This is a genomic window from Cyclobacterium sediminis (assembly GCF_054781075.1).
This window is the reverse complement of sequence record NZ_BAAGVC010000043.1, coordinates 230,687-288,357: the sequence shown is the minus strand read 5'-3', so window position 1 is coordinate 288,357 and position 57,671 is coordinate 230,687. Positions and strand designations below refer to the sequence as shown.

Here is a 57,671-nt window from a genome sequence, read left to right as displayed (position 1 = left end):
ACAAATCTGCTCTTCCTCTCCATTCCATTCCCGGGCCGGCGTGTTTCGCTACAGCAAGCATCAATGTACCATCCTCCAACTGGACCACACGGTCATTGTTTAAAACAAAATAACCTTCATCATCTGTAATACAGGCTATGGGATCTGACCAAGTTTTGGCCTCATCTTTAGAAACCCGCATATAGGGGATACAATCGTCTGTATTGTTTTTCCTTAAATAAAACATGGCAATGTCCCCATTTTGCAGTCTAAGCAATGAAACAGACATCACATTCATCCCTCCTTCATTGGGCAAAATCTCGACATCTTCTTTTGTCCAGGTTTTTCCTTTGTCCTCTGAAAACCTCCCTGCCAAATAAGCTGTGGCATGATCACTTGAAGATTCTCCATAATAATGGGAATAAACAAACAGAATTTTCCCATCCTCCAACTCAATAAAATCACCCTCACTGTTTCTTGGGTTATTCTCTCCAGGATTGAGTACCAGGTTTCCCGGAACACTCACAATCTCTTTTTGAGTTGAATTTGTTGTTTCTTCCTGCTCCTCAACCGGTTTACCTCCACATCCACAAGTTACAAATGCTGTTAACACCAGCATTTTGATTGCTCCACTTAATCTGTACATTGCCATTTTAATATCATTTAGTCATAAAATTCGTCCAAACTTAATTTCCTCACTACCAGAGGTATCTTTTCCCTCAGCTTTTCACGTTCTGCAGCCATATAACCAAGCAGTATATCATCTTCTACAAAGGAAATTGCTGTATAGCAGAAAAATCCTTCAGGGTCATCTTCGAGCACTTTTAAATGCATCCAGCTTTTCCCCTCATCCTTTGAAATAGCTGCTGTAAGTGGCGTTCTGAAAGTGGCTGTTTCTTTTACTAAACCTTTATTATTGTTCCAGATCAACAACAGGTCCCCCGTTGCCGGAATTCTTTTTAGAGAAGCAGGAGCTCTTGGTGAAACGATGTCAGAAGGGTATACCTCTTCCCAACTTAGACCCTTGTCTTTAGATTTGCTTAGGTACTGAACACCACGATCCGTTCGCAACCACATCAAAACCTCACCATTTTCCAATAAAACCACTCCGGGTTCTTGCACAACCACCTTGTCATTATTAGGCATTTCCTGACCCGAATGCCAGGTTTTCCCATTGTCATCAGAGTAATAGCAATAAATAGTCCCGCGCATACTAAAATCGTTGCCGGCGGTTTTATGTAGAGAAACAGGTGCCAGCAGTCTTCCACCGGGGATTTGAATTACCCGATCATTATTTAGTACAAAGTATCCTTTCTTATCTGTGATTACAGGTACTGGTTCAGACCAGGTTTTGGCCTCGTCATTGGAAATCCGCATCATGGGAATACAATCATCCAAAGAATTTTTTCTGACATAAAACAAGGCAATTGCACCATTTTTTAACCTCAGGAAAGAAACAGACATCACATTCATGCCTCCTTCATTAGAAACGATTACCTCATCTTTGCCGGTCCAGGTATTGCCACTGTCCTCAGAATAACGCCCGGCGATCAATCCACTGGCATGGTCCCCGGATCCCCCTTCAAATTTGGAATAGGCAAATAAGATCCTTCCATCGTTCAACTGGATAAAACTCCCCTCACTATTTCTAGGTGGCAGCCCATCTTCTCCAATATGAAGCACAATTTGTGATGGATTGAGGAGTGTCTGAGCTTTAGAAAAACTCCCTGCACCTAGAAGGTATACACCAAAAAGTAATACTAACTTAAATTGTTTCATAATTAATGGTTTGCACCTTCTCATTTAGTGTTCTCCTTCATAATAAACACCTCCGCAGGTCGGAGCTTCAGGATCAAAAATTCCTAGGGATTTGAACATCAATCTTGCTATCTCTGAATGACCATCACCATCCGGATGCAGTGGATCATTGAGCCATTCTTTATAGACCTTTACGCCATTTGGATTTTGGAATTCTTCACACCAATGCCCATAGTTATCAACCAAAATCACCTGCTCTTTTTCCGCAATATTTTTTATTACTTTCACGTATTTCTCCAGACTTGCTCTCGAAGGATCTAAGGCTTGGATAATAGGATTAGGGGTATGCAGTATAGGAATGGCCCCAAAACCTCTAAACTTCTTCACCAAACTGATCATATTTTTCTCGAAAGCATCTAGTGGGACCCTCCCCTTGGCACAATCATTTGTACCTATCATTATTGACACCACATCGGGCTTAAACTGGCTGACCCTCCAATCAAAATCGGCAAGGATATTCCGGCTAGTATTTCCGCTGATTCCTGTGTTGATAATAAGATCCCTTACTCTACCAAGCTCCCACCTTATCCGCTCCGAGAAAATTTCCGGATAGGAGCGATAGCCATGGGTATGTTTTGCGCCATGAGTAATGCTATCACCTGTAAAAACCCAAATCAAGGAATTTTTTCCTTTAAGCAATAAGGCAATTTTCTCTTTGTCATTCTCTTCTGAATTAAGGAAAAAAGAACCTGTCTCTCTACCATTAAACTTAGGTATAAAGGACAATAGGGTAGGTAATGGAATTAGACAAAGAGATTTTATAAAAAACCTTCTTCTGGAAAGGCTATTCATTTTTTTATATTATTACTGATTGAAATCAAGCTGGTATTTTCCAAGCCTATTTTTTTAATTAATATAATCCTTTTCATACAACCTGACCCGAAGACCTCCTTGCATGGTGGTGATCCACAATTCACCCGGATTTCGTTCAAAAACGTAAGGGTACGAAATTCTTCTCAGCGGGGGATCCATATTTTGGCTTTTATCAATTTTAGCAATTACCGTAGGTGAAGACCATGTATTCCCATCATCTTCTGAGAATGCCATAGACAATTCATCTCTGTGGTTACTTGCCGCAACTTCCGACCATTGGTTATCTCCCCCTCTTAGTGGGTATTGATCCGTACCTTCAGGAAACCTTCTATTCCACACCAAAACCAACCTGCCACTTTCCAGCCTTTTCAATAGGCCGGGAGCAGAACTTGCAGGAATATCTGTTGGCCGGATGCCCTCCCAGGTTTTACCATCATCTGTGGAGAAAGCCTCCCAAAAAGTCCCCCAATTGGTTCGCATTAACAACCATAATTTCCCTAAGGGAAGTGATTCGAGCGTAGCTTCAGTAACTCCACTGTGATGCCCAATCCCTCCTAGGTCGATAATATTTGACCGTTCCCAAGTCTTGCCTTCATTCCCCGACTTATAAGTCAGCACCGTATGGTGTCCCGGATGATGTCGCATCATCATTGAAGTGAAAACAACATTCCCATTTTCAGTTTCTATCATGTCACGAATAGCTCCGGTCCATTCATTATGGAGCTTTTGAACGTCTTGCCAGGTTTTGCCACCATCTAAACTTCTCACGGTATAGGTAGGTAGTCTGGCACCTGGTGAATCTGAAATATCTTCTTTCCATTCCCAGTTGGCCCTTTCTTTCAAGTTCATAAAAGCCAAAACAATCACACCATTGCTTGTTTTAAGAATGGCCCGTTCATCTGAAATCAGAAAGTTTTCCGGTTTTTCAAATACAGCGTACCTTTGCCAGGTTTTACCCTCATCGCCACTTATGACACAATCTGTTCCGTCCACAGTTAGGATGTCACCATCCTCCAACTTGACGAATGGTCCCATCATCATGGCTTTCAATTCATCAACATCCGGTTGTACCAGTGCTCCAATGGAAATTGATTTACCATTGTCTGTATTTAAATAAGCATGTTGCGCCTTTCCCGGATGGGAAAGGGCAGCCATGAAGATAATTAAAGTTAAAAATCGATAAATCATTAACATTGGCTAAGGTGTGTTTATGGGTTTATAACTGCCTATTTTTCACTGTTCGTAACCCGGGTTTTGGGTAATTTTAGAATTTAAACTAATGGTTTCTAAAGTAATTGGCCAAACCAAAAGATAATCTTGGCCTTCTTTACCCTGTAAGGAAGGTACTTTCTCAAATGCTTTGTTGAAACGAATGAGGTCCCACCATCTTTTCCCTTCAAAAGCCAATTCAAACAACCTCTCCTGTAAAATGGCCTCATCATTTTCTTCTTGAGAAGCACTCACAAATTCAAAACTAGAGAAATTCTCACCATAAGCTCTTGCTCTTATCTCATTCATTTCAGCTGAGGGGTCCTGACCAAGGGCGTTTTTTGCTTCAGCAATTAGCAATAATAATTCAGCATACCTGTAAATAACAATATCATCTAAAAACCATCGGGATCCTGATTCTGTATAACCGTCCCCTTTTTTCACAATTGATGTTATAAAGGTATTGTTTTCATCTTTGTCATAAATTTCGAAAAAGCTTCCATCTTTTCTACTATCCTCATCTGTAAATTGATTGCGCATGGTAGCTGATGGTGCCCACCAATTAAACCCTCCCGGGGTGCCAATGGTGGCAAGGGTTTCTTCTCCATAAGATTCTTTTAAATCTAGAGAATTAATGTACATGTCTGAAAACAAATTGTTAGACACCTCAAAATCATTGAAATGTACAGAGAAAATAATTTCATTATTTCCCTTATTGTCAAAATCAAAAACCCTAGAGTAATTATCCAAAAGCTCAAGGTCAGCAGTTCTAGCCTCACTCAACGCACTCAATGCCGTTGTTATGTCAGTATCACCTCCATCCATGGTTTTTCCCGTCCACAAATAAACGTCCCCTTTAAGCGTATTGACCGCTGGCTTGGACCACATCGAACGACCATTATCAAAACCATTGTTTGGAAAAAGTTCAATGGCTTTTTCTAAATCAGCTTTTATCAATTCAAAAATTGAAGAAACAGCAGCCCTTTCCTGAAATGTAGTTTCTGCATCAAATCCTTCAACAGGTGTTGTAATCAAAGGAACACCTCCCCAAGTTTTGGCAAGAACAAAGTACATAAAGGCCCTCATGCTATAAGCCTGAGCCAGTAGATCATTTTTATTGTCTTCATTAGGGAAAGTGATATTTGGAACGTTTGTAATGACCAAATTGGCATAGTTGATCACCTTATAGGACTGCAACCAATCAAGGTCTGCATTACTCTCATTCATATCATTTTCAAAATACTTTCTTCTATAATCCGCATTCTGAAGTCCTTCACTCATGATCTCACTCCTAGCTTCTCCCATAAAATAGAGGGTTCTGCTAGACAAATCCCTAAACTGGTTGTACATCCCAACTATCCCTCCATAAGCATCTTGTTCAGACTGCCAAAAAGAGTTAGCGCCAATTGAACTTATAGGGGCTAATTCCAATGGTTCTGTACAGGAATAATTAAGTAGAAAAATAGCGACTCCTAGAAGGTATATCTTTATATTAACTAATTTTTTCATGATTTTTTTTGTGTTTGATCCGGACTTAATTAAAGGGAAAGGTTTATACCTAGCATGAGGTTACGCGGAACAGGAAAACGCCCCCTATTCATTCCTCCTTCTTCCGGAGAAAGACCACTAAAATCTGTCAAATAAAATAAGTTGGTCCCTGTTAGGTTGAGGCGAACGCCTTCAATCCCAATCCTTTTGTACCAACCGGCTGAATAATCGTAACTTAAGGTAAGTTCTCTTAAAGCTAGGAAATCACCTTTTTCATAATTCATCGAACTACCTGCACCATTGTTTAGATTTCTCGGATCTCCTCTCCAGTAATTGCTCTGTGCCACTTGATCTGCCCAGTAAAACTTGGGCACGTCCGTTACATCTCCTTGGTTTTCCCAAGACCTTGCAATATTTGAACTCATATTGGTATTCCCTACAAACTCTCCATCCAAATTGGCCCTCACATAGTTGTAGATGGTATGTCCGGTGGTATAGTCCATTCTCAAGTAAAGATTAATCCCCTTATAATTTACATTATTCGAAAAGCCTCCGGTCCATTTTGGGAAGATATTTCCCATATAAACCCTATCTCGGGTGTCGATCACATCATTGCCATCAACATCCAACCAGATCACATCTCCTCCATACCTGGTTCGGTCAGGTCCGGCCATGATCATATCCTGAGGGGCAGCTGCTGCTTCATCATCAGTAGCAAAAACTGACAAGTACTGATAGCCATACATTTCTCCAATCTGACCTCCTTCTTGTAAACCACCTTTCCATACATAATCACCAACCGAAGGATCATACACATTAAAACCTCCAATTCTATTGTTTTCATTGTCATTTTCCGGAAGTTCCAAGATCTTGTTTTTTACATAAGAAGCGTTGAAGCCTACATTCCACATCCAATCCTGGGTTTCCAAAATGTTATAACTAATTTCCAGCTCCACTCCTTTATTTTCTAAACTTCCGAGGTTTGTCAACACACTGGTAAAACCGGTCAACTTCGGCATGGCCAGGGTAGTAATTAAATTGGAAGTTTCTCTTTGGTAATAATCAAATAAAACACTGAGGCGGTTATTGAATAAACTTGCATCAAAACCAATATCAAAGGTTCTGGATTGCTCCCATTTCAAGTCTGGATTTGCAATAGTTGTGTATTCAACAGCAGCATTTCCTTGGTAAATGGCTCCCACACTATAACCACCCTGTGCTTGGAAATCACTTAGGTTACCTAAATTACCGTTAAGACCATAACTCGCTCTCAATTTGAACTTATCTATTGCTGCCGGAGCATCCCAGAAAGATTCATTGTGTAAATTCCATCCTGCGGAAACGCCCGGGAAAAAACCCCATTTATAAGCAGAACCCAGGTTAGATGCTCCATCATACCTGGCACTTACAGATACTAGGTATTTGTTTTCAAAATCATAATTGGCTCTTCCAAAATAACCAAGGATTAATTGCTTCCCTTTGGAACTGGAAACTTGTACAGGTTCTCCTGAGGCATTCAAGGTAGGAATCAAATCCGTAGCTGCTCCTCGGCCTTGTGCAAAAAGACTGTAATTGTCTCTTTGATACATAGAATATCCAAGAGTAGCATTGAAGTTATGCAACTCAGTAAAACTTTTCTCATAATTCAAAACCGCATCAAACTGAATCTGCTCCCAATTCGTCTGACTCCCGGTAGCATTTCTATCTTCCACCAATTGCGTAGGTGAGTTGAGGTAGGACATCAAAAATGTATTGGCAGTATTTGTTCTCGTAAAAAGAGAGGCCGAAGGCTCAAAGCTCAAGCCGGGAGCAAGTTCCCAATTAGCCCCACCACTTAAGGTCAACAAGGTTAAAGTATTGTCATTATTACTACGATTTAAGTGGTAAATCGGATTACCTAAAGAACGATTCACCCCCGGAGACAAGGTTCCATCTTCAAAGGCATATTTTGCTGTCGGAGGTGTAGCAATGGATCGTTCGAACAAGTTGTTTTCACTGTAAACCAAATTATCCGTGGAACGTGTAAAATTTAAACCTGCAAAAACGAACATCTTGTCACTTACTTGCAACCTACCGTTCATATTGGCAGTAAATCTTTTATAATTGGTAGTTATTGCTATCCCATCCATATCTGAATAACCAACGCCTAAATTAAAGGTGGCTTTCTCCGTTCCTCCAGATAAGTTCAAATAATGATCTTGTGTCATGGCGGTTCTAAAAAGCACCTCTTGCCAATCTACCTCATCAAAAATAATGGTTTTGCTAGGGTCTACCGGATCAGGCATGCTTTGCCAGCCTTCACTCAGTTTGTATTCATTCTCTGGAGTCAAATATTGAGTGGTGTAGGCAGTATTGTTACTAAGGTCATTCCCAATACCATAACCAAATGCTCCATCTAATTGAGCAAGCCTAAATGGTGACTTAATGCCGGTTGCAGCCAAACCTAGCCTTGAATAATAAATATAATCCCTGGCAGATAATAAATCATATTTTTTGCGTAATTGTGAAGCACCAATGGTATACCTGTAGGTTACCTTTGTATCTCCCGCTTTCCCCGACTTTGTGGTCAAGATCACTACTCCATTGGAAGCTCTTGCTCCATAAATAGCAGTGGAAGCCGCATCTTTTAACACCTGCATGGATTCTATATCCATAGGGTTGATTCCCTGTATATCATCCCTGATTACTCCATCTACTACATATAAAGGTTCCGCACCATTAGGATTATTAATAGATGTACCCCCTCTTACAATTATTCTGGGAGAAGCTCCGGGCTGTCCACTCAATGTTTGAACCCTTACACCGGACACCGTTCCTTGTAGTGCAGAAGCGGCATTTCCTAAGGGAGCGTTTTCAAGCACCTTGGTATCCAATGTACTTACCGCGGAAGTTAATTTCTCTCTTGACTGCTCCCCATAACCAATAACCACTATTTCATCCAAAGCTCCCAAAGCAGTTTCCAGGGTCACGTCAATATTGGTTTGGTTCCCTACTGTGATTTCTTGTACCTGAAAGCCTATGGCGGAAAATTTTAGAATGGTATTGTTACCGGAAACATCTATGAAAAATTTCCCATCCATATCGGTAACCGTTCCAGTTGCGGTCCCAACGTTTATTATATTGACTCCCGGTATGGTTGTTCCATCTTCTTTAGAATAAACGGTCCCCGTGACAGTCTGGGTCTGTGCCCACGCCCTCTCAGCAGAGAAGGTTACTAATAGAAGCATTATAAAAACGGATTGCCACCAATGTGTGTAGAGTTTCTCAATCATATTTGTCCTATTTTATATTTTGAATTGAAAATTATTAGCTATAAATAACTTATTAACAACTGGTAAAGTATTAAAAAATATGTATTATTTATTCAAATATAATAAAAAATTATTCTCTTCAAAATCCAGCCATCCAAAACTTAGGGGATATCACTCCCCGAATGGAAATTCAAAATATTATTTTGTATAAAATGGATTCATTAAGTCTTAAAATTAATTCTTAAAAAAAATTAACTTAAATACTCTGAACAAACACCATTAAACCAATTGCTATAAATTACCTTTAAATACCTGTCTAATTTTAACCCACTTTAATCATCCAATTTTTATCAGACTTATTCGACCAGCGTATCCAGCAATAAAATTAAAAATCGTATTTATCCGAAATGAAATATTTCCAATAACCTAAAGTACTTAAAATCAACATTATTACAAAATCAAACCCTATACCATCGTTTGAAATAACGCAAGCCCAATTAGCACCAAGGTTTTTAAAAGCTTTCTGTTAAAATTTATGTAGTATATATACTATTTAAAACTATATTATTGTAAATTTATCATAATAGTGCTCCGCAACTCTTTAAGACCAGAGAAATAAGCAGAATTAACCAAAATTCCGACCATGCCTTTTTAGTACCAAGCACTCCTTCAAGGATCGATTTAATAATACTTATTATATTTGCAACATTCGGAAAACAAAAACACACAAGTGAACACACACAATGTCAAGCCTAAACCTGTTCTAGACACCTCCCTTTCTTTGGTAGACAGGGTAGAACAAAACCTACGAGAATATTTTGCAGAGGCCAATCTTCAACCTGGGGATGCCATTCCAAAAGAATCGGAACTGGCCTTATCTATGGGAGTTAGTAGGACTGCTTTAAGAGAAGCCCTTTCAAGACTTAGAACCCTAGGTTTAATAGAATCCAAAAGGAATAGGGGGATAATATTAACCCAGCCTGATATTTTAGGAAGTTTTGAACGTGTACTTAACCCAATGCTATTGGACAGTGCAACCTTGCAGGATATCTTTGAATTAAGATTGGTGCTAGAAATGGGCATTACAGATTTTCTATTTATAAGAAAAACCAAAGAAAACCTGGAGAAGCTTGAACAACTTGTAAGTAACGAAGAAGAAACTAAGGACAAATTCTTGAAAAATAGGTATGATGTGGAATTTCATTCCATGTTGTATGAAATCTCAGGCAATCAAACTTTATTGCGGTTTCAAAAAATGTTATTGCCAATATTCAACTTGGTTCATAGCGGGCAAATCATTAGTAAATCTGAAGTCAAAAATGCCGTCACTCATCGTGATTTGTTGACTGAACTACAAAAAGGATCACCAGCAACATTTAGAGAAAAAATGAGTATTCACTTGAAAGTCTATCTTGATAAAGTAGACGAATAATAAAAACGGACAGAAAATTAATTCCGCCCGTTTTTTCTTACTTATTTTTTACTTAGTCTTGGTAGTCTTCGGCGACTTGCTTGGATACACCTAAGCCATCAATTCCTAACTCCACAACATCTCCCGCTTTCAAATATCTTGGTGGCTTCAATCCCATACCCACTCCGGCAGGAGTTCCTGTACTAATGATATCGCCCGGTAACAAGCTCATGTATTGACTGATATGACTAACCAATTGAGGAATATTAAAAACCAAATCTGAGGTATTGCTGTCCTGCAACATTTCTCCATTTACCTTTAACCATAACCTTAAATTATGCGGGTCTGCAATCTCATCTTTGCTCACGAGGTTTGGTCCAAGAGGGGCAAAAGAATCTGCACTTTTCCCTTTCAACCATTGACCTCCATGCCTTAACTGAAAGTCTCTTTCACTGACATCATTGTGAAGCACATAACCAAATACATGATCCATGGCATCTTCTTCAGACACATAATTGGCTTTCTTACCGATCACTATTGCCAATTCCACCTCCCAGTCGGTAGCTTTGGAATTTTTTGGTATTACAATAGGATCAAAAGGACCTGAAAGTGCAGAAGTAGCCTTCATAAACAAAACAGGTTGTTCAGGAACTGCCATACCACTTTCTTTGGCGTGCAAGGAGTAATTTAAGCCTACACAAATGATTTTTGAAGGAAAAGGAACCGGAGATCCTAACCTGGCATCGGCAGAAATCTCTGGGCAATCCGCAGCATTCGCTTCCAGCCATACTTCCAGTTCACTTAGCTTACTCACATCCCCTAAGAAGTCAGCCGTCCAGTCTGAACCAAAAGCCGAACAATCAATTTTTTTTCCTTCTGAGGTTATCACTCCGGGCTTCTCCTGACCCACATTTCCAAATCTTATTAATTTCATCTTTTTATAATTGTTTTAAGTAATTACATTTTTAAGTTAGAGAATCCACCATCTACCAAATAATCAGCACCAGTCAAAAACTTCGCTTCATCAGAGGCCAGAAAATAAGCCATATTGGCTACTTCTTCAGGTTTTGCCATTCTTCCGATGGGCTGAGTAGCTGCAAGCTGTTCAAACATTTCCTCTTCCTTGCCCGGATAGGTTTTTGAAATATAATTGTCCACAAATGGTGTATGCACCCTTGCAGGAGAGATGGCGTTGCAGCGAATATTGTCTTTGACATAATCCCTCGAAATGGTAAGGGTCATATTGAGCACGGCACCTTTACTCATTGAATAAGCAAAACGGTCAGGAATACCAACTGTGGCCGCTATGGAGGCCATATTGATAATTACACCTCCCCCATTGGCTTTCATCCTGCCAATCACAGCCTTGGAGCAGTGAAAAACGCCTTTAATATTTACAGCATATAAACGGTCCAGATCTGCTCCTTCCGTAGACTCAAGATCTCCAATATGGGATACCCCCGCATTGTTGATCAATACATCGATCTCCCCTGAAATTGAATCAATAACTGCTGAAACCTGAGATTGATCGGACACATCCGTTTGCTTAAAAAAGACAGCATAGCCCTTCTCCCTTAACTTAACGGATACTTCTTCTCCGTTTTCTTTATTAAAATCCAATAAATAGACATTGGCGCCTGAAGCAGCAAATTTCTCTACTATTGCCAAACCTATCCCACTGGCCCCACCTGTGACCAAAACATTTTTTCCCTTCATTTATATTAAAATATTATTCTTTTTTATTGATCGACTGCTTATTTTCCTAACATAGGAAATAAGCGTTTTAATTCTTCTTCCGAAGGCTGGGTGCCGTACTCACAAACTTCAAAAGCCTCTGCATACTTCACTTGAGCTGCCTTGCTGGCCCCATACCATTTGACCAAGCTTTCCCTTACAGCAGCATTGATCCTTCCCCCTCTTTTTTCTTTTAACCAGGCAATCCTTTCAACTTTACCATCTGGCACCTCATCAGCATACCCTCCTATCCAAGGCAACCACTCATAAAATTGAGACTCATGGGCGTCAAGGCCATGTATTTTTTTGTCAATTACAGGTGTGATATCGATTGCTATGTGAGGTTCGAATGGGTTTGGTTTTTGGAAATGATCTTGAAAATACAAAAATACCGGATTTTTGCTTAGCGGAGGGGTATCTGCAGCCACATTCGGCACACCCACCATATAGGCAGCATCCTGTACCAATACCCCTGTATAGCGATGATCAGGGTGGTAGTCGTTGGGCCTTGGGGCAATGACTACATCTGCATCCCATTCTCTAATTTTACGGATAAGTTGAAGCCTAATTTCCAGCGTTGGCAACAATTCACCATCGTGATTGTCCAGTACATCATAAACAACTCCCAACCTCTTGGCTACTTCTTGGGTTTCTGCAATTCTCCTTTTGGCTAGCATACCTCCGCCCTCTTCCATATGACCGGCATCACCGTTGGTGACAGAAACGAACTTTACCTGATGCCCCATCTCCACGAAAAGAGCTGCTGTGCCACCACTTTTTATATCACAATCATCAGGATGGGCACCTATCATAATGATTTTTAAAGGTCTTTCCTGCGCCCCTACTATAGAAACTGTGAAAAGACAAAATAAAATTGCAATAAAATTTGATTTCATAATCAATATTTCTGTGGTTAAAATTTCAAAGTTGAAGATAGGCATTTAGGGCTGTTTTGCCAATCCGCCCATCCAAATTATCAGTCATTTGCCCCCTTAACTCAGAACTTATTCCTTATCTTTGCATCCTAAAATTTAAACTTGCAAATCAAAGTATCAGTATATGCTTCAGGTAAATGAAATAAGAGCAAACTTTGCCCATGCTTGCGAAAGGCTAAGCGCCAGGAATATTGAAAATCCTGAAGAATTGCTCGGGAATGCATTAAAGTTAGAGGATCTAAGAAAACAAATCCAACTCGACAGAGACAACCTTCAGGCTGAATCAAACGCTATCTCCAAGCAAATCGGCCAATTAATGAAGTCGGGAAACAAAGAAGAAGCAAATAAGATAAAGGAAAGAACTTCTGAGATAAAGCAACAAGTGAAATCGCTAGAGGAACGATATTCCCAAACAGAGGAAGAACTTACCCAGCTACTCTATACCATCCCGAATATTCCTCATGCATCTGTTCCTGCCGGCAACTCAGATACAGACAACGAGGTGGTGTTAGAAAATGGGATGATTCCCAATCTGGAAGACAGCAATAAAAGCCCTCATTGGGATTTGATAAAAAAATACGACATTGTTGATTTTGAATTAGGAGTCAAAATAACCGGTGCAGGATTCCCTGTTTATAAAGGCAAAGGTGCTAAATTACAAAGAGCATTAGTCAATTTTTTCTTAGATGAGGCAGAAAAAGCCGGTTATGCGGAAGTTCAACCTCCCATTTTGATCAATGAAGAAAGTGGCTATGCCACCGGTCAGCTTCCTGACAAAGAAGGCCAAATGTACTTTGCCCAAGAAGATGGGCTTTACCTCATCCCAACTGCAGAAGTTCCGATAACAAACATGTACCGTGGATCCATCTTGCAAGAAGAGGAATTACCTATCAAAAACACCGGTTATACACCTTGCTTTAGGAGAGAGGCAGGAAGTTGGGGGGCTCATGTTAGGGGCCTGAACAGGCTTCACCAATTCGACAAAGTGGAAATTGTACAGATTACGCATCCGGACAACTCTTACAAGACCCTTGATGAGATGAGCCTTCATGTACAAAGTTTGCTTCAAAAACTCGAATTGCCATATAGGGTGCTAAGGCTTTGTGGGGGTGATTTAGGTTTTACTTCTGCCTTAACTTTTGACATGGAAGTTTTTTCTGCAGCGCAGGAAAGGTGGCTAGAGGTTAGTTCTGTAAGTAACTTTGAAACCTATCAATCCAATCGTTTGAAGTTACGTTTTAAAAATAAAGATAAAAAAACAGTGTTGGCGCATACGCTCAATGGAAGCGCCCTTGCTCTTCCTAGAATTATGGCCGCTATATTGGAAAACAACCAAGGGGAAGAAGGAATCAAAATGCCTAAAGTTTTGGTACCTTATTTAGGGTTTGACACCATAAAATAAATCCTATGCCAATTTTTTTTCTGTTAAGATCTTTGAATTAAAAAAGGGCTTTCTTAATTCAAGAAAGCCCTTTTCACTGGTTAATAGAGGGTTTGTTATATGGATAATTTTTGTTTCCATTCTTGAACTTCGGCATAACACTGATCAACAACGTCTTTTTGATCAGCGGTAAGTGGGTTTTTCGCACGTCTACTCACCAACTCCAAATCCAAGCCTTCCTTGTTGAGGTAATACCGCGAAGAAATCATATAATTTTTTGTTATTCTTGATTCCATATCCCGCAATTTTTCTTGCAACCAATCTACTTGCTCTTTTTTCCCTGAATTATCGGCATGCTTACATAGCCAAGCGATCACTTCGGGATAATAATTCCCTGCGATTGGAGACAAACCTGCTCCGCCATTGCGAAGAGAAGCTGCAGCACTTCCCATATGAGCATTGTACAATCCGAGCTTACTTCCTTTAGCAGTCTCAAGTTTTTCTATGATATTATCAATGTCCTCAGAGGTATCCTTATGGTAAACGAACCTACCGGATTCCAACAAAAATTTGAGAACAGGTTGAGAAAGAATTCTCTTGTATGGTGATGGACACTCATATGTTCCCAATGGAATATTTCCGGTCAAAGAAAGGTAATCTTCAAGATTTTTAATTACAACATCATCAGATTCACCCTTTTCTGCAAAGTGAGAAGTTATCATAATCACGGCATCTACGCCTGTATCGGCTATCTTTTTGGTAAACTCTGCTTTTTCTGCTGCAGTATTGCCAAAGGAGCCCGTAGCAACTACAGGGAATTTTCCATTGACTTTTTTTACCACCGTTTTTGTAACTTTTAACCTTTCTTCCGGGCTGAGGTCATACATTTCACTACTCAGGCAATTGGCAAATAACCCGCGAGCGCCTGATTCAAGGTAATAATCTGTCAGTTTCTTTAACCCTTTATAGTCAACTGTCTTATCTGCTTTATAAGGGGTAAGCATTACAGGAATAAAAGCTTTTTCTACTGCTTTCGCCTTAATTGGTGAGTTGGCCATTAAACTATTCCAAGGAGCCAGTCCTGCCAGCGTTCCTAATGCCATTTTTCCTAAAAATTTTCTCCTGTCATTGTCAAAATCCATGGTTTTTTTAATTGAATTGAACCTAATAATCGGGATTCAAAAGGTTTACATATTAATTTCAATGATAAATATACTTTTTATTAATAACCGTGAAAAGGCAGAAATAGACCAGTGGCAATTCATAAAATTATCCTTATTGGGAGAAATATTTAGTCTTAGGTACCTATATTTGCCTCTACTATGTGGAAGGAAGTAGTATTACTGGTAAAAAAAGAGGCCCTATTGGAATGGCGACAAAAGTACGCCCTCAATGGAATACTTCTATATGTGACCAGTGCAGTATTCATCGCCTATTTGAGCATGGGAACAGGCCAGGGTAATTTGCAGGTTCCCATTTGGAATGCTTTATATTGGATAATAATTTTATTTTCTGCTGTAAATGCAGTGGCCAAAAGTTTTGTTCAGGAACAGGATGGCCGGCAACTCTACTATTTTATGATTGCTTCTCCTGAAGCCATTATTCTCTCAAAAACCATTTACAATACAGGGCTCACCTTGGTTTTGGCACTTTTAGGTTATGTGGTTTTCGGGATTGTTTTTGGTAATCCCGTAGCAGATCAGCCCTTATTTCTATTGAACCTCTTGCTGGGAGCCATAGGTTTTTCAGCTGCATTGACGATGGTCTCTGCCATTGCTTCTAAGGCCAAAAACAATGGAACACTGATGGCTATTTTAAGTTTTCCGGTGATGATCCCCATTCTCTTAATGGCTATTCAAGTTTCCAAAAGCGCCATAGATGGCCTGGATAGAGGGATCAGTGCAGAAAAAATCCTAACCCTTATGGCTATTAATGCCATAGTAATGGCCACTTCCTACCTGCTTTTCCCCTATTTATGGAGGAGCTAGTAGCTAGTACTATCGCGATACGGTGGCTGAGCCTGCCGAAGCTATAGATTTCCAGATGTGATTTTTAATGACCTTTTTTCTCTCTAATTTTTGGCTATAGCCCCACTAGAGGGATATTCACTTTCTAAAAAATAATTATACTCATAACAGGTTACGATTTATCAGGAAGATGGGTATTCGGGAAATAGCAACAAAGCAGCTGATTTTAAAGTGGTTTCAACGCGTAATAGATGCCTTTTTACTTAATCCGGGTTTATCCATTATTAATTTTCCAGCCATTCATCTGAGAATACCCTATATCCGATACCAAATCTACCATGACCTCCACGACTGAAGAAAGTAATCATTGATGTATTGTTTAATTTCCCTAAGGTGCTGTAAGAAAAATAGGAAGGTTCAATAACCTTTGATTTCCAAGTATTCCCCTCATCATCACTGTAAAATACCGCACCTCTAATGCGGTCATCATCCCATTCTATTTTCTTTTGATTAATATCTTGAAGTCCGAGCGGAATTGAGAAATACAATCGGTTATTCCTTCTTGCCAAAGTTCCATGACACGCTATTTCGCTAATGCCGATTAAAAATGGATCCGACCAGGATTTTCCACCATCGCCACTTAGATTGGCTATTCGCTGATTTCGCCCCAAACTCATCATTTCTATAGTATTATATTCTTTGTAGTTTTCAAAATTATTTATTCTCCGAATCATAAGGATTTCTTTTCCTTCCTTTATAGAAACTGCAGAAGCCTCATTCGCTAGATAATCAGTAATCATCCCATCCATTTTCCATGTATCTCCAAAATCATCGCTATAAATAATTCCTGAACCTGAACATTTATAATCCCTAAAATTATTTGTGACTTCCTTCCCGGAAGGCACTGAGTAAATTGGAGCGGCAATGATCATTCTCCCCTTGTTTGGACCCTTTGGTATTTGATGAACTTGTCCAATTGTATTCATAAAAATAGGAATATACCCATTGTATTCTTTAAAAAGTGGTGTATTGTCTCCATTGAGATACTCCATAGTCCAGGATTTACCATCGTCAAAAGAGGTATACTTGACCAATACAGAAGCTTTATCCTTTCCTATGTCCTCGATATCAATACCAGTAGCTTCCTTTAATTTGGAAAAATCATTCTTATAAAACTCTTTTGTCACCTTTAATCCCACACAGGTTAGGAAGGAAATTTTTTCTTCTCCTCCTATATTTGCGGAATAGGGAGATATGGCAAAAAAGTTCATTGGTGAAGAAATCACTTCCACTCCTTCCCAAGACTTTCCAAAATCATAACTTTTATTCATGAGGATCACTTTGGGTTCATTGTCTTCACCATCAAATAGTCGACCCTGACAAAACACCAATAATGTTCCTTTTTCCGTAACCACAAACGAAGGCTGAAATGTTTTGCTAACTGTCAAGCCCCCAACCTTCAGCCCGGGCTCAAAAACCATCTGAAGATCGCTTAAACCATCCATTGCAGCAATTCCCAGCCCTACCTGAGAATATGCATTACACTGTATGAGGACAACTATAACCCAAGTCCATACTTTTTTCATGTGATTGGTAATAAAATTTTTCATTACTACAAAAGCTATATCCTATTAAAATCACCCTATATACTCGCGTTGGACGCAAATGACTATTGACATAAACAGATATGGTATTTTTGGGGATATCTAATCAGTCAAATTCGATAAATTTGTCCATAACTTCAATAAACAAAATCAGATTTGCAAAAGGATCAAAAACAAATTGATAAATTCGTTCTGAAGGTTAACACAAACAGGAAAGAAAATTTTCATTTCTTTAGCCAAAAGACTTAATTTAAGCCTAACAATTGACCAACCTAACTTAAAATGAAAAGCATAAAAATCAACACCTTAAAAACTTACAAGAAAGGTGAAATCCTTTTAAAACAAGGAGAAATTGCTAAATATGGGTACTTGGTAAAAAAAGGTTGCTTAAAAAGTTACACAGTAGACAAGGTGGGAAAAGAGCATATTATGCAGTTTGCTCCCGAAAATTGGATGATTTCAGATTTGGATAGCTTTACCAATCAGGTACCTTCCTCCGTCTCTATTGAGACGATTGAGGATTGCGAGATATCTCTGATTTCCAAATCAGACTTTAAAGATATCGATAGCTTTGATAAAGAGGTAGTGGTAGACATCGCCAATAAGTTTAGGAACAATCTTATTGCATCAAACAAAAGAATTCTGGGACTACTAAGTGCGACATCAGAACAGCGCTACATCGATTTTACAGAAACATATCCCACATTGGTGCAAAGGCTTCCTCTCAAACTAATAGCAGCCTATATTGGGGTTACACCGGAATACTTAAGCGGTATTAGAAGAAGAATGGCTAAAAAGTGAGCCTTAATACATTTCTTAAGGTATCTTATTTTTTACCGATTCACTTTGCTGCAACTTTGTGCCATTATCAATTAAAAACATTTAAAAAATGGCAAATCAAGAAAAAAACAAAGCAATACATATCTCTCTTTGGATTGCACAAGTACTATTGGCAGTTATGTTTATATTGGCAGGCTTAATGAAAGCTACACAGCCTATTGAAGCATTGACTGAATCACTCCCATGGGTTTCCTCAACTTCCTTAGGATTGGTTAGGTTTATTGGTATTAGTGAGTTATTAGGCGGTATAGGTCTAATCCTTCCTGCCTTGCTTCGTATCAAACCATTTTTAACGATATGGGCAGCAATCGGGCTTGCAGTAGTTATGGTATTGGCAGCGATTTTTCATGCTTCCCGAGGTGAATACTCAGGTATTGGAGTGAATTTGGTATTTATGGCAATTGCCTTATTTGTAGCTTGGGGAAGAAGTAAAAAAGTCCCCATTCTCGCAAAATAAATTCTCCAGCGGATTGATCACCTGATTTAAACCTTAAATCCACCATTTGAATCAATCCCAAAAACTCAATAGCCCCCAGCTTTTGCTGGGGCATTGAATCGTATTATGATTTTTAAGGGCTTCAGCCCAACCTTTTACCATTTTTTAGTAAAAAGATTAATTAAACCCTGAACCAAATAAAATACCTAAATCAAGCAACTAAACTAAAAAAAGCAAGCTTTCAATTGCTCCAAAAAAGCAGTTTATATGCTTTCTACAAGTCGTACTATAATCAACAATTTCAATTACACTTACCACTAAGCAAATAAACGGGATAAAAGTAAATAAATCACTTAATATGCCCTATTTTTGCGTGTTGATTCAATGAGGTTATAAATGACCCCCAACCTGTATCCACTAACGTTGTAATGCAGGCATTCAGTGATATAGCTGAATGAAGCAAGGGGAAAAACATGACCCACTAAAAACTCGATTGCATATGAAGGCTTATTGGTGGAAAGTATTGGCCATGGTACTACTGGCATATACCATTACCGCAGGTTTATTGATTGATGTTCCCAGACTTCCCATTCTGAATGAAACAATTAGAGGATTGTTCTTCCATGTAACCATGTGGTTTGGAATGTTATTAATGCTGGTTGTAGCCGTAGTATATGGGGTAAAACATCTGCGCTCCGGAAAACTGGAAGATGATGACATGGCCGTAGAATTTACCAATGCAGCCATATTATTTGGGGTAATTGGCATTACTACAGGCATGGTTTGGGCCAAATTTACTTGGGGAGATTTTTGGACAAATGACCCCAAATTGAATGCTTCTGCCATCGGCCTATTGATGTATTTTGCTTACCTGGTTTTGAGAAACTCATTAACCGACGTTTATCAGCGAGCCAAAATCAGTGCTGTATACAGTATTTTCGCATTCGCAGTATTTATCCCCTTGATATTTATCCTTCCCCGGTTAACCGACAGCCTTCACCCCGGCAATGGTGGCAATCCAGGATTTAACGCTTATGATATGGACAGCAACCTTAGAAAGGTTTTTTATCCTGCCATTATCGGATGGACCTTATTAGGTGCTTGGATCAGTACTGTTAGGGTGAGGATTAGGCGCTTGGAAAGAAATTTAGAAGACAAATTGATCAATCAGTAATATGAAAAAGTTCATTATTATTTTCCTGTTTTTTATCAGCTTTTTCGTAAAAGCACAGGACAAAATAGGGATTACAGAAGAGGATTACCAAAATTCCGGTGTCGAGATGGCGGATAAAATGCGTTCTGAAGGAAAAATTTACGTATTAGTCAGCATAATTGGAATTGTTTTGGGAGGAATTCTCGTTTATGTGATACAAACTGACCGTAAAATCAGTGGTTTGGAGAAAAAATATAACGATTAAATCATGAAAAGAGGACATATTTTAGGCCTAGGCATTATTGCTGTTGCGATTGTCATCATTATCACTTCCATTGGTGATGCCAGCACATATGAAAGTTTTTCTACAGCCAAAACAATGGCTTTGAATGGAAAAACGGAAGCAATTCATGTTGTGGGTCAACTTAAGAAAGGTCAAAACGGTGAAGTAGAAGGTATTGAGGTGGGGGAAGACAAAACTTCTTTTACTTTCGTTATGGTAGACAATGATGGAACGGAGCAGCAGGTCTATTACAATGAACCTGTGCCCGCAGACTTTAAAAGATCAGAACAAGTAGTAGTCATAGGTACATACAAAACCAAAGAAATGTTTGTGGCGGAAAAAATCTTGATGAAGTGCCCTTCAAAATACCAGGAAACCGATGTAAAACCAAGCGCATCTTGATTACTTCCTGAACTATTATCCACTCAAAAAGAACCTTATAATGATGAATACCTTTATAGGTAACCTGGGGCATTTTATGGTAATTCTGGCTTTTGTCAGTGCCTTGGTCTCAGCTGTTTCCTACTATTATTACACCCGTGCGAGTGAGTTGGATAAACCATCCTGGAGAAATTTCAGTAGAATCACCTTTTATATCCACGGATTTGCAGCGGTATCCATAGCCTTTTGTTTATTCGAAATTATCTACAACCATCGCTTTGAATACTTTTACGCCTATTCACATTCCTCTAAAGGCCTGCCTGTACATTATATGATTTCCAGCTTCTGGGAGGGACAGGAAGGTGCTTTTATCCTTTGGATTTTCTGGGATGTAGTTTTGGGACTGATTATTATCCATACCAATAAATTCTGGGAAGGCCCGGTAATGTTGGTGTTTGCACTCGTACAGGCCTTTTTGGTTTCCATGATATTGGGAATCGTTATAGGAGACCTGAAAATAGGTAGCTCTCCATTTATGCTGTTGCGTGAAGTTTCGGAGGCACCAATCTTTCAAATCAATCCGGAATACATTCCTGAAGATGGCACCGGCCTAAATCCGCTGTTGCAAAATATCTGGATGGTCATTCACCCGCCAACTTTGTTTTTGGGATATGCCTCCACTTTGGTTCCTTTTGCCTTTTTGATCGCAGGCTTGACACTCAAGCGATACTCTGAATGGATCAGGCCTGCATTGCCTTGGGCAATTTTCTCTGCCATGATCTTGGGTATGGGGATAATTATGGGGGCCTATTGGGCCTATGTGACCTTGAATTTTGGAGGATATTGGAATTGGGATCCGGTAGAGAATGCAGTTTATGTGCCATGGCTCATCATGGTCGCTGCCATACATACCATGATCACTTTCAAGAAAAGCAGTACAGCATTGAAAACATCAATGGTACTGGTAATTGCATCGTTTATATTGGTATTGTATGCTACCTTCTTGGTAAGAAGTGGCGTATTGGGTGATTCTTCTGTACACTCCTTTACAGACCTGGGGCTGTCCGGACAATTACTCATTTATATGTTGTTTTTCTTGGCCATAGCCATCTTTCTTACCGTCAAAGAGTGGAAAAACATTCCAACATCTGAGAAAGAGGCCTCAGTTTATTCCAGAGAATTTTGGATTTTCATTGGAGCCACCACCCTTGCCTTGATGGCTTTTCAAGTAATTGTCCCCACCTCTATCCCTGCTTACAATGCTTTGGTAGAAATATTTGGAGGGCTTTCAAACTTAGCGCCCCCGGCGGATCAGATAGGCTTCTATACCAAGTTCCAACTTTGGTTTGCCGTCGCTTTGGCTTTATTAACCGGGGTTGGACAGTTTTTCTGGTGGAATAAAATGTCGAAAGACGACCTGAAAAATGCTTTGGTCACTCCATATATTATCTCAATGGTTTTGGCTGCTATAATCATTACCCTAGGTAAAGTTTACGACATTACCTATATCGTTATTGTTCTTTCCGGAGCTTTCACCATTGTGGCCAATAGCACCATTCTACTCAAATTACTAAAAGGAAAAACATTCAAGTTGGCGGGCGGATCTCTGGCCCATATTGGTCTGGGAATGATCTTGATTGGCATCATGTTTTCTTCAGGCTATTCAGACACCATTTCTATCAATATGTCAGGATTGACGTATAAAAAGGATTGGGAAGATGACCTGAATAAGGAAAATGTACTGCTTTGGATCAACAAGCCGCTTCAAATGAAAGATTATGAAGTCATCTATAGAGGAAGGTATAAGAAAGTAGTAGGCGTTCCGGGCTATGTTAAAGCAGATGCCATGGAATCCTTGGAAGGCATCAATGAAGCCTTGGCACTTGAAAACATTGAAGTTGATGGTAATACCTATTTCCAAAAAGGGGATACTTTGGATTTGGTTCTTGAAGAAAACTCCTATTTTAAGGTGGAGTATTACCAAGGTGAAGCGTTGAAATTCACCCTTTTTCCAATGTCACAGCCAAACCCAACCATGGGCTTGATCTCATCTCCGGATTCTAAGAAGTACTTGACCAAAGACCTTTACACCCATGTATCGGCCATCAATGATTATGAAGAACCGGAATGGAATGATGATCAATTCATTAATGCAGCTCCTGGAGAGCAATTCTTTATCAATGACTTTGTCACTCAATTTGAAAGTGCAGATGTAGTCAATGAAATTGATGGAGTGGCTTTAGAGGAGGGTGACATTGCTGTAAAAGCAGTACTTAGCATCATGGATTATGACGTTAAGAAGGAGTTGTCTCCGGTGTTTTTGATCCGAGGAAATCAAGTAGGTAAAATTGATTATATAGACCATGACCTCGGCATCAAGGTGGAAGTAGATAATATTGTTCCTGAAGAAAACAAATTTGTGTTTAAGGTCAATACTTATCAAAAAGACTACGTTGTAATGAAAGCAGCGGTAAAACCCATGATCAATGTATTATGGCTGGGCACTGTCATTATGCTGATTGGTTTTTCGGTAGCCATTTATAGAAGATTTGATGAATTTCAAAAGATGAAAGCAAAAGGCCTGGAATAGTAGCTATTAAATAAAAGGTTTAAATTTTAACCCCTAATTAACATTAGGGGTTATTTTTTTATAAATTTATACACATGAAGCTTACGGTATCGGTCATTGGAACGGGAAATGTTGCCTGGCACCTGTCTTCTGCACTAGAAAATGCGGGACATGAGATTTTGGAAGTTTATGGCAGAAATATCCATAAAGCCAATCAGCTTGCCTCAAGGCTTTATGCTACAGAAGCTCAAGATCATCTTGATTTTACTGAGAGCCATGCCAAGCTATTCATTATAGCAGTAAGCGACCAAGCGGTGCCCTCCGTTGCAGAGGCCATCCTACTGCCTGAAGGAAGTATTCTGGTGCATACCAGCGGCACATTGGCTTTGAATATTTTGTCCTATAGTTCGGCAGATTATATCGGCATTTTATATCCTTTACAAGGGTTTACTAAAACAAGAGAACTATCATTTGAAGAAGTGCCTTTTCTTTTAGAGTCAGCTGATAAAGGGACTTTAAAAACATTAAAGAAACTTTGCAAAAGCCTTAAATCTCCTGCCTATGAAATCCGATCCAAAGAACGGAAATCAATTCATGTAGCTGCAGTTTTCGCAGCCAACTTCACCAACCACATGGTCTTTTTAGCAGAGTCCATTATGAAACGGCAAGGCTTGGAATTTGATATTTTAAAACCGCTAATAATTGAGCAAATGAATAAAACACTACAATTAGGTGCAGCTGAAGCTCAAACAGGACCGGCAATCAGAGACGATATTGATACGCTGGAAAATCACCATGATTTCTTGGCCTACAACAATCAGCTTGCCGAGATTTACCGCAGTATCTCTCAGAGCATTATAGACAGGGAAGAATTTTAAACACTGTCTACCAAGTCATTGCCCCCAACATTAACCTATATAAATTTTGATCATATTACCTTGTTTGATTGTAATCTCATTAGTTTTGTAACATGAAAAATCCAAAGGCGTCACCTGTATTTACTTTTGGGGGGTTTATCAAGATTATCCGTCTGGAAAACCTGCTTATGGTTGCCTTTGCACAGTTTATGACTGCCTTCTTTTTGGTGGGCACAACCAAAGCCGGAACACCTGTTTTGGACGATTATCACCTCTATATGCTAATTATATCCACTGTAATTCTTACGGCATCGGGTTATATGATCAATGATTATTATGATGTTAAAATTGATTATGTAAACAGGCCTAAAGCGGTTGTTATCGGCAAGGGCATGAAAAGGAGAATGGTAATGATTCTTCATACCGTAATGAATTTTATAGGTATATTAATCGGTACAGTGGTCCACCCTAAAATTGGAGCGATTACCTTTGTGGCCGCATTTTTATTATGGCTCTACAGTAACACACTCAAACGCCTGCCCTTCATTGGTAACTTGACAGTAGCTTCTTTAACAGGACTTGCCATTTGGATCGTTGGCATTTATTATCAAAAATCTGAATTATTAATCCTCACCTATGCATTATTCGCGTTTTTCATTAACTTAATGCGGGAGATTCTAAAGGACATTGAGGATCGAAATGGAGATAGGAAGCATGGGTGTAAGACCTTGCCCATTGTCTTGGGATTTAGGAAAACCAAAACAATAATATTCGTAATTGCTTTCTTTTTTGTAGCCTCTATTTTATTTGTCACATTCAAGATTAATGAACCGCAACTCTTTCTTTATTTCGGTGCCTTAAGTTTACTGTTCATCTTCTTTATGGTGAAAATTTATAAGGCAGATCGAAAATCTCATTTTACTGAATTAAGTACCATTTCAAAAATACTTATGCTCACAGGAATACTAAGCATGGGGTTTCTATAGTCACTAATTAAATACATATTAACCATGAAAAACAACCTTCTTATTCTATTTCTAATCACTGTACCTTTTCTCTTTACTTCTTGTTCCGGAAAGAAAGAACAATCCAATACAGAGCCCGAGGCCATTACCGAAGACAAATCAAAACTTTTCCCTGACGAAATCACAAAATTCACACCCTTACCGGATAACCCTATTTTCACAGCTGCAAATGAAGATGACTGGGATAGTGGGATTAGAGAAAGGGGGTTCATTATGAAAGAAGAAGATGGTTATCATATGTGGTACACCGGCTTTGATAAATCTTATAAAGACAAAATGCTCAAATTAGGCTATGCTTTCTCAGAAGACGGCATTGAATGGACACGTTATAAAGACAATCCCATTTTTAGTGAAAGTTGGGTGGAAGACATGATGGTGTGGAAAGAGGATGGCATTTATTATATGTTTGCAGAAGGTAAAGGAGACATTGCCAAAATGCTAACCTCTACAGACCGGATCCACTGGGAAAACCAAGGTGACATTGATATAAGAAAGGTAGATGGGAATCCTATAAGTGACGGCCCCTACGGAACACCTACAGTATGGGTAGAAGATGGAGTATGGTATCTTTTTTACGAACGAGGAGATTTGGGTATTTGGCTGGCCACCTCTAAGGACAGAAAGGTGTGGACAAATGTTCAGGATGACCCAATCATTAAAATCGGTCCCGAAGCTTATGACAAGTATGGGGTAGCTGTAAATAAAGTAATCAAATATCAAGGCAACTATTACGCTTATTACCATGCCACATCATTGGAGGACTGGAGTGATTGGACCATGAATATGGCAGTTTCTCCGGACTTGAAGACTTGGACAAAATACTCAGAAAACCCGATCATGGGTGACAATAAATCCAGTGGCTTTCCTGTATATGATGGAGAAAAATTCAGGTTTTACACCATGCATCCTGAGGTAGTCATCCATTACCCTAGCAAATAACATTGATTTAAGTTCAGAATTAAGGAATAGAGATTGAACATTACTTTGTAATATTACAAAAAGGAATAAAACTATTGAACATTGAAAAACATTGCCATTCTCGCTTCCGGTAGCGGTTCAAATGCAGAGAAAATCATCAATCATTTTCAGGGCTCTACCAAAGCTCGCATTTCATTAATTGCCTCCAACAAGAAGGCAGCCTATGTGCTTGAAAGAGCGAAAAAGCATGGTGTACCCACACATACTTTCACCAAAGCGGAATTGGAAAGCGGTAAACTTACCGAAATCCTTATCAATCAACACATTGACTTTGTTGTACTTGCGGGCTTTCTGTTACAAATTCCCAAAGGTTTAATCAAAGCTTTCCCCAATCAAATCGTAAATATTCACCCTGCCTTATTGCCTAAATATGGAGGAAAAGGTATGTATGGAGACAATGTTCACAAGGCTGTAAAAGCTGCCGAAGAAAAAGAAACAGGGATTACGATTCACCTTGTCAATGAAAACTATGATGAGGGGAAAATTATCTTTCAAACGGCAGTAAAAATAGACAAAATAGATACCCCGGACCAAATTGCTGAAAAAGTCCATGTTTTGGAACATAAATACTATCCAAAAATCATTGAAAGTCTGATTTAATGCCTTGATTTTCCTAACTTTGTCACTTCATAAAGTTAAGTTCAAAAGTAAACACCAAACAATCCCCTTTTCTATCGATTTATTTAAAAATATAAATTTAGAGATAGAACTGAATATAAAAAATTACTATAGTAATGGCTGAAAAAAAAATACAATCTGCGCTTATCTCGGTATATTATAAGGACAACCTGGAACCGATCATTGAACAGTTAAAAAACCAGGGGGTAACCATCTATTCAACCGGTGGAACTCAAAAATTTATCGAAGACCAAGGTGCTGATGTTATCCCTGTTGAGGAGTTGACGGGCTACCCTTCCATATTTGGAGGCAGAGTAAAAACACTTCATCCTAAAGTTTTTGGAGGCATATTGCATAGAAGAGACAATGAAGGAGATATAGGGCAGGCCGAAGAATATGGTATTCCGGCTATTGACTTAGTAATAGTAGATCTTTACCCATTTGAAGAGACCGTAGCCTCAGGTGCATCTGAGGAAGACATCATTGAAAAGATAGACATTGGAGGCATAGCCTTAATCAGGGCAGCGGCCAAAAACTTCAAAGACGTAACCATCATAGCTTCCAAGGCCCAATATGGAGAGTTGGAAGAAAAACTAAAAAATCAAGATGGTGCACTTTCATTGGCAGACCGTAAGTATTTTGCTGCGCAGGCTTTTAAAGTTTCTTCCAACTATGACACGCATATATTTAACTATTTTAATCAGGAGGGAAATATTCCTGCATTAAAAATCAGTGAAGAATCTTCCAAAGATTTAAGGTATGGAGAAAATCCACATCAAGAAGCACGTTTCTATGGAGACATCAATGCATTATTTGACCAGTTAAATGGCAAAGAATTGTCCTTTAATAATTTGGTGGATGTGGATGCTTCTGTTTCCCTAATTGCTGAATTTCAAGACGAGACTGCTTTTGCCATCCTTAAGCATACCAATGCCTGTGGTGTTGCGCTAGGAGAAAGTGTAAAAGAAGCCTATGACAAAGCCTTTGCTGCCGACACGATTTCGGCCTTTGGTGGAGTGCTGATCACCAATAAAACGGTGGACTTACCAGCGGCTGAAGCCATGCACGGATTGTTTTTTGAAGTATTAATTGCTCCTGATTTTGACCAAGATGCTTTGGATTTGCTTAAAGGGAAGAAAAACAGAATCCTATTGAAGCAAAAAATGAATATCGCAGGGACAAAGCAAGTTAAAACATTATTGAATGGATTTGTGGAGCAGGACAAGGATCTGAAAACAGAATCCAAAGATCAATTTAAGGTCGTGACCAAGCTTTCTCCTACAGAGGCTGAAAAGGACGCTTTGGTATTTGCTTTAAAGATCTGTAAACATACCAAATCAAACACCATTATTCTAAGTAACCATGACCAGCTATTTTCTAGTGGTGTAGGCCAAACCAGTAGAGTAGATGCATTGAAACAAGCCATAGAAAAAGCCAAAGCTTTTGGTTTTGACCTCAAAGGAGCGGTAATGGCTTCTGATGCATTTTTCCCTTTTCCGGATTGTGTAGAAATCGCAGGAAATGAAGGGATCTCAGCCGTAGTACAGCCAGGAGGTTCTATCAAAGATAAGGACAGCATTGCATATTGTGATGCCCACGGGATGAGCATGGTGATGACAGGTGTCAGACATTTTAAACATTAATTGAGACGAATACGCTTGACTTGGGAAGTCAAGCGTATTATTTATTGGATTCAACTGGAAAATACAGTTTCTCAGTGTTTTTCCTTTTACATTGCCGGTATATTAGGTCCGGTCAATACCGAAGAAAAAACGAATTTAAAATAAGGCTTGAAAGCTCCTGAAATTAGCCTATATTAAGGCTGAGGGATGAAAGGAATCTGGAGGAGTAAGAAATGGCAGTATTCCCAGTTAATCATAGCATAACTATTGCTTATAATTCGTGATAAACCTGATCCTAACACCTCGCCGGAACCTGGAACTTAAGCCAGGTTCAGATATTTATTCGGATTTAATTGCGTTAAATTTAAAGTAACAATAATCATTTAATTTAGAACAGATCAAAATGGGATTATTCGACTTTTTCTCAAGTGACATCGCCATTGACTTAGGAACAGCCAATACGCTGATCATACATAAAGAAAAAATTATTGTGGATGAACCATCCATAATCGCTATAGATAAAACCACCAATAAAGTATTGGCGGTAGGTCGGGAGGCCATGAACATGCATGAAAAAACCCATGAAAACATCAAGACAATCCGTCCATTAAAAGACGGAGTGATCGCAGATTTTTATGCGGCGGAGCAAATGATACGGGGTTTAATTAAAATGATTCCGGGCCATAACAAAGGCATGTTCCCCCAGTCTCACAGGATGGTCATCTGTATTCCTTCCGGCATCACGGAGGTAGAAAAACGAGCCGTAAGGGATTCGGCAGAACATGCAGGTGGTAAGGAGGTTTATATGGTTTATGAACCTATAGCTGCTGCTATAGGTATCGGGATTGACATAGAAAAACCCATGGGATCCATGATCGTAGACATTGGTGGAGGTACAACTGAAATTGCCCTAATTGCACTTTCAGGGATAGTTGCAGACCAATCCATAAGGGTTGCAGGTGACACCTTTACAAAAGATATTCTAGATTATATGAGAAGGCAGCACAACCTGCTTATTGGAGAGAGATCTGCAGAAAAAGTGAAGATTGCGATTGGCTCGGCCTTAACTGAGCTTGATGATCCGCCGGAAGATTATGAAATCAGAGGTAGGGATTTGATGACAGGTATTCCAAAAGTGATTAAAGTTTCGTATTCTGAGATTGCTTTTGCCTTAGATAAGTCTGTATCTAAAATTGAGGAAGCTGTACTCAAAGCATTGGAGATCGCACCACCTGAGCTTTCTGCGGACATTTATGACAATGGTATCCACTTAACAGGAGGAGGAGCTTTGTTGAAAGGTTTGGATCGAAGGTTACATCAGAAAACCAAGCTGCCCATACACATAGCCGAGGATCCATTGAGAGCCGTGGTGAGGGGTACAGGAAACGCCTTGAAAAATATCAACCAATTCAGAACCGTTCTCATGACTTAAAAAGAAGATGCAACAAATCTTTCTATTTTTATATAGACTAAGGGCATTTATTCTTTTTCTGATTCTGGAATTACTGGCATTGGGGATTATTTTCACGCATAATTCACCACAGGGAGCAGTTTATTTTAATAGTAGCAATAAATTTACGGGGCGATTATTGTCTTCAAAAAACAATATTGTCTCTTATTTTACCCTTAATTCCACCAATAAAGCCTTGGCTGAAAAAAATGCCTCCTTGCTTAATCGGTTGGATAAGATGACTACCATTTCTGATTCCGCTTATTTCAATTTAGACAGCTCCTTTAGTAATCATTTCAACTTCTGGTCGGCTAGAGTAATTAATAATTCTATCAACCTAAGTCAAAATTATATCACGTTAAATAAAGGCAGTTTAGATGGTGTGGAGGAAGGCATGGGCGTTTTCAATGAACAAGGAATTGTTGGTCGGGTAAAAGGTACGAGCAGTCATTTTTCTTCTGTAATATCTCTGCTACACACTGACCTTCTGATTTCATCTAAAATAAAGAAGTCCGAAGTCTTTGGTTCTACAAAATGGGATGGGGTAAACTCCAATGAAGCAAAACTGCTATACGTACCCCGTCATGTAAAGGTGGAACCGGGACTGGAAATTGTGACTTCAGGATACAATGCAGTTTTCCCTGAAGGCTTGCCCATAGGTAAAGTGAAGGATGTTTCCCAAGGAAGCGAGACCAATTATCTAGATATTACGATTAGTTTAGGAGCAGACTTTAGTAAACTCAACTTCGTATATCTGGTGAAGAATGATCTCCGTGAAGAAATAGATAGTTTGGAAATGGAAATGGTGACCCCTAATCAATGACAACAGTTAAAATACTCAAGTATAGCTTAAGCTTTTTTATTTACTTTCTGGTCCAGGTATTTATCCTGAAGGATCTGGTCCTATTTGGTTATGCATTTAGCTTTTTATACGTATTTTTCCTTCTCAACCTGCCCCATGAAGTGCCCACAATCCCGTTATTGTTAATAGGTTTTTTCTTGGGCTTGCTAATCGATTTATTTTATGACAGTTTCGGAATTCATGCCGCTAGCACTGTGTTTCTGGCTTTTGTACGGAATACCTGGATTAAAGTGATCATGCCCACAGGAGGGTATGATGATAACGTCCCTCCTACTTTATTAAATATGGGAATAGGCTGGTACATTTTTTATAGTTTACCGCTAATCCTTATTCACCATTTTATATTTTTTTATATTGATAGTTTAGGAACACAATTGTACCTCCCGCTCGTTATAAGAGTATTGAGCAGTCTGGTTTTCACATTTCTATTGGGAACCATCGTTCAGGCAATATTTTACAAAAAAGAAAGGGTAGTATAAATGTACACAGGTAGGTCTTTAGTCGTTGCCATAACCATTGGGGTAATTGCCTTAATTTTATTGGGTAAATTATTTTTGATACAAGTAACGGATGATAGCTATCTAAGAAAAGCAGAACGAAATGCCATTCAGAGAGTAGTCGACCACCCTTACCGGGGCTTGGTGTATGACAGGAATAATTCTTTAATGGTATTCAATGATCCTGTATTTGATCTAATGGTTATCCCAAAAGATTTTAGCCTGAAAGACACCACCAGATTTTGTGAGTTATTTGAAATAGAAAAAGAAAGCTTAATAGAAAATTTCACTGCTGCAAAAAAATATTCCTGGGTTAAGCCATACCCATTAATCAAACAAATTTCTAAAGAGGATTTTGCCAAAGTTCAAGATTTTCTAATCGATTATAAAGGCCTGTTTGTAATGACCAGGTCTGTTCGTTCTTACCCGAGATCTTCAGCAGCAAATGTCCTGGGCTATATTGGAGAAATTAGTGGTTCTCAACTTTCCCGAGACAGTAGCAACTATTATGTCCAAGGTGATTATGTTGGTCACAGTGGAATCGAATCTTATTATGAACCCGAACTCCGTGGTAAGAAAGGCGTAAAATACAAATTGGTCAACGTAAGAGGAATAGAAAAAGGGGCCTTTAAAAATGGAGACCTAGACACCCTATCCCTACCAGGTGAGAACCTTCAGTCTACCATAGACTTAAACTTACAACTTTATGGTGAACACCTTATGGAAGGTAAACGTGGCTCAGTGGTGGCCATCGAGCCCAAGACCGGAGAGATTCTTTCCATCATTTCGGCCCCCTCTTATGACCCCAATGTACTTACCGGAGCAAAGTTTGGAGAAAACTATGAAGTTTTGAACAAAGACCCGGAAAAACCACTATTTAATCGGCCAATCATGGCCATGTACCCTCCGGGTTCAATATTTAAGATTGTACAATCCCTAATCGGCCTTCAAGAGGGAATCATTACGCCAAACACAACTTTTGCTTGTAACAAGGCATTGGTCAATTGCCACAATCACCCCTCTCCTGTAAACCTTTTTGGAGCCATCAGAAATTCGTGCAATCCCTATTACCATCAAGCATTTAGGCAGGTAATCAATCAGGAAGTTTCCTCCAACACCTATACGGATACGCAAATAGGATTGGACAAATGGAGAGAATCTGTGCTAAAATTTGGGTTGAGCAATCGACTTGGAATAGATACTCATGGTGAAAAATCAGGCTCAATCCCTTCAAGTGCCCTCTATGATAAAATTTATGGGAAAGGGCGTTGGAAATATTCAACCATTTACTCTTTGTCTATTGGGCAGGGTGAAATGTTGGTTACGCCACTTCAAATGGCAAATCTTGCAGCCATTTTTGCCAATAAGGGCTATTATTTTACGCCTCATTTAATTAAGGCCATCGACGATGATCCCTCCAGAATACCTGATAAGTTTAAAGAAAAAAGAGATTCCGGAATTGATGCCAAACATTTCGATTTAATACAGAATGCAATGGCCGAGGCGCTATATGGCACTGCTACCAGGGCCATAATGGAAGATATTGAAATCGCCGGAAAGACCGGGACAGCCCAAAACCCTGCAGGAGAAGACCATTCGGTTTTTATTGCTTTTGCTCCCAAAGATGATCCGAAAATTGCCATTTCAGTCTATGTGGAAAATGCAGGATGGGGAGGAAGAGCAGCGGCAAGTACTGCGAGCCTTTTGATAGAAAAGTACCTGACAGGGGAAATCAATAGACCGGAATTGGAGGAATATGTGCTAAAAGGAGATTTTATTTACTAAGTGAGACAGAAAGATACCAATTTACATAAAATAGACTGGGTAACCATTGGGCTATATTTTGCACTTGTTTTCATCGGCTGGCTAAATATCTATGCTGCAGTATATGATGAACAAAACGCCACATCCATTTTTGACTTTTCAATAAATTCAGGGAAACAATTGATTTGGATTGGGACGGCCGTTATATTGATCATTATCATTATGGTAGCAGACTACCGACTATTCCACAACCTTAGCCTGGTATTGTATGCTGTTTTTATCCTTATACTTTTGCTCACCCCTTTTATAGGTAAAGAGATCAATGGCCAAAGGGCTTGGTTTGAACTGGGGATTTTCAGGTTGCAGCCGGCAGAGTTTACCAAATTTGCCACAGCATTGGTTTTGGCCAAGTTAATGGAAAACCCAAGCTTTGATTTAAGCAAACTTAAAGATCAAATGAAAGCTGTAGGGCTGATCTTTCTTCCTATTGCGCTTATCCTACTTCAGCCTGATACAGGTACAGCCATGGTCTACAGTGCTTTTTTTATCATGCTCTATAGGGAAGGCATGCCTCAGAAGTACTATGTTATCGGCTTGGCTTTGGTGGGTTTGACAATTCTTACCCTCGCCATTGAAAACAATCTTTATCTATTTGGAAGCATTGCTGCCCTTATTCTCTTACTGATAATATTGAGTAAAAAGTCGTGGAAAAATGCTTTGGGATTTCTTCTATTAGGCTGCATCATGACTGCTTACGCATTAAGTCTGGACTATGTAGTAGAAAAGCTCCCTGATCATCAACAAAACAGAATCATGGTATTGTTTGATCCGGGTGTAGACCCTTTGGGTGTGGGTTGGAATGTTACTCAATCTAAAATCGCCATTGGTTCCGGAGGTTTATTTGGGAAGGGTTATCTGGAAGGCACACAGACAAAATTTGACTTTGTACCTGAACAGCATACAGACTTTATTTTCTGTACCTTGGGAGAGGAATTTGGATGGATAGGCAGCCTGGTTATGATTTCCTTATTTGTGGCTTTATTGCTTCGGCTCGTCTTTCTGGCAGAAAGACAGAAAACACGCTTTTCAAGGATTTATGGGTATTGTGTGGTCAGCTTATTGTTTTTCCACTTTACGATCAATATAGCCATGACCATCGGCCTATTTCCTGTAGTAGGTATTCCCCTTCCATTTTTCAGTTATGGCGGATCTTCTCTTTGGTCATTTACTATATTGCTATTTATCTTCATTAAGCTTGACTCCAATAGAATTCAAATACTTGGAAGGAGTTACTAGGGGTGAAGCTAAACTTTGACAGCCTTCCTTTGCAATTAAAGACCTTATTGGCAAAGTTAATGCAGCTGAATACATTTGCTCACTTTTGTATAAATGCATGCTATTTTGGCGGTACTGTTCTCCTTAAACAATACCGCCAAAATTATTCTCCACCTTGATTAGTCTGTTTTATCTAAGAAAGTTAAAAGCTTTTCCTAAGTAGCTGCAGTGTTTCCTAAGAGTAAAAAAAGCCCTCCTGCTAAAGCTGCACCAAGGAGAGGGCCTACAATAGGCACCCAACTGTAACTCCAATCGGAGCCACCTTTTCCCTTAATCGGCAGTAATTGATGCATGAACCTAGGCCCCAGGTCTCTGGCCGGGTTGATGGCATAACCAGTGGTACCACCTAAGGAAAGACCTATTACCCAAACTAAAAAGGCGACAGGCAAAGCGCCTATGGAACCCAAGCCAATGGGAGTGCCATTTCCATCATCTATAACCGGACCGGTGGAATAAAGAATAACAATAATAAGTACAAAAGTACCAACCACTTCAGAAATAAAGTTTGAAGACAAATTCCTAATAGCCGGAGCTGTGCCAAATGGAGCGAATTTTAACCCGGGGTCCTCAGTAATATCAAAATGATCCTTATATATCAAATAAGCCACTCCGGCCCCGAGCATTGCGCCCAAGACCTGGGCTAAAACATAGCCGGGAAGCAACTCCCAACCAAAATCACCTACAACTGCCAAAGCCAGGCTAACTGCAGGATTCAGGTGAGCTCCACTATGCGGTCCTGCCACTACCACACCAATAAAAACTCCTAAAGCCCAAGCTGTGGTAATGACTATCCATCCAGAATTTTGGCCTTTGGTTTGGTTTAATACTACATTGGCTACTACCCCTGACCCCATGGCCAATAGCAAAGCCGTTCCTATAAATTCAGCTATATAGACGTTCATATTTAATCATTTAGCCAGTTTAATGAACGTTCTACTGCTTTGTGCCAATAGTTTAAGGTCGGCTGCATGCTTGCAGCATCCTTTTTGGGTTCAAAAGATTCATCCGCTTTCCATAGACTCCTGATTTCATCCAAATCCGCCCAATAGCCAACAGCAAGCCCTGCCAGATAAGCCGCTCCCAATGCTGTGGTCTCGATGATTTCCGGCCGCTTAATCGAACATTGGTTAAGATCTGCTTGAAATTGCATTAAGAAATTATTGGCAGTGGCCCCGCCATCTACGCGCATTTCTCTGGTTTCTTCACCTGCATCTTTTTCCATGGCCTTCAATACATCATGCACTTGAAATGCAATGGCTTCTAACCCGGCCCTGGTCATATGTGCTTTAGTTGTTCCTCTGGTGATACCAAAAAATGCACCTCTGGCTTCCTGGTCCCAATAGGGTGCTCCCATCCCCGTTAAAGCAGGAACAAAATACACGCCTCCATTGTCTTCCAAACCTGAGGCCATTGCTTCACTGTCCTTGGCATCTTGAAACAAGGATAACCCATCTCTAAGCCACTGAATGCCTGCTCCACCAATAAATACGCTTCCTTCCAGGGCATAATTGACCTTGTCTCCTATTTGCCAAGCAACTGTTGTCAAAAGTTTGTTATTGGATTTTACAGGCTTATCTCCGGTATTCATTACCAAAAAGCAGCCGGTCCCATAGGTGGTCTTGGCCATGCCCGGATCTGTACAAAGCTGCCCAAAAAGAGCTGCCTGCTGGTCACCGGCTATGCCTGCGATAGGGATTTTTGCTGACAATAAATTTCCTGAAGTATGTCCATATACTTCACTGCTTGATTTAACTTCAGGCAAAATAGAAGCCGGAATATCCAAAAGATCAAGCAATTCCTGATCCCACTGTTTTTCGTGGATATTGAATAGCATGGTTCTGCTGGCATTGGTAATGTCTGTAATGTGCTCTTTTCCGGCAGTCATTTTCCAAACAAGCCAGCTGTCCACAGTACCGAAACACAGCTCTCCTTTTTCGGCTTTTTCCTTGGCGCCATCAACATTCTCAAGTATCCATTTGATCTTAGTCCCTGAAAAATAAGCATCGATTATCAAGCCCGTCTTGCTCTGAACCAAATCGGAATGACCTTCCTCTTTTAGTTTGTTACAATAAGCCGCTGTTCGCCGATCCTGCCATACAATGGCATTGAAAACAGGCTCTCCTGTCTCTCTGTCCCAAATAATGGTTGTTTCTCTTTGGTTGGTGATGCCGATGGCTGCCACTTGACTTGAGGTAATGTTGGCTTTGGTAATGGCTTCGGTGGCCACTGAGGCTTGCGAAGTCCATATCTCCTTAGGATCGTGTTCAACCCATCCGGTTTTCGGGAAAAATTGTTCAAAATCTTTTTGAGCGGAAGCTACGATCTGGCCTTCCTTGTTGAAAATTATGGCCCTTGAACTGGTCGTTCCCTGGTCCATGGCCATTAAGTATTGGTTATTTGGGTTCATTGAGTTTTAGCTATTTTATTAAGTACTTCTTGGCTAATTTATTAAATTCTTCCAACTCTTCAGTTATCCAAGCCTCATCTTTCTTAAGTTCTTTTGCCATAATCTCGGCTACTTTAGGTGCCATTTCCATGGAAGCTTTGGCATCAAGTAATAATATCCTACAACGTCTCGAGAGGAAATCTTCAATTTTCAGGGCCATTTCTTCCCTGACAGCCCACACCACTTCCGCGGCGGTATAAGGATAGGCTTCATGCAGGCGTTCCGCCAATTCAGGCCTTTGCTTTTGTAAATCCAAAACCAAAGCAGCATCTGCTCCATATAATTGCAAATGCCCCTCAATTTCTTCTTCACTATAGCCATGAAGATGCTTCTCTGCAGAGTTGCTTGCTAACTTTTGCAAACCATGATTTTTAAAATGAACATCTACGGTATCTTCACCCATCTTCCTAAAGGTAGTCCACTTGCCACCTGTGATGGTTATCAAGTTGCTTTTTGATACAATAACTTTGTGACTTCGGGAAATCTCCTTGGTTTTGGTACTGCCCTCTTTTGGGGCAGCGAGTGGTCTAAGACCTGCGAAAACGGAGAGCACATCAGATCGCTTTGGTGGTCTTACCAAATAGTTTTTGGCCGTATCCAATATAAAGGTAATTTCAGAAGCTAAAGGCCTTGGCTCCATCTTAGGCTTTTTCACCAAAGTATCGGTAGTTCCTACTACCAACTTCCCCTCCCAAGGCACAGCAAATAAAACCCTTCCATCAGAGGTCTCCGGAATCATCAAGGCATCTTCTCCTCCCAAAAATGAACTGTCTAATACCAAGTGTATACCTTGACTAGGTTGTATCATTTTAGGCGCCTCAGGATTGTCCATTTGTAGAATTTTGTCTGCAAATACTCCGGTGGCATTGACAACAGATTTAGCAGATATCCTGTAATTGGATTTACCAATTAAATCCCTGAATACCAAACCATTAATTCTCCCATCCTCTCCCTTGGTCAACTTATTGACCCTGGCATAATTAAGGATACAGCCTCCCATTTCAATACAAGTTTTTGCAATGGCCAAGGCTAGCCTTGCATCATCAAATTGACCATCATGGTACAAGATCCCGCCTTTTAAGCCTTTTTGTTTGATTTGAGGTAGCCTTTTAATCGTCTCTTCCTTAGAAACAAACATGGATTTCCCCAAGCGTAGACTACCGGCCATCCAATCGTAAATTTTAAGACCCACCCCATACTTCAGGCGGTCAAAATAGGAGTAAAGCGGGATTACAAAGGGTTGATTAATGGTTAGGTGTGGCGCATTATTCAATAAACGCCCGCGCTCCTTTAAGGCTTCTAATACCAAGCCCACTTCTCCTTGTGCCAAATAGCGTACCCCACCGTGCACCAATTTTGTACTTCTGCTGGAAGTCCCTTTAGCAAAATCTGATTTTTCTAGCAATAAGACTTTTAATCCTCTGGACAAAGCATCCAGTGCGACCCCTAAGCCGGAGGCTCCCCCTCCAATAATTACCAGGTCCCAACTTCCCTTTTCCTCTGTGATTCTCGATAAACTGTTTTCTCTATTCATTGCCGGCTATTTACTCCACTAAAGTAACACAAAGAGAAATAAAAAGAAACAAAAGGAAATCATTTTCGTATATTTGAACCTCATTATTTCTCGAATTATGATCATTGCTAAAAGACACAAATACATATTAGACAAGCTTAAGGAAGCAGGTTATGTAAGTGTTGCTGCTTTGAGTAGAGAAATGGATGTCACAATGGTGACAGTGAGGAAAGACCTTAGAATTTTAGAAGAAAAGGGCTTGCTTTTCAGAACCCATGGAAGTGCCACTCCGGTATCTCCTTATGTCAACGACAAACCTGTCACAGAAAAAAGGCTGGTTCAAGTAAGCCAAAAGAATGCCATTGCAAGTAAGGCAACTGAACTACTTGTTCAAGATGATGTGATAATCATCGGCTCCGGCACAACTGTTTTGGCCTTTGCCCAAACCATTCCAAGGACACTTTCTCTCACAGTGTTAACCGCGGCAATGAATGTAAGCATGGCATTAATGGATGTCCCTAAGGCTGAGGTTGTACAATTGGGCGGTGTGGTACGCAAGAGTAGCAGCTCAGTCGTGGGTCATTTTGCCGAAAACATGATAAAGGATTTTGCTTGCAGCAAACTATTTATCAGTGTAGATGGCATTGATCCTGAATTTGGCCTGACTACTTCCAATTTATTGGAAGCACATCTAAACAGCATTATGATTGCTTCAGCCCAAAAAACCATAGTTTTAGCAGACAGCAGCAAATTTGGTAAAAAAAGTTTTGGAAAGATTGCCAAGATTGAAGACATAGACACTTTAATCGTAGACAAGAATTTATCCACACATTATGTAGAGATGCTGGAAGAAAAAGGGGTTGAAGTCTTATTGGTATAGGTGATTCGCTTTCTAGGGAAAATAAACCTGGCTTATTTTTAGTTACTCACTTCAAAAACCTCAGTTCTTATGATCATCTCACTCAAATCAGAAAATTTAATATCAAAGGTGAAGGTTTGATTGATGGTACTATCAGGTTGCCCCAATAGTTGGAAATTAATACTTGAGCCAATATTTCCAAAAAGCACAATATCACTTTTTTGCTTGGTGATATACTCAGCTATCGTTTGGTTTCCATTTATTTTAAAGAGCTCATTCAATTGGTCCCCAGGCAAGAATTCATACCCTTGAGCATACACAGTTGATTCAGAGGTGATGACCATTGATGTAATTGCCTGTGTAGGTTCAGGTAAGCGGGGACTGCAAGCTATGGCTGCATTAATAAAGGAAAATCGAGGTTGAGCAATGGATGCCATGACTTCGGTATAATCCAGGTCAGCAATCCCAATTTGAATGGCGGCTAGATCGAAGTCAGTCGCTTTTGTTTCTATGAAACCAGTAGAAGTTAAGCTACCTACTAAGACATACAACTCGGTGATTTTGGACTCCATGGGACTAAAAGGTCCACAATCATCAACACACGAAAACGGAATATTTGTTAGAACAACAAGGCTTAGTAAAACTAAAAATCTTTTCATATGGTAAGGGGCAAAATCTAAAAACAGCCAAGAGAATAATTCAACTATCAATGTAGTAACATTTAACGGGTATAAAAACCAATAGGGATTTATATGCTTCTATATCTTTATTAATAGACCATAGATCGAACCATACAGGAGAAGACTACATTAAAGTCAAAAAATAAATTTACTCTTTCAAAAGCCTACCATCACCCAGTTCAATGATGCGTGATGTTTTGTGTGCAAAATCCATGTCATGAGTCACCACTAAAAGTGTTTTGTTGTAGGCTTCGGTAAGCTCTTTAAAAATATTGAACACAATATCTGCATTTTTACTATCCAGATTTCCGGTGGGCTCATCACACATGATAATTAAAGGATCATTGATCATGGCCCTGGCAATGGCTACTCGTTGCTTTTCCCCGCCCGATAGTTGATAGGCCATTTTATGGGCCAGTTTTTCAATCCCTAAATCTTTCAAAAATCCATAAGCATTGTGTTCCAGCTCTTCTTCACTTAATTTATCCAACTTAAACCCCGGCAACATTACATTCTTGAGGGCGGTAAATTCATTCAACAAATAATGAAATTGAAATACAAAGCCTATTTTCTCATTCCGTAAGGAAGCCAATTCCTTTTCTGATTTACCCCTAACACGTATTCCGTCTATTAGAAGTTCACCGGTAAAGTCAGTATCCATGGTGGAAAGAATATAGAGGAGCGTAGATTTTCCACTGCCTGATTTACCTATAATCGATGCGTACTCCCCTCTTGAAAGACTGAAGGAAACTTCTTTCAATACATCAACTTTTACTGGATTCAGAAAAGATTTGCTGATTGATTTGGCCTCTAAAATAATATTCTTTCCCATTTATTTCCCTCTAATAATGATTACAGGATCAACCTTACTTGCTTTTTTGGCAGGAAACCAGCCGGCCAAAAAGGTTGTCACCAAGGCGAATATTGCTGCTATGGAATAGTATTGTATGCCATAATCAATAGGATAGGTAGTTACCGCCGGCATGGTTGGAGAGTCAAATGGGATGGCATCTATGGTGATGGAAAGCAAGAAACCGAAAAGCACACCAACAAATCCTCCGACAATCCCAATACTCAGGCTGATTGAAATGAAAATCTTCTTCACATCAATACCGGCAAATCCTGTAGCTTTAAGTATGGCAATGGTATCCATTTTTTCATAAATGAGCATATTAAGAATATTATAAATACCAAATCCGGATACGATCAATAATGTAATCCCCACGGCATAGGAAATAATAGACCGCACTCCACTTCCTGTTTCAAACTGAGCATTGGCCGTTTGAATATCTTCTGCATCAATTTTGAAGAAATGTTCATACTCTCTGGCGATTGCCGGCGCTTGGTTTAAATCCTTTAGTTTTACTTGGATGTCGCTAATGTAATTATTGTTTTCACCGAGTATTTTTTGGGTAGTTGACAAGCTGGCGAAACTCTGTACCTTATCTATCTCCGAAATTCCGGACTGGAAAAAGCCAATAACTTTTAAGGAAAACTGCTCGCCCTCTGTGCTGGTGACGGTGACCATATCACCTACCTTAGCCCGCATGGTATTGGCAGCTCCTTGACCCAATATTATGCTATTGCTGACATTATTGAGGTCCAAAGAATTTCCTCCAAGGATATAGTCATTGAAGGAGAAATAAGCTGCTTCCTTCTCAGGGTTTATCCCGTTTATAATTCCATTAAGATCTATATTGCCTAAATTATAAAAAACTTGAGCAGTAACTTTAGGTGCCACTCCCAATACCCTGCCATCATTAGAAAGCTTATCGATTATCTGCGGAGCATTGTATATTTCTTTTCGTGTATTGGTAGGTTTAACAGATTGAATAAAGTTATAATGATCCTTGAAATCTTCGCTTAATTCAATGGGTTGCACCTTGGAAGGAAGTATATCATTATAAAGCCTTACATGAGGTGTCCTATTCAAGACTATCCCGTCTAAAAGTTGGTTTAAACCCTCCATAAAACCCAATAGAGAGATAAAAAAAGCAATGCTAAAAGTAACACCCACAGCAGCAACAAGTGTTTGCTTCCATCTGGCTCGCATCAAGGCCCCGGAAATCTCTGTGATGTGTTTAACCTTCATTATTCCGGCAGTTCTATCCTTGTATTACTATCGATACCATCTTTAATTTCTACCAAATCGTAATCCATCAATCCAGTTTCAACTGATTGGAGCTCTCCGCCTTCCAGAATTACTGAAGAATCATTGCGTAAATAATTTCTTGGGATGGTTAAAACCTCTTCTTTGGTTTGGATTAAAATACTGGCCTCAACTGTCAGGTTGGGGAAAAGTTGGGCAGGCCTTTTGGTAAACTTCGCCTCTGCCTGAAAGGACCTTGTACGTGAATTCATCATTGGGTCAATGGCAACAATCTCAGCTTCGAAAACTTGAGACTGGTAACTGTCCATTCTAATAAAAACCCGCTGACCTTTATTCACTTTTACTCTATCCAATTCATCAATATTCAGTTCAATTAAAAAATCCGCACTCCCAATCACAGCCGCTGCCTCTGAACCATTGATTAGATCCCCCTCTTCTCTATTTACCTTGTAAACCAGTCCATCTACCTCACTCTTAATGACATAATCGTTTTCCAATAATTTCGCGATCTCCAAATTGTTTTTGCTTTGTTCGGACTGTAGTTCAAGTTGTCTCTTTACCTCCTCATAATTGGTGCGGGCAGTGGCCAAATTTAGTTGTGCATTTTCATAGTCCAATTGCCTTTTTTCCAAAGTGACTTTAGTGCCTATACTTTTGCCCCAAAGCTTTCTTTGCCGCAGGTACAATAAGGAATCATTGGTCAATTTCTTTTTGGCCAAGTCTATGCCCTTTTTCGCATCAAGCAATTTATTTTCGTTTACCGAAAAATCAGCGGCTACCGAGGCGAGCCTCGCATTTTCAGTAGCTATTTTTAAATTTTTATTGTCCAATTGAAAAATTGGATCTCCCTTTTTAACCAATGAACCTTCTTCTACAAATACTTTTTCAATAGGGCCATTTACCTTTCCTTGGACTTCGTATTGGTTTTCACTTTTTATAGTTCCTGAGGCATATACACTTTCCGTGATGTTTTTCACTTCAGGCCTAATGACATCACTTTTATTGCTGCAGGAAAAAAAGGAGGAAACAATCAACAGCAATACAACTAGCGTACAATTATTCATTCATCTGTTTTTTTGTTCAATTTACTTCTCACTTTAATAGGCAAATAAAGGCAAAAGTGAAATTTTGAATGGAGGCCAAATCCAGGCTATGCAGGCTTTAATTAACGCCATTTTATAGACTTTCCTATTGATTTAGTAAGTATAGGCAAAAGAAATATTATAATCAACCCATTTAAATGGAGATAATAATTCACTCAGGCCCAATAGAAATGGAAGGATAGCATCCCTAACCAAATAGTACTATCAACATAGATGAAGGAACGTTCGACCGGCTTACAAAAAATTTGATAAGGAACAAATTACCTTAATTGGGAATCTTAAGGTTTGCCTGTCGGTTTGATCAATAATTCATTGACATTCACTGTGGCAGGTTGATTTAAGACATATAACACAGCCTGAGCAATGTCTTCCGGTTGAAGCTTGGCTTCCTCTCCTCCATAATCTTTGTCCTCCAGCAATTCTTTGTCAGTAATATCATCCCTGAGATTGGTATCTACTGTTCCCGGCTCGATGGAAGCCACTCGAATATTAAATTCCGGAGACAACTCCATGCGCATAGCCCTTGACAAGGCAATTAGTGCCGCTTTAGACGCCCCGTAAACAGCTCCTCCTTGATACAACTCTTTACCGTCTACAGAGGTAATGTTTATTATATGCCCGGACTTTTGACGCTTCATATCCGGCAATACTTCATAAGTACAACGAAGCACTCCCTTCACATTTACATCTATGGTCTGCAACCATTCCTCAAGGTGCCTGTTCTTCATATAACTCAGTGGCATTACACCGGCAGCATTTACAAGGATATCAATACGACTGTATTTGTCCCTGATTTTCTTAAAAGCCTGGGACACACTTTGGCTGTCACTTACATCCATTTCCACCGCCATGCTTTCATGAGGCAATTTTGATTGGATGTCTTTTAACTTTTCAATGCTTCTACTTGCCAAAATGACCGTACATTCATGTTCGGAAAGCGTGGTAGCTATTGCTTTGCCAATACCACTACTGGCACCTGTAATTACTGCAACCTTGTTTTCAAATTCCATAATAGTTGGATTTAGCTAAAAATTAATTTGGAATAATCGGTTCAAAAATCAAACCATTCTCCCTAATAGGAAACTAAATCTACAGAATTAGAAGCTTTTACCTTAAGGTAGTCCACAAGAAACACTCTTTCATAAGGCGAAAGTAAAGAGCGCAGTATCAACCCTTTTATCCATTCTTTTTATCTTCTCCCTTTTCTGTATGGATAAAAGCATCCAAACGTTTTTGATAGGCAGCCTTATCATCTTCATAAACAGGCATCAGCCCCTTTTTCTCAGGAAAGGTTTCCATATGTAATGTTTGCGTTGGAAAAGCAAACCTAACCCCTAATTCATTGGCAAGTCGAATCGCTGATAGAATCAAATCCTCTCTTGCCTTTAGTTCTTCCGGCCAAGTAGGCACCTTAAAAAAGACATAGAACATAATGTCCAAACTATAAGCTGAAAGATTGTTCAAATAAATATTGTAATAGTCTTTTCTAGTTTTAGGGTGATTTTGAACAATCTTACGTAAGCCACTTAAATAAACTTCAATCAACTCCGGGGGAGTATCATAGGTAATGGTAATATTGGTATAAAATCTCCGGTATTTTCTCAGTCCGTGGTTGTCTACGGTGGCATCAGCAATTTTACCATTGGGAATGTAGACCAGGGAGTTTCTAAAAGTCCTAACCCTGGTGGATCGAAAGCCTACTTCTTCTACTGTTCCGTCTACTTCCCCGCTAGTAATCCAATCACCTACCTGAAATGGTTTGTCGATAAAAATCATAACGGAGCCAAAGAAATTTTTAATGGTATCCTGTGCGGCCAAAGCAAAGGCAAGACCACCAATTGACAACCCGGTAAGGAAAGGTACAATATCAATCCGTAAACCATATTTCAATATAAACAGAGAACCAATGACAATAACAAATGCCTTAAGGGTTTTTCTTACTAATGGCACCAACTGGTCATCAAGGGTAGAAGTTGTCTTATCAGCCATCCTAGCCATATACGCTGATAGTACATTGACCAACTTATAAAAGATGACCGTAACGATAAAAGGTTCTGCAGCATTCAGGAGTATGGTAACCCAAGACGCAACACTTATAGGTAGTTGTAAAACCCGAATAAATATTGCCAATAGCAAAATAATAATATAAATACTGATTATTCTTGCCACCGGCAGCAAGTACTGCTTGGCAATTTGCCCATAACCTGATTTGATAAGAAAGTAATAAAAAAGCCGATCAATCAGCAACGTGAAAAGTTTATGGCTTGTAAATACCATCAACAATAGAAAGAAAATGCCTATCAATTGCCATAGGTATAGCCCAAAATAATGTTGATTGCCTAACCTAGGCAGTATTTCCAGTAATTTGGCCGTACCCATCGGGTAGGTTTCCTGGTGTAAGGCTTTGATGTTTTTTACCGTCGCGGAAGAAAATTTCCAGCGGTTGCCAACTTTTACCAAATAAACCGAAGGGAGTAATAACTCATCAAACACATACACTTGTTGCCCATTTCTCAGCGAATCTCTGTACTCAGCGGAATTAGGGACAGTATTCATCCGCACATAAACACCTTTACCATCAAAAATCTGCTTTAACTTAACTGCCAAAGCTGCTGCATCTTGCCCTTCGCTCCCCTCCATGTCCAATGCCTTAGCTGCGATTTCCGGATTAAAATTGGGCTCATTCAGGTTATAGAAAAAAGTATAGGTGGTATGATAGGGAGAACTGAAATTATTATGATCTGTGGTATCTTGTAGCACCAGAGAACCGGAATTGAATACTTGTGCTTGCAAGGATGATACAAAGCCTAAAAAAATAAAAAAGAAAATTCCTATTATATTTCGCATGCAATTATTCATTGTTAAAATTCACTCTTTAATAAAACCAATCTTTGGTCTGTATTTATAATGGTATTTTGTATTCGTAAAGTTTATCTCCATAAAGGGTCACCAATGTATAGGCATTATCGCTTCCAGAAAAGTGAATCCAAAGGCTTTGGCTAACGCTTATTGGCTTTTGGTTTATCAAATTACCTTTGGCATTATAAAGATAGGCGAATTCTTGAACCTTATCTAAAACGGCAAAAATCTCATTCCCTTCTCCAAAAGAAAAATATTTATACTCCAAATCGTTTGATGGAATGCTCATTTCAAACAATTGTTCTTCATTTGGCCGTAGTACCTTAAGTTTGTTATATTCCTCTACTACCCATACATATTCGCTTTTACTCTGATCGTTCACTAGGCTAAACTTAGTATCGGTATCAGGACGAAGCAGTTGGTTCCTATAGGTAATTTCCCCTTTAAAATTTAGCTTTAGCACCTCCCCTACCTCATTTATGGTGACAAGTTTAGAAAGCTCATTATTACTTCCTTCTTCAATGGCGTATCCAGTATTTACACCGTTTCCAAGGAGAATTCCTCCTCCTACCCTCAGCTCTCCTCTGCGATTGTAAAGGTTTAGCTTGCCATTGGTATGAAGGCTGATCATAAAATCTCCCAAACCGGCTTCCCTATGGTGGCTTGGCAAATAACTTAGCGGCCCACTATTGTGGTCATTGGGGTTCCAGCCATCCAATACATTGCCTTTCTTGTCAAATAAAAACAAGTCTCCATCCTCAGTGGCTACAAAAAATCTGTAATTTCTGTTATTGTCATAATCCAATACGTTCAAATGCGCTATTTCTTTATCTGCTTCTACAGGGAAAGGGTATCCCGGCAACAAATTCCCATACCTATCCAAAGCATAAACAAAGTCTTTGGTTGCAAAAACCAATTGGAGCTTACCATTTTTATAATAATCTATTTGATGTACTTCTCCCACGATTGCTCCCGGAATTTGTTGAGCGAAGACCTTCTCTCCTTCCTCACTAATCAAATGGATAAAATGATCCTCATCCTGAACCAAGAAATCAGTGCTTTTGTCATTAAAGTTCCGGATACCGGAAGGTCCATATATCAATTGCTTTCCAAAGTCGGTACTATTTGATTCGGAAAGGACCAGTTGTTTGTTGGCATCGGCTTCTCCCAAATCAATATTTAACTTAATGGCTGCATTACCTTCTTTAAAAATGGAAATATTCCACCAGTCGAAAGAACGAAATACAGGTTCATATTTCTGAAAAACAGGGCTCCAAGATGGGTCGCTATTGCTAATTAAAATAGGATAAAATCGGTCATTGTTAACAATTATTCGGACAGGAGATCCGTTGTTTTGATCCTTTAAAATGTCCTTATAGGCCAGGGACTTGCCCCAAGTATTGTCATTATAATGATCTTCCAGAAGATTTTTCACCGTTTTCAGACTATTGCCAATTATCAGGTGATTGCCCGTCATGGAAATATAGCTCCTGGAAAAACCGGTGAAATTACCTTCAAAGATATGGGCCGGAAATTCTTCTATATCAAGCATAAATATTTCCTTCCCCATAAAATATTCTTTGAAGAGTTTAGTACTATCGTTCTGGCTCACTTCTAAGGCGAATTTCTCTAAATTTTGGTACCTGCGCTCAGTATTTTCAGGGTTAAGCAAAAGGATTTGATTCGGATTTTTATTAAAAAGATTCTCCTCAAGCACCATGGTTGCTTCTCCACCCAACCCATTGATAAAATTACCTATTTCTTCACTTTCTTCCAGTGTGGTGGCAACCAGAGGCCTTGGATTGAAGGCCCTGTTTGGCACTTGTTTGAACCCATTAAAATTGGGAAATAAATACTGCGTAATCCATGCCGCCCTATTGCTAATAACCGGAGCAAAGGACATCCCACTAGGGGTATCTCCTATGGTTCCTATTGTACCGGATTTTCCTTCGGTAAAAAATTGACCATTAAAAGTTATGGATGAATCCCTAAAGGAAGGAATTAAATTTGCAGACAAATTATTTTCTCTCAATTTTTGCAACAATAATTCTGCATTGTTGGCAGTCAATTCGTTCACCAGAGCTGCAAAACCTTCTCCAGAAAGTCTCAATACTCCTTGAGAATTCAGTGGTTTGGAGGGTTGAAACAAGTGCGGATAGGATTGCTTGAAGTTTTTCAACTCGAGGGATTTGGCATACCTTATGCCATCTTCCACCAAAAACGATGTATGGCTTCCCATCAGTACGTTCTCATAAAGAGCGAACGTAAAAGCTTTCGATTCCGTATCAGATTGTATTTCGTAAAGCTCTACTCCGCTATAAAACCTCTTTTTCAAACCATTTCCTCCATGATTTGTGCCAGGCTTTAGTTTTTCAATAAATTCTAAAAACTGCTCATTGTTAAATGCTATGGCAATTAAAAAACCAAAGGCACCCTTGCCTGTGGGATGTAAAGAAAGCCTAAACCGCTGTCCCTTTAAGTATTTGTCCAGGTTTCCATTTTTACCGGTGACACTATCTAGCAAAATCAGTTGAGACTCCACCATTGCCAAGGCAGGGATATTGTGAAGTTTTTCCCAAACAGGCTGGTTGACCAGGTTGTTCCAATAGCCTACCGGATCATTTGTTTCAAAAACAAAAATGGCATTTGGTGGAATGACTTCCATACCATTTAATTTGGAGTCAAAAAAATCGCTCTTTACCAGCAAAAAGCCGAGAAATCCAAACACCAAAATTAATAAAATTACCAGCAGATTTTTCAATAGGCTATTGTCTTCGAATGTTTATCAACTACTATCAAAACAACAAAAAAATCCCAACTATTCAAAGTTGGGATTTTCATAAAAAAGGTTAATTATTCAATTATTTGTTACCGATTTTATCCAAAACCGACATCACTTCTTTCACATGATTTCTAGAAACTTCTAATAATGCTTTTTCATCATCATTCAAGTCCAATTCAATCACTTTCTCAATACCATTTTTACCAAGGATTACCGGCACCCCTAGGTAACAGTCATCAATTCCATATTCTCCTTCAAGCTTAACACATACAGGGAATACTCTTTTTTGATTTTTCACAATCGCTTCTACCATTTGGGCAGCAGCCGATCCCGGAGCATACCATGCAGAGGTACCCATCAATTTCACAAGTTCTCCTCCTCCGGATTTTGTTCTAGCGATGATTGCGTCTAAAGTATCCTTATCGATCAATTCAGTAACAGGGATACCTGCAACAGTAGTGTATCGAGGCAATGGCACCATGGTATCTCCATGTCCACCCATCAATATCGCTTGGATTTCTTTAGGAGAAATATCAAGCGCCTCAGCCAAGAAAGCCCTGTATCTTGCTGTATCAAGGATTCCAGCCATACCAATCACTCTTGTTCTAGGTAATTTAGATACGATATGCGCTTGGTAAGTCATTACATCCAATGGATTGGAAACAATGATGATAATGGCATCCGGAGAATGTTTAATCACATTTTCTGTAACCATTTTCACGATTCCTGCATTGGTTTCGATCAAATCATCTCTGGTCATGCCCGGCTTACGCGGTAAGCCTGAAGTAATCACCACCACATCAGATCCGGCAGTTTTAGAATAATCATTGGTACTCCCGACAGTCCTGCTATCATAAGCATTGATAGGGGCTTTTTGCCAGATGTCTAAAGCTTTGCCTTCAGCCACACCTTCTTTGATGTCTACTAAGACAATTTCCTCTGCTATTTCTCGGTAAGCCAATACATCAGCACATGTGGCACCAACATTTCCGGCTCCGACTACGGTTACTTTTGTCATCTTTTATAATCGATTTAGATTAATGTTTTATCAAAATTTGCGCTAAGATATTAAAGAATGTGCTTTATATGAAGGAAACCTCATAATTATTCAAACATCTGTCCAAGGTTAAAAAAACCATAGGACTTCTTGTAAGAAGAAAAAAGCTGTTGATTTCTGCGGTCATAAAAGGTCGCCAGTGAACTCATCATTTTTGCCTTTATCTTTTGATTGCTGTGAAAGATATCCAAGATGGCATAATTTGGAATCACCCATAACACAGCCTCTTCTGTGCTTACTATAGCGGTATAAATTCTCTTGGAGTTTTCAAGTAGGGAATTTTCCCCAAAAGGCTCCCCTTCATTGATTTTAATAATGGTTTCAAAATCCGTTCGGATATCGATATTGAGTGTTACTTCACCTTTTTCAAGGATATACAGGGCCTGGCTGGGATCATTCCTAAAAAACACCACCTCATCTTGCACGTATTTTCTTTGGTGAATAGCAGGCAGAAATTGTGACATTTCATCAAAAGTTAAATGCGTAAAAAACTTAACTTTCCCTAAAAAGGCAAATTTCTTTCGCTCTGACGGACTATAGGTTTTCTTAAAAGGATTTTTCATTGTCTAGTTTTTTAACATAAAACACCTTCTTGGTTCTATTGCTGATTTTAAACCTGTCATCAATTCTTAAGCCCACTAGCCAAACAATCTTGTCACCGGAACACATAACCTTCACTTCATTTTTTTTAATTAGTGGCACTTTTTTGTCAATCAAAAAATCACTTACCTTCTTAAAATTCTGCATTCCTAAAGGCATGAATTTATCCCCTTTTTTCCAGTTTCTCAAGACCAAAGGGAATTCCAGCAAATCAAAATCCAATAAAGCATTTTGAGCTGAGTGATCCAATACCCTTGCTTTGTTAAGTTGAGCACAACTATACCTTTGCTTTCCCCCCAAGACAAACCCATCATCAGCAAAGTTTATTTCGATACGTTCGGCTTCCTCCGTTTGTTTTCCTAAAATCAGACAATCCCTATCAATATTCAATAACCAGCCTTCTGAAAGAAATTGTCTACCTGCCTCTTGACGTTCTACAGCATACAAGATATCCTCAATCTGCGCATATACAAAGCCTTTTTTTCTTAACCAATAAAAAAGCAATGATGATTTTCCCGGTAAGCCGGCTAAACTTGAAAAGGGCAACACCTCATACTCTTCATCTGAAAAGACGTTTTCATCGACCCAGAGGTCAAAAAAATGAAAAAATGCCTTTCCTGTATCTTTCAGCCTGTCGAAACTATATTGGATTAACTCCGGTCCTTTTGGGTCAAATTCAAGAAGCAAAGGCAAAAATTTATGCCTGATAAAATTCCTTTTATAAATGGTTTTGGCATTGCTCTGGTCCTCTCTCCACTGCAGCCCATTCCTTTCCAAATAAGCCTTTATTTCATTCCTAGAAAAGGGAAGCAATGGCCTTCGGATAAAATCTCTTTTACTACTCATGCCATATACTCCTTCTATTCCTGTTCCTCGCAACAAATTGAGCATTACAGTCTCAATTTGGTCATCGGCATGATGCGCAACCAACACCCCATCGGCCCTCAAACAGGAATTGAGTTCCTCAAACCAACTGTACCTTAGCTCTCTGGCCGCCATTTGCAGGGAAACCCCATGCTTATCCATATAGGCATGGGTATCAAAATTCTTGGTGTGCACGTGCACTCCCAGTTCTACGCCTAGCTCAATTACAAAAAGTTCGTCTGCATCACTAGCTGCTCCACGCAGTTGAAAATTACAATGAGCTATAGAAATTTTAAAGCCGGCCTTAGTAAGCAAATGGGCTAATACGACACTATCCACCCCACCACTAACCGCAACAAGGTAGGGCGATTGCACATCTAAAATTTTATTTTTGCGTACATGATTGATAAATCGTTCCAGCATAAACCAAAAGTACTATTTTATATTAATTTTGCCTCGGAAATCAATTCGAATGACAAAGACCACATTTATTTTATTTTGCCTACTTATTAGTTTGGCCCTTTCAAAGACAATGGCTCAGGAGAATAAAGGTCGGTTGGAAATCCTACAAGCCGACTCCCTTTTGGGTGGTGAAGGTTTTGAAAGATTAATCACAGATGTTATAATGAAACATAAAACTTCATTGATCTATTGTGACTCGGCCCACTTTTACTCAGAGGACAACCTTGCTAAACTTTTCGGCAATGTAAAAATCGATGACAAACAAGATTCTGTTACGGTTACTAGCCGCTATGCAGAGTATGATGGCGATACTCAATTGGCTTTGTTGAGAAACAATGTAGTGCTGGTTAACGAAGGTACTACGCTATATACCGATTTTCTAGATTATAATCGAGCCACAGGAGAAGCCGTCTATTTCAATTCGGGCATGGTCAAAGACAGCACCAATGTATTGACCAGTGAAAAAGGGAGGTATGAAACGCAAATTGAAAAAATCACTTTCAATAAAAAAGTAGTCTTGGAAAACCCTGACTACACCATGAAATCAAATACGCTGTATTACTACACTACCACCAATATTGCAGAAACAGAAAAGCTAACCAATATCCTTTCTAAGGATGGCAATAAGCTGAATGCTCAAAAGGGAAGTTTTTATGACACCGAGAATAAAATTTTTCGCTTTTATGATGGGGATGTAGAATCCGAAAACAGTATTGTTTACGGAGAGACGCTTTTCTATGACGAAAAGGCACAATACTATGAAGCCAAGAAGAACGTAAGTATCCTTAACAAGGAAAGAAATGTGGAAGTATTTGGGGATGAGGGTAAATATTGGGAGGACAGGCAGTATTCTGAAGTTTATGGAAAAGCATTGGTAAAGAAGTATTTTGATACAGACACCCTGCTTATGATTGCCGATACACTTATTACCCAAGATGGAGAGGATGCTGAAGAGAAGTATACCCTAGCTTATCCCAATATGCGTTTGATTAAATCTGAGCTAGCAGGTAGAGCTGATTCTATGGCATATATTTATGCCGATTCAACTGTTCACCTTTATTCCGACCCGGTACTTTGGAGCAATAAAAGCCAAATTACAGCGGACAGTATTAATTTCCTGATTGCCAATCAAGAAATAGATAAGGCGCTATTAAAAGACAATGCCTTTGCTATCACTCGAGACACCATAGGAAACTTTAACCAAATCAAGGGAAGAAAGATGACCGGCTATTTTGTAGAAAGCGATATGGACAAACTTGATGTGGAAGGAAATGGGGAGTCCTTGTATTTTGCCGTAGAAAATGACACCACAATCAAAGGGTTAAACAAATTGTTGTGCGGTAGAATAATCATGGAGTTTGAAGAGGGGACCGTCTCAAGGATTAGTCATACCATAAAGCCTGAAGCTTCCTTTACACCCCCTCATTTATTTGAAGAAGGGGATCAAAATTTAGAGGGCTTTTCTTGGAGAGCTGACGAAAGACCCAGTCGAAAAACTATAAACGACTGGAGAACGCCAAAAATTAGAGACAAAAACCGATATAGTTTTTTTGATGAGCCCGATGCGAAGCTACGCTACCCTGATAATGATGAAATACAAATAATTACCGATAATTAAATTCATTTCCAGTACATCTTACATTTTTCTGAACTTTTGTTTCTAGGAAAAAATTTTTGAACGGTGATTTGTGAAAAAAATTTCATCATTGTTAACATTTTTTAACCCAAACCTACCTATAAAGTGGAACCAATTTGGTATTTTTATACGTATATACTTCTAAACGAGGGAGAAAATCTTTGTTAACGAAATTAAAAATTTATTGAACTAGACTTTACATGAAATTATTTTTATCACTTTTAATCACCTTACAGTTGTTTGCGCTACAGTTTGTAGACGCAAGGCAAGTACGTGTGTTAAGTGATAAAATTGAATTCAATGGTAAAGTGAATACTACCCAAAGGAAAACGCTCATCCTTCAAAACGATGCCAAAGAAAGTGCTACCTATTACCTTCGCTACTTGCAAGGGAATGTGGGCTCCTCCCAAAATATTCTTATTTGTATCGGGGACAACTGCTATGACCCGAGGAAAGATCTTTCACAAATTAGGTTTACGCTTGAGCCCGGGGAAGTCACTACCAATATATATATTGAATTTGAATTGGGTATCACGGCCACCAAAGGAACATTTGATTTACATTTCTTCAACACTTCCAACAACAGGGATGCATTTATAGTTGAAAATGTTTACAATGTAGTTTCTGATCAACCTTCAGATAATTTTAGTCATAAAGATGTAGATCTGGATGAAATCTATCCTAATCCGAGTGTAAGGACAGCTCAATTGGATTATAAAATAAAAAATTCGAGCGCAAATGTCCGCGTTGTGATCAATAGTTTCATTGGAAACCCCATTTATGATTTTAGACTCGACCCTTCACAAGAATCTCTGGTAATCCCCGTTACAGACCTGAACCCAGGTACTTATTTCTATACTTTGATCGTTGACAATAAAAATATTGTCACTAAAAAACTCTACGTCAAAAGATAAGTATAAGCATTCGCGTAGAAACCTCCTTGATAACCAATTATTAATCCATTATATTTGCAGGTCAAATGATAAAAGCACACCATTACATATTAATTTTCTTTGTTTCACTGCTCACTTTCAGTTGTGGGGAATTTTACAAATTAGAGAAAAGCACCAATTGGGATGAACTCTACGAAGCAGCAAATCGCTACTATGATGAAGGGGAGCATAACAAAGCCATAATTCTATATGACAGGGTTTTACCTGTAATAAAGGGAAGTGGCAAAGCTGAATTGGCAGAGTTTAATTACGCTTATGCTCATTTTCGAACCAAAAGATACATTGAAGCGGCAGAATATTTCAAAACATTTTTTGACACCTATAATCGTTCTCCTTTGGCTGAAGAGGCCTTGTTTATGAATGCTTATTCTTTGTATTTGGATGCTCCGGATTTTAATTTAGATCAAAGAAGTTCAAAAGAAGCTGTCAATGCAATTCAGTTATTTATGAACAGATTTCCTGAATCTGATTCTTATGAGCGTGCAATTTCCATGATTGATGTTCTTCAGAAAAGATTTGAAGAGAAAGCATATACCGAATCAAAAATGTATTATCGTCTGACTGAAGGTTTATTTCCGGGCGAATTTTACAGGGCTTGTATAGTCAATTTTCAAAATTTTGCTAAATCCTATCCGGATAGTGATTATAATGAGGAACTTGCTTTCAATTTGGTAGAAGTAAGTGCGGCATATGCAGAAAGAAGTATTTTTGATAAAAGGGAAGAAAGATTTGAGCAATCCTTGGGCTTTGCCGATGATTTCAAGAAAAAATACCCGGAAAGCGAATACATAGAAGAAGTTATAGAAATTCAATCCGATGCCAAAGAAAAACTTGATGACCACTATGCCTTAAAAGCACAGTATGAAGCCAGAACCGCAGAGGCACTTAAAAGGAGAGAAGAAGAACAAAAAAACCAGGAAGCTACAGAAGCTTTAAAAAAAGTAGGCAATTAAAATCCGATTAAATATGGCAATCAATCAGTCAATTATTACAAGAGATTTGGACAAGGTAGCAGAGAAATCAGGAAACCTTTACCAATCTATATTCACTATCTCTCAAAGGGCAAAGCAAATTTCATCTACAATGAAAGAAGAGTTGAATAATAAGCTTTCAGAGTTTGCTTCAACGGTAGACAACCTTGAAGAGGTTTTTGAAAATAAAGAGCAAATTGAAATATCAAAATTCTATGAAAGAATGCCAAAGCCAAGCACATTGGCAATGGAGGAGTTCATGGAAGACAAAGTAATGTTTAGATTCCCTGAAGAAGAGGAAAGCCAATCTTAACATGCCGCTATCAGGCAAACGTATTCTATTAGGTGTAACCGGAGGCATTGCTGCTTATAAAGTAGCACAACTTGTTCGCTTATTGGTAAAATCACAAGCAGAAGTCAAAGTTATAATGACGGCTTCTGCTTGTGACTTTATCACACCACTTACTTTGGCCACCTTATCCAAGAATCCTGTATCTATTGATTTTTTTAACCAGAAAACGGGTGAATGGACCAATCATGTGGCTTTAGGTGCATGGGCTGACATCATGGTGATCGCTCCATTATCAGCAAATACCTTATCCAAACTGGCCAATGGCCAGAGTGATAGTTTATTGTCGTGTACTTACCTTTCTTGTACAAGTCCGGTACTCCTTGCCCCGGCGATGGATTTAGACATGTACCAACACCCTGCTGTCAAACAAAACCTCACCAGTCTTGAGCGCTATGGCAACCATATCATGGAAGCCGCGAGCGGAGAGTTAGCCAGTGGATTAATTGGTCAGGGACGAATGCCTGAACCGGAAGCGATCTTTGCTTCAATTCATGACATCTTAAATCCTAACCTTAGTTTTCAAGGTTTAAATGTACTTATAACTGCAGGCCCCACTCAGGAGGCCATAGATCCGGTAAGATATATAAGCAATCATTCGAGTGGCAAGATGGGGATTGCACTGGCAGAGAAGGCGGCAGAAAGAGGCGCTGAAGTGACTTTGATTTTGGGCCCCACAGCCATAAAACCCAATTCCCATCCAAACATTACCATCATTCCGGTAACAAGTGCGTTAGACATGTTTGAGGCCAGTCAAAAGTGTCATAGTGAAGCTCAGGTGGTGATTTTTTGCGCTGCAGTAGCTGATTATAGGTCAGAAAAGCCTTCTGTTGAGAAAATTAAGAAAAAGGAAAGTGCTCTTCAGATTCGTTTAATTAAGAACCCTGATATTGCTAAATCTTTGGGTGCTAATAAAAAGCAAGGACAATTGCACATTGGTTTTGCTCTAGAAACAGATGAGGGCTTGCTAAGTGCAGAAAACAAACTTATTGAAAAAAACTTTGATTTTGTGGTCTTAAATTCACTTCTTGATTCCGAAGCTGGTTTTCAAAAAGACACCAATCAAGTCACTATATTGTCTAAAAATAATGAAAGGATTAAAACGCCAGTGATGTCCAAGGAAATGCTGGCTATCCAGCTATTGGATCGAGTTGGCTCACTTCTTGAAAACAAGTTGGATAATTCTGACGTTTGAATTGGAGTATCCATCAACCTTATGAGTGAATCCATGAGGTATTATGCGAGCACCTATTAAAATCATTGCTACAGGTGAGGCTCACCTAAGCATATCTGAAGTAGCTGATTGTTTGGTCAACATTTCAGCAGGTACCGAAAAGCCATGCTATTTCGGGTTTTATGAGTTTCCATTCAGCTTACAAAAAGGAACAGATGGTACGCCACATAATCTTTATATTGCTTTTTGGGCTTTTTTTAAGCCCATTAAAATTGCTTTCTCAGCAGCTCAACTTCACTGTGACAATAAACAGTGAGCGAGCAAGAACCCAGGATACAGATATTTTCGATCAAATGAAATCTGCTTTTGAGCAATTCCTTAATGGACGAAATTGGACGGAAGCAGAGCTCAAACCTCAAGAGAGGATAAAAGGTAATTTATTAATTACAATTAATGATATGCCTCAGGTAGGCATATTTAATGCGACCGTTCAAGTCCAAACCGTAAGGCCCGTCTATGGCTCCAATTATGAAAGTTTGATACTAAACTTTGCAGACCGCAATTGGACCTTTGAATATACGGAATCCCAGCCCTTGGAATTCAATCAGTTTTCTTATTTAAACAATATCACTTCATTATTGGCTTATTATGCGTATATCGCCATAGGGATAGATCACGACTCTTTCGCTCCACGGGGAGGAGATCCTTATTTTGAAGTTGCCAACAATATTGTGGCCAATGCCCAGCAATCCTCAAGTTCAGGGTGGAACCAAAATCCTTCTGACAAAAGAAACAGGTATTGGCTGGCCAATGATCTTTATAACTCGCAAGTGATGGTGCCTGTTAGGGATGCTTATTATTTATACCACAGGATGGGGCTTGATTTATTAACTACTAAGCCATCAGAAAGTTATCAAAACATTCTTGAAGCAATCAAAATGGTACAAGAAGCCAACAAGGTACAACCAAATAGTATTCTAACAATTAGCTTTA

The 57,671-nt window shown here is 39.3% G+C and carries 51 protein-coding genes (2 of these 51 running past the window's edge); 27 read left to right on the top strand and 24 right to left on the bottom strand.

The genetic code is table 11. The features are described from left to right. The 6 genes from ACYVHJ_RS21830 to ACYVHJ_RS21805 form a co-directional block, all read right to left on the bottom strand. A protein-coding gene (locus tag ACYVHJ_RS21830) for a sialidase family protein (protein WP_460519254.1) crosses the window boundary here: on the bottom strand, window positions 1-631 show its 5' portion. 536 nt of this gene lie to the left of the window's left edge; the window shows 631 of its 1,167 coding nt (coding positions 1-631); the start codon lies at window positions 629-631; its stop codon lies beyond the left edge, outside the window. Between the two features lie 11 nt (window positions 632-642). Further along, window positions 643-1,758, bottom strand: coding sequence for a sialidase family protein (locus ACYVHJ_RS21825; RefSeq protein WP_460519251.1), 1,116 nt, complete (start codon window positions 1,756-1,758; stop codon window positions 643-645). Window positions 1,759-1,782: 24 nt separating this feature from the next. Beyond that, window positions 1,783-2,589: an SGNH/GDSL hydrolase family protein gene (locus tag ACYVHJ_RS21820; protein ID WP_460519248.1), complete on the bottom strand. Its 807-nt coding sequence runs from the start codon at window positions 2,587-2,589 to the stop codon at window positions 1,783-1,785. A gap of 54 nt (window positions 2,590-2,643) precedes the next feature. Continuing rightward, window positions 2,644-3,765, bottom strand: coding sequence for a sialidase family protein (locus ACYVHJ_RS21815; protein ID WP_460519245.1), 1,122 nt, complete (start codon window positions 3,763-3,765; stop codon window positions 2,644-2,646). 78 nt (window positions 3,766-3,843) lie between these two features. After that, window positions 3,844-5,328 carry a RagB/SusD family nutrient uptake outer membrane protein gene (locus ACYVHJ_RS21810; protein WP_460519242.1) on the bottom strand — a complete coding sequence of 495 codons (1,485 nt, stop codon included), beginning with the start codon at window positions 5,326-5,328 and terminating at the stop codon, window positions 3,844-3,846. A 29-nt stretch (window positions 5,329-5,357) separates the two neighbouring features. Then, the gene (locus ACYVHJ_RS21805) at window positions 5,358-8,579 is read right to left on the bottom strand and encodes a SusC/RagA family TonB-linked outer membrane protein (protein WP_460519239.1); all 3,222 of its coding nucleotides are present in this window, start codon (window positions 8,577-8,579) and stop codon (window positions 5,358-5,360) included. A 709-nt stretch (window positions 8,580-9,288) separates the two neighbouring features. On the opposite strand from ACYVHJ_RS21805, the gene ACYVHJ_RS21800 reads away from it, so the two are divergent. Further along, entirely contained in the window at window positions 9,289-9,990 is a 702-nt protein-coding gene (locus ACYVHJ_RS21800; RefSeq protein ID WP_460519236.1) for a FadR/GntR family transcriptional regulator, read from the top strand. A 52-nt stretch (window positions 9,991-10,042) separates the two neighbouring features. On the opposite strand, the gene ACYVHJ_RS21795 is transcribed toward ACYVHJ_RS21800, so the two are convergent. The 3 genes from ACYVHJ_RS21795 to ACYVHJ_RS21785 are packed head-to-tail and all read right to left on the bottom strand — an operon-like array spanning window position 10,043 to window position 12,599. Continuing rightward, window positions 10,043-10,903, bottom strand: coding sequence for a fumarylacetoacetate hydrolase family protein (locus ACYVHJ_RS21795; RefSeq protein WP_460519233.1), 861 nt, complete (start codon window positions 10,901-10,903; stop codon window positions 10,043-10,045). Window positions 10,904-10,926: 23 nt separating this feature from the next. After that, complete coding sequence (locus ACYVHJ_RS21790) at window positions 10,927-11,685, bottom strand: SDR family NAD(P)-dependent oxidoreductase (RefSeq protein WP_460519228.1); 759 nt, start codon at window positions 11,683-11,685, stop codon at window positions 10,927-10,929. A gap of 38 nt (window positions 11,686-11,723) precedes the next feature. Continuing rightward, window positions 11,724-12,599, bottom strand: a complete 876-nt coding sequence (locus tag ACYVHJ_RS21785) for a PIG-L deacetylase family protein (protein WP_460519225.1) — start codon at window positions 12,597-12,599, stop codon at window positions 11,724-11,726. A 163-nt stretch (window positions 12,600-12,762) separates the two neighbouring features. On the opposite strand from ACYVHJ_RS21785, the gene serS reads away from it, so the two are divergent. Further along, window positions 12,763-14,040, top strand: a complete 1,278-nt coding sequence (gene serS / locus ACYVHJ_RS21780) for a serine--tRNA ligase (RefSeq protein WP_460519222.1) — start codon at window positions 12,763-12,765, stop codon at window positions 14,038-14,040. Between the two features lie 95 nt (window positions 14,041-14,135). Here the strand turns inward: serS and ACYVHJ_RS21775 are convergent, their stop codons facing one another. After that, window positions 14,136-15,161, bottom strand: coding sequence for a dihydrodipicolinate synthase family protein (locus tag ACYVHJ_RS21775; protein ID WP_339902299.1), 1,026 nt, complete (start codon window positions 15,159-15,161; stop codon window positions 14,136-14,138). Window positions 15,162-15,341: 180 nt separating this feature from the next. Between ACYVHJ_RS21775 and ACYVHJ_RS21770 the strand changes: the two genes are divergently transcribed. Continuing rightward, a complete protein-coding gene (locus ACYVHJ_RS21770; protein ID WP_339902300.1) occupies window positions 15,342-16,007 on the top strand; it encodes a heme exporter protein CcmB in 666 nt (221 codons plus the stop codon). Between the two features lie 263 nt (window positions 16,008-16,270). On the opposite strand, the gene ACYVHJ_RS21765 is transcribed toward ACYVHJ_RS21770, so the two are convergent. Next, window positions 16,271-17,596, bottom strand: coding sequence for a sialidase family protein (locus ACYVHJ_RS21765; protein ID WP_460519217.1), 1,326 nt, complete (start codon window positions 17,594-17,596; stop codon window positions 16,271-16,273). 276 nt (window positions 17,597-17,872) lie between these two features. Between ACYVHJ_RS21765 and ACYVHJ_RS21760 the strand changes: the two genes are divergently transcribed. The 16 genes from ACYVHJ_RS21760 (at window position 17,873) to rodA (ending at window position 34,221) form a co-directional block, all read left to right on the top strand. Then, the gene (locus tag ACYVHJ_RS21760) at window positions 17,873-18,391 is read left to right on the top strand and encodes a Crp/Fnr family transcriptional regulator (RefSeq protein WP_339902302.1); all 519 of its coding nucleotides are present in this window, start codon (window positions 17,873-17,875) and stop codon (window positions 18,389-18,391) included. 88 nt (window positions 18,392-18,479) lie between these two features. Next, the gene (locus ACYVHJ_RS21755) at window positions 18,480-18,887 is read left to right on the top strand and encodes a DoxX family protein (RefSeq protein ID WP_339902303.1); all 408 of its coding nucleotides are present in this window, start codon (window positions 18,480-18,482) and stop codon (window positions 18,885-18,887) included. Between the two features lie 478 nt (window positions 18,888-19,365). Continuing rightward, window positions 19,366-20,040: a cytochrome c biogenesis protein CcsA gene (gene ccsA, locus ACYVHJ_RS21750; protein ID WP_339902304.1), complete on the top strand. Its 675-nt coding sequence runs from the start codon at window positions 19,366-19,368 to the stop codon at window positions 20,038-20,040. 1 nt (window position 20,041) lies between these two features. Beyond that, the gene (locus ACYVHJ_RS21745) at window positions 20,042-20,284 is read left to right on the top strand and encodes a CcmD family protein (protein WP_303615129.1); all 243 of its coding nucleotides are present in this window, start codon (window positions 20,042-20,044) and stop codon (window positions 20,282-20,284) included. A gap of 3 nt (window positions 20,285-20,287) precedes the next feature. Beyond that, window positions 20,288-20,704 (top strand): cytochrome c maturation protein CcmE domain-containing protein, encoded by a 417-nt coding sequence (locus ACYVHJ_RS21740; protein ID WP_339902305.1) that lies wholly within the window; start codon window positions 20,288-20,290, stop codon window positions 20,702-20,704. Window positions 20,705-20,744: 40 nt separating this feature from the next. Beyond that, complete coding sequence (gene ccsA / locus ACYVHJ_RS21735; protein WP_460519209.1) at window positions 20,745-23,273, top strand: heme lyase CcmF/NrfE family subunit; 2,529 nt, start codon at window positions 20,745-20,747, stop codon at window positions 23,271-23,273. A 74-nt stretch (window positions 23,274-23,347) separates the two neighbouring features. Further along, window positions 23,348-24,130 carry a Rossmann-like and DUF2520 domain-containing protein gene (locus tag ACYVHJ_RS21730; protein ID WP_460519206.1) on the top strand — a complete coding sequence of 261 codons (783 nt, stop codon included), beginning with the start codon at window positions 23,348-23,350 and terminating at the stop codon, window positions 24,128-24,130. A 92-nt stretch (window positions 24,131-24,222) separates the two neighbouring features. After that, entirely contained in the window at window positions 24,223-25,095 is an 873-nt protein-coding gene (locus ACYVHJ_RS21725) for a geranylgeranylglycerol-phosphate geranylgeranyltransferase (RefSeq protein ID WP_339904586.1), read from the top strand. Window positions 25,096-25,119: 24 nt separating this feature from the next. After that, window positions 25,120-26,073 carry a glycosylase gene (locus ACYVHJ_RS21720; RefSeq protein WP_460519202.1) on the top strand — a complete coding sequence of 318 codons (954 nt, stop codon included), beginning with the start codon at window positions 25,120-25,122 and terminating at the stop codon, window positions 26,071-26,073. A gap of 81 nt (window positions 26,074-26,154) precedes the next feature. Further along, complete coding sequence (gene purN / locus ACYVHJ_RS21715) at window positions 26,155-26,712, top strand: phosphoribosylglycinamide formyltransferase (RefSeq protein ID WP_460519199.1); 558 nt, start codon at window positions 26,155-26,157, stop codon at window positions 26,710-26,712. A 134-nt stretch (window positions 26,713-26,846) separates the two neighbouring features. Further along, window positions 26,847-28,373 carry a bifunctional phosphoribosylaminoimidazolecarboxamide formyltransferase/inosine monophosphate cyclohydrolase gene (gene purH, locus ACYVHJ_RS21710; protein ID WP_460519196.1) on the top strand — a complete coding sequence of 509 codons (1,527 nt, stop codon included), beginning with the start codon at window positions 26,847-26,849 and terminating at the stop codon, window positions 28,371-28,373. A 382-nt stretch (window positions 28,374-28,755) separates the two neighbouring features. Continuing rightward, window positions 28,756-29,784: a rod shape-determining protein gene (locus ACYVHJ_RS21705; protein ID WP_303615137.1), complete on the top strand. Its 1,029-nt coding sequence runs from the start codon at window positions 28,756-28,758 to the stop codon at window positions 29,782-29,784. 7 nt (window positions 29,785-29,791) lie between these two features. After that, complete coding sequence (mreC, locus tag ACYVHJ_RS21700; RefSeq protein ID WP_339904812.1) at window positions 29,792-30,625, top strand: rod shape-determining protein MreC; 834 nt, start codon at window positions 29,792-29,794, stop codon at window positions 30,623-30,625. Continuing rightward, complete coding sequence (locus tag ACYVHJ_RS21695; protein ID WP_339904813.1) at window positions 30,622-31,143, top strand: rod shape-determining protein MreD; 522 nt, start codon at window positions 30,622-30,624, stop codon at window positions 31,141-31,143. The genes mreC and ACYVHJ_RS21695 overlap by 4 nt, the downstream gene beginning before the upstream one ends. Continuing rightward, on the top strand, window positions 31,144-32,946 hold the full coding sequence (gene mrdA / locus ACYVHJ_RS21690; RefSeq protein ID WP_339904814.1) for a penicillin-binding protein 2: 1,803 nt from the start codon (window positions 31,144-31,146) through the stop codon (window positions 32,944-32,946). Next, window positions 32,947-34,221 carry a rod shape-determining protein RodA gene (rodA, locus tag ACYVHJ_RS21685; RefSeq protein ID WP_339904816.1) on the top strand — a complete coding sequence of 425 codons (1,275 nt, stop codon included), beginning with the start codon at window positions 32,947-32,949 and terminating at the stop codon, window positions 34,219-34,221. A gap of 194 nt (window positions 34,222-34,415) precedes the next feature. On the opposite strand, the gene ACYVHJ_RS21680 is transcribed toward rodA, so the two are convergent. From ACYVHJ_RS21680 to ACYVHJ_RS21670, 3 genes are read right to left on the bottom strand one after another with little or no spacing between them, the layout of a single operon-like run. Then, the gene (locus ACYVHJ_RS21680) at window positions 34,416-35,162 is read right to left on the bottom strand and encodes an MIP/aquaporin family protein (RefSeq protein WP_460519190.1); all 747 of its coding nucleotides are present in this window, start codon (window positions 35,160-35,162) and stop codon (window positions 34,416-34,418) included. Window positions 35,163-35,164: 2 nt separating this feature from the next. Next, the gene (gene glpK, locus ACYVHJ_RS21675) at window positions 35,165-36,667 is read right to left on the bottom strand and encodes an FGGY family carbohydrate kinase (RefSeq protein ID WP_460519187.1); all 1,503 of its coding nucleotides are present in this window, start codon (window positions 36,665-36,667) and stop codon (window positions 35,165-35,167) included. Between the two features lie 10 nt (window positions 36,668-36,677). After that, the gene (locus tag ACYVHJ_RS21670) at window positions 36,678-38,240 is read right to left on the bottom strand and encodes a glycerol-3-phosphate dehydrogenase/oxidase (protein ID WP_460519184.1); all 1,563 of its coding nucleotides are present in this window, start codon (window positions 38,238-38,240) and stop codon (window positions 36,678-36,680) included. A gap of 97 nt (window positions 38,241-38,337) precedes the next feature. Between ACYVHJ_RS21670 and ACYVHJ_RS21665 the strand changes: the two genes are divergently transcribed. After that, complete coding sequence (locus ACYVHJ_RS21665; protein WP_339905208.1) at window positions 38,338-39,099, top strand: DeoR/GlpR family DNA-binding transcription regulator; 762 nt, start codon at window positions 38,338-38,340, stop codon at window positions 39,097-39,099. Between the two features lie 38 nt (window positions 39,100-39,137). Here ACYVHJ_RS21665 and ACYVHJ_RS21660 read toward each other — a convergent pair whose 3' ends face one another. From ACYVHJ_RS21660 to tilS, 10 genes are all read right to left on the bottom strand, one after another. Next, on the bottom strand, window positions 39,138-39,650 hold the full coding sequence (locus ACYVHJ_RS21660) for a hypothetical protein (protein WP_460519180.1): 513 nt from the start codon (window positions 39,648-39,650) through the stop codon (window positions 39,138-39,140). 256 nt (window positions 39,651-39,906) lie between these two features. Continuing rightward, entirely contained in the window at window positions 39,907-40,590 is a 684-nt protein-coding gene (locus ACYVHJ_RS21655; RefSeq protein ID WP_303615148.1) for an ABC transporter ATP-binding protein, read from the bottom strand. Continuing rightward, complete coding sequence (locus ACYVHJ_RS21650) at window positions 40,591-41,850, bottom strand: ABC transporter permease (protein WP_460519177.1); 1,260 nt, start codon at window positions 41,848-41,850, stop codon at window positions 40,591-40,593. It abuts the gene before it with no gap. Then, window positions 41,850-42,932: an efflux RND transporter periplasmic adaptor subunit gene (locus ACYVHJ_RS21645; RefSeq protein ID WP_460519174.1), complete on the bottom strand. Its 1,083-nt coding sequence runs from the start codon at window positions 42,930-42,932 to the stop codon at window positions 41,850-41,852. The genes ACYVHJ_RS21650 and ACYVHJ_RS21645 overlap by 1 nt, the downstream gene beginning before the upstream one ends. A gap of 317 nt (window positions 42,933-43,249) precedes the next feature. After that, window positions 43,250-43,981 carry an SDR family oxidoreductase gene (locus tag ACYVHJ_RS21640; RefSeq protein WP_460519171.1) on the bottom strand — a complete coding sequence of 244 codons (732 nt, stop codon included), beginning with the start codon at window positions 43,979-43,981 and terminating at the stop codon, window positions 43,250-43,252. Between the two features lie 166 nt (window positions 43,982-44,147). Continuing rightward, window positions 44,148-45,818: a mechanosensitive ion channel family protein gene (locus ACYVHJ_RS21635; RefSeq protein ID WP_460519168.1), complete on the bottom strand. Its 1,671-nt coding sequence runs from the start codon at window positions 45,816-45,818 to the stop codon at window positions 44,148-44,150. Between the two features lie 55 nt (window positions 45,819-45,873). After that, on the bottom strand, window positions 45,874-48,495 hold the full coding sequence (locus ACYVHJ_RS21630; protein WP_460519165.1) for a hypothetical protein: 2,622 nt from the start codon (window positions 48,493-48,495) through the stop codon (window positions 45,874-45,876). 196 nt (window positions 48,496-48,691) lie between these two features. Beyond that, the gene (gene mdh / locus ACYVHJ_RS21625; RefSeq protein WP_339905815.1) at window positions 48,692-49,630 is read right to left on the bottom strand and encodes a malate dehydrogenase; all 939 of its coding nucleotides are present in this window, start codon (window positions 49,628-49,630) and stop codon (window positions 48,692-48,694) included. An 86-nt stretch (window positions 49,631-49,716) separates the two neighbouring features. Beyond that, entirely contained in the window at window positions 49,717-50,232 is a 516-nt protein-coding gene (locus tag ACYVHJ_RS21620; RefSeq protein ID WP_460519161.1) for a Crp/Fnr family transcriptional regulator, read from the bottom strand. Beyond that, a complete protein-coding gene (gene tilS, locus ACYVHJ_RS21615) occupies window positions 50,216-51,556 on the bottom strand; it encodes a tRNA lysidine(34) synthetase (protein ID WP_460519158.1) in 1,341 nt (446 codons plus the stop codon). The genes ACYVHJ_RS21620 and tilS overlap by 17 nt, the downstream gene beginning before the upstream one ends. A gap of 49 nt (window positions 51,557-51,605) precedes the next feature. On the opposite strand from tilS, the gene ACYVHJ_RS21610 reads away from it, so the two are divergent. From ACYVHJ_RS21610 to porD, 7 genes are all read left to right on the top strand, one after another. Then, the gene (locus tag ACYVHJ_RS21610; protein ID WP_460519155.1) at window positions 51,606-53,213 is read left to right on the top strand and encodes an OstA-like protein; all 1,608 of its coding nucleotides are present in this window, start codon (window positions 51,606-51,608) and stop codon (window positions 53,211-53,213) included. 218 nt (window positions 53,214-53,431) lie between these two features. Further along, window positions 53,432-54,145: a T9SS type A sorting domain-containing protein gene (locus ACYVHJ_RS21605; RefSeq protein WP_339902189.1), complete on the top strand. Its 714-nt coding sequence runs from the start codon at window positions 53,432-53,434 to the stop codon at window positions 54,143-54,145. Window positions 54,146-54,210: 65 nt separating this feature from the next. Continuing rightward, entirely contained in the window at window positions 54,211-55,137 is a 927-nt protein-coding gene (locus tag ACYVHJ_RS21600) for an outer membrane protein assembly factor BamD (protein ID WP_460519152.1), read from the top strand. Between the two features lie 13 nt (window positions 55,138-55,150). Continuing rightward, the gene (locus ACYVHJ_RS21595) at window positions 55,151-55,468 is read left to right on the top strand and encodes a DNA-directed RNA polymerase subunit omega (protein WP_339902191.1); all 318 of its coding nucleotides are present in this window, start codon (window positions 55,151-55,153) and stop codon (window positions 55,466-55,468) included. A gap of 1 nt (window position 55,469) precedes the next feature. Beyond that, the gene (gene coaBC / locus ACYVHJ_RS21590) at window positions 55,470-56,699 is read left to right on the top strand and encodes a bifunctional phosphopantothenoylcysteine decarboxylase/phosphopantothenate synthase (protein WP_460519148.1); all 1,230 of its coding nucleotides are present in this window, start codon (window positions 55,470-55,472) and stop codon (window positions 56,697-56,699) included. A gap of 43 nt (window positions 56,700-56,742) precedes the next feature. After that, window positions 56,743-56,994, top strand: coding sequence for a hypothetical protein (locus ACYVHJ_RS21585; RefSeq protein ID WP_460519413.1), 252 nt, complete (start codon window positions 56,743-56,745; stop codon window positions 56,992-56,994). Continuing rightward, window positions 56,894-57,671: the 5' portion of a type IX secretion system protein PorD gene (gene porD / locus ACYVHJ_RS21580; protein WP_460519145.1), read on the top strand. Its footprint extends 134 nt past the window's final position; the window shows 778 of its 912 coding nt (coding positions 1-778); the start codon lies at window positions 56,894-56,896; its stop codon lies off the right edge, out of view. Before ACYVHJ_RS21585 ends, porD begins: the two co-directional genes overlap by 101 nt.

Bases quoted from the DNA above. Each gene is read 5' to 3' on its own strand.
- ACYVHJ_RS21825 (WP_460519251.1), bottom strand. From the start codon at position 1,758: ATGAAACAATTTAAGTTAGTATTACTTTTTGGTGTATACCTTCTAGGT.
- ACYVHJ_RS21820 (WP_460519248.1), bottom strand. From the start codon at position 2,589: ATGAATAGCCTTTCCAGAAGAAGGTTTTTTATAAAATCTCTTTGTCTA.
- ACYVHJ_RS21815 (WP_460519245.1), bottom strand. From the start codon at position 3,765: ATGGCTGCCCTTTCCCATCCGGGAAAGGCGCAACATGCTTATTTAAAT.
- ACYVHJ_RS21810 (WP_460519242.1), bottom strand. From the start codon at position 5,328: ATGAAAAAATTAGTTAATATAAAGATATACCTTCTAGGAGTCGCTATT.
- ACYVHJ_RS21805 (WP_460519239.1), bottom strand. From the start codon at position 8,579: ATGATTGAGAAACTCTACACACATTGGTGGCAATCCGTTTTTATAATG.
- ACYVHJ_RS21795 (WP_460519233.1), bottom strand. From the start codon at position 10,903: ATGAAATTAATAAGATTTGGAAATGTGGGTCAGGAGAAGCCCGGAGTG.
- ACYVHJ_RS21790 (WP_460519228.1), bottom strand. From the start codon at position 11,685: ATGAAGGGAAAAAATGTTTTGGTCACAGGTGGGGCCAGTGGGATAGGT.
- ACYVHJ_RS21785 (WP_460519225.1), bottom strand. From the start codon at position 12,599: ATGAAATCAAATTTTATTGCAATTTTATTTTGTCTTTTCACAGTTTCT.
- serS (WP_460519222.1), top strand. From the start codon at position 12,763: ATGCTTCAGGTAAATGAAATAAGAGCAAACTTTGCCCATGCTTGCGAA.
- ACYVHJ_RS21775 (WP_339902299.1), bottom strand. From the start codon at position 15,161: ATGGATTTTGACAATGACAGGAGAAAATTTTTAGGAAAAATGGCATTA.
- ACYVHJ_RS21770 (WP_339902300.1), top strand. From the start codon at position 15,342: ATGTGGAAGGAAGTAGTATTACTGGTAAAAAAAGAGGCCCTATTGGAA.
- ACYVHJ_RS21765 (WP_460519217.1), bottom strand. From the start codon at position 17,596: ATGAAAAATTTTATTACCAATCACATGAAAAAAGTATGGACTTGGGTT.
- ACYVHJ_RS21760 (WP_339902302.1), top strand. From the start codon at position 17,873: ATGAAAAGCATAAAAATCAACACCTTAAAAACTTACAAGAAAGGTGAA.
- ACYVHJ_RS21755 (WP_339902303.1), top strand. From the start codon at position 18,480: ATGGCAAATCAAGAAAAAAACAAAGCAATACATATCTCTCTTTGGATT.
- ccsA (WP_339902304.1), top strand. From the start codon at position 19,366: ATGAAGGCTTATTGGTGGAAAGTATTGGCCATGGTACTACTGGCATAT.
- ACYVHJ_RS21745 (WP_303615129.1), top strand. From the start codon at position 20,042: ATGAAAAAGTTCATTATTATTTTCCTGTTTTTTATCAGCTTTTTCGTA.
- ACYVHJ_RS21740 (WP_339902305.1), top strand. From the start codon at position 20,288: ATGAAAAGAGGACATATTTTAGGCCTAGGCATTATTGCTGTTGCGATT.
- ccsA (WP_460519209.1), top strand. From the start codon at position 20,745: ATGATGAATACCTTTATAGGTAACCTGGGGCATTTTATGGTAATTCTG.
- ACYVHJ_RS21730 (WP_460519206.1), top strand. From the start codon at position 23,348: ATGAAGCTTACGGTATCGGTCATTGGAACGGGAAATGTTGCCTGGCAC.
- ACYVHJ_RS21725 (WP_339904586.1), top strand. From the start codon at position 24,223: ATGAAAAATCCAAAGGCGTCACCTGTATTTACTTTTGGGGGGTTTATC.
- ACYVHJ_RS21720 (WP_460519202.1), top strand. From the start codon at position 25,120: ATGAAAAACAACCTTCTTATTCTATTTCTAATCACTGTACCTTTTCTC.
- purH (WP_460519196.1), top strand. From the start codon at position 26,847: ATGGCTGAAAAAAAAATACAATCTGCGCTTATCTCGGTATATTATAAG.
- ACYVHJ_RS21705 (WP_303615137.1), top strand. From the start codon at position 28,756: ATGGGATTATTCGACTTTTTCTCAAGTGACATCGCCATTGACTTAGGA.
- mreC (WP_339904812.1), top strand. From the start codon at position 29,792: ATGCAACAAATCTTTCTATTTTTATATAGACTAAGGGCATTTATTCTT.
- ACYVHJ_RS21695 (WP_339904813.1), top strand. From the start codon at position 30,622: ATGACAACAGTTAAAATACTCAAGTATAGCTTAAGCTTTTTTATTTAC.
- mrdA (WP_339904814.1), top strand. From the start codon at position 31,144: ATGTACACAGGTAGGTCTTTAGTCGTTGCCATAACCATTGGGGTAATT.
- ACYVHJ_RS21680 (WP_460519190.1), bottom strand. From the start codon at position 35,162: ATGAACGTCTATATAGCTGAATTTATAGGAACGGCTTTGCTATTGGCC.
- glpK (WP_460519187.1), bottom strand. From the start codon at position 36,667: ATGAACCCAAATAACCAATACTTAATGGCCATGGACCAGGGAACGACC.
- ACYVHJ_RS21670 (WP_460519184.1), bottom strand. From the start codon at position 38,240: ATGAATAGAGAAAACAGTTTATCGAGAATCACAGAGGAAAAGGGAAGT.
- ACYVHJ_RS21665 (WP_339905208.1), top strand. From the start codon at position 38,338: ATGATCATTGCTAAAAGACACAAATACATATTAGACAAGCTTAAGGAA.
- ACYVHJ_RS21660 (WP_460519180.1), bottom strand. From the start codon at position 39,650: ATGGAGTCCAAAATCACCGAGTTGTATGTCTTAGTAGGTAGCTTAACT.
- ACYVHJ_RS21655 (WP_303615148.1), bottom strand. From the start codon at position 40,590: ATGGGAAAGAATATTATTTTAGAGGCCAAATCAATCAGCAAATCTTTT.
- ACYVHJ_RS21650 (WP_460519177.1), bottom strand. From the start codon at position 41,850: ATGAAGGTTAAACACATCACAGAGATTTCCGGGGCCTTGATGCGAGCC.
- ACYVHJ_RS21645 (WP_460519174.1), bottom strand. From the start codon at position 42,932: ATGAATAATTGTACGCTAGTTGTATTGCTGTTGATTGTTTCCTCCTTT.
- ACYVHJ_RS21640 (WP_460519171.1), bottom strand. From the start codon at position 43,981: ATGGAATTTGAAAACAAGGTTGCAGTAATTACAGGTGCCAGTAGTGGT.
- ACYVHJ_RS21635 (WP_460519168.1), bottom strand. From the start codon at position 45,818: ATGCGAAATATAATAGGAATTTTCTTTTTTATTTTTTTAGGCTTTGTA.
- ACYVHJ_RS21630 (WP_460519165.1), bottom strand. From the start codon at position 48,495: ATGGAAGTCATTCCACCAAATGCCATTTTTGTTTTTGAAACAAATGAT.
- mdh (WP_339905815.1), bottom strand. From the start codon at position 49,630: ATGACAAAAGTAACCGTAGTCGGAGCCGGAAATGTTGGTGCCACATGT.
- ACYVHJ_RS21620 (WP_460519161.1), bottom strand. From the start codon at position 50,232: ATGAAAAATCCTTTTAAGAAAACCTATAGTCCGTCAGAGCGAAAGAAA.
- tilS (WP_460519158.1), bottom strand. From the start codon at position 51,556: ATGCTGGAACGATTTATCAATCATGTACGCAAAAATAAAATTTTAGAT.
- ACYVHJ_RS21610 (WP_460519155.1), top strand. From the start codon at position 51,606: ATGACAAAGACCACATTTATTTTATTTTGCCTACTTATTAGTTTGGCC.
- ACYVHJ_RS21605 (WP_339902189.1), top strand. From the start codon at position 53,432: ATGAAATTATTTTTATCACTTTTAATCACCTTACAGTTGTTTGCGCTA.
- ACYVHJ_RS21600 (WP_460519152.1), top strand. From the start codon at position 54,211: ATGATAAAAGCACACCATTACATATTAATTTTCTTTGTTTCACTGCTC.
- ACYVHJ_RS21595 (WP_339902191.1), top strand. From the start codon at position 55,151: ATGGCAATCAATCAGTCAATTATTACAAGAGATTTGGACAAGGTAGCA.
- coaBC (WP_460519148.1), top strand. From the start codon at position 55,470: ATGCCGCTATCAGGCAAACGTATTCTATTAGGTGTAACCGGAGGCATT.
- ACYVHJ_RS21585 (WP_460519413.1), top strand. From the start codon at position 56,743: ATGCGAGCACCTATTAAAATCATTGCTACAGGTGAGGCTCACCTAAGC.